Origin of the sequence: Paenibacillus sp. J5C2022, assembly GCF_025567625.1 — a bacterium.
In the GTDB taxonomy this organism is placed as follows: Bacteria; Bacillota; Bacilli; order Paenibacillales; family Paenibacillaceae; genus Pristimantibacillus.
Genome location: NZ_JAOQJC010000013.1, coordinates 1 through 57671, shown reverse-complemented (window position 1 = coordinate 57671; position 57671 = coordinate 1). Strand labels below are relative to the sequence as shown.

The following is a 57671-nucleotide window of genomic DNA, read 5'->3' as shown; positions in this document are numbered from 1 at the left end:
AACGCCTTTCCAATAAAACAACACATTTATAAAAATATTGAAAAATATTCGATAAAACAAAAAAATCAAAACGATGCCTTTCCGCTATGATGAAGGTAATCAACAAGAGAGGAGGGGAGCGGGTGGCACCGACTGCTGACAGGAAAGTAACATCAATAATCAAGCCGGGATTAGCGGCAAGGCTCATTCGAAACGTGCGTCGCTATAAGGTTTTGTATGTATTGCTGATGCCAGGGTTGCTATACTTTACTATTTTCAAGTATGTCCCCATGTTCGGATTGATTCTGGCATTCAAAAAGTATAATGTCGCACTTGGTTTTTGGGATAGCCCGTGGACCGGCTTCAATAACTTCAAACATTTTGTCCAAGGCGTTTACTTCTGGGATATAATGGAAAATACAGTTCTGATTTCATTATACAAGCTGTTGTTTGGATTTTCTGCTCCCATTGTGTTGGCGCTGATGCTGAACGAAGTTGCGACGCAGTGGTTCAAGCGCACCATTCAGACGATTACGTATTTGCCTCACTTTTTATCCTGGGTAATCGTGTACGGCTTGATGACGGCTTTGCTGTCGCCGGGAGAAGGTCTAGTCAATGTCATGATCAAGCAATTGGGATTCGATAGCATTTCATTTCTATCATCGCCCGAATGGGCGAGATTCCTGGTCGTGGCATCGGACATATGGAAGGGAGTCGGCTGGGGGGCTATCTTATATTTGGCGGCATTGTCGGGGATTGACCCCAGCTTGTACGAAGCGGCCAGAATGGACGGCGCCTCGAAGTGGAGGCAAATATGGCATGTGACCCTGCCGGGAATTCGCATTGTTATCATCGTCTTGCTGATCATTAATCTGAGTCACATTCTGGATGCGGGGTTCGACCAAATTTTCATGATGGCCAATGTGTTTAACGCGGAGAAAATCGACATAATCGATACATGGGTATATCGCGAAGGCTTGCAGCGTTTGCAGATGGGAATCGCGACGGCAGTCGGTTTTTTCAAATCGGTTATCGGACTTGTCCTTGTACTGGGTGCCAATCGATTGGCTAAGAGATTCGACAGTCAAATCTGGTAAGTACACAAAGCCGCATCAAGCATCCATAGACTTGGACGATGGATCAGGAGGTAGGGATGGAACATCTTACAGCAGGAGAAAGGGTGGCCAAGCACGTCAACATTTTTTGTCTGATTGTCATTGCTTTATTGTGCTTGTTTCCATTTTATTATGTGGTTGTCATTTCGATATCTCCCGAATCGGAGGTTATTCGCAAAGGCATTATCTGGTTCCCCGAGAAGGTGGCATGGTCGGCTTACGCGGAAATGATCAACGGCAAGCACGGGTTATTGCAGGCCTATCAGATTACGATTTTTCGAACCGTCATCGGCACGCTGCTTAATTTGCTGCTGACCTTTATGACGGCGTACCCGCTGTCCAAAAAAACGTTGCCCGGCCGTTCGGGCTTCATTCTCTTTATCGTATTTACGATGCTCTTTAACGGAGGTTTGATTCCGACTTATCTCGTCGTGCAAAGCATGGGGCTGCTCGACACGGTTTGGGCGTTAATTATCCCTGGCTTAATCGGGACATTCTATGTCATTATTATGAAAAGCTTCTTCGAACAGCTTCCGACTGAGATAGGAGAATCCGCGATGATCGACGGCGCGGGAGAATGGCAGACGATGCTCCGCATTGTTTTCCCGTTAACGATGCCGGTTATGGCGACTGTCGGCCTGTTCTATGCCGTGTATCACTGGAACAGCTATTTCGATGCTGTCATGTACTTGAATGACGTCAGCCTTCATCCGCTTCAGGTAGTGTTGCGAAATATTTTGCTCAACGTACAAATGCAGAACACGGAAATATCGCAATTCAGCGATGGTAACAAAGTGAGCATGCACTCCGTGAAGATGGCAGCCGTCGTGTTGACGACCGTACCTATTCTGGTCGTGTATCCGTTTATCCAAAAGTATTTCACGAAGGGCGTCATGCTGGGATCGGTCAAAGGTTAAAGATGACATGGAAAAAGGAGCGGTCAAATATGAAAAAAACGAAGCTGAATATACCTATGCTCATGGTGCTTATAAGTGTACTATTATTGCTTAGCGCATGCAGCGGCAACAACGTCAACCAATCGGACAGCAACAAAGAGACGCAATCGCCGGGAGCATCGGCTAACACAGGCTCCGACAAGCCGTCTGCGAGCGCAGACACAGACCCGTTCGCGGAGAAAATGACGCTTAACGTGTACCATGCCGGCAGTTGGGCGCCGGGAACGGCATTTCCTCCCAAGGAGGACGATGTCCAAAGGCAATTGCTTGAGAAGGCTGTCAACATCGATTTGCAGATGACGGTGCCGCAGCAAGGTGAAGACATGACGAAGCTGAATTCGCTGCTTGCGGCGGGCAATATACCCGATCTCATCTTCTTCAACGATCGTACGCAAGCTGTGAAGTATTATCAGGACGGCGTCATTGCAGAGCTGGATGGCTATATAGAGAAATTCGGGGCGTTGAAAAGCAGGTTCACCGAGGACCAATGGAATGCGCTAACCTTCCAAGGCAAGCTTATCGGCACTCCGGGCTATGAAGCGGTGAGCGGCATTGTAGGCTGGTGGATACGGAAGGATTGGCTGGAAACGCTGGGCCTCGACATTCCGACAACGACAGAAGAACTATTCGACGTCATGAAAGCCTTTACATTCGACGATCCGGACCGCAACGGCAAGAATGATACTTACGGCATGGTTGTCGGTGTCCCCAAGGACGGCAACATATCGAGCCCGGCCGGCGCCGGTCTCGGCCTTAATGCACTGATGTGGCTGTTCGGCGTAAATCCGCATAAAGTAGATATTTCGGACGGCCATATTGTGAACCACAACACCGATCCAAGAATGAAGGAAGCCATCACTTATATTAATCGAATGGTAACGGAGAAGGTAATTGATCCGGACTGGGTTACGATTTCCGAAGGAGCCAAAATCGTCGAAAAAATTCAAAAGGGCAAGCAGGGTATCGCTTTTGCCGATTGGAGAATGATGGACAACCCGACGCAGCTATATGAGCTGAGCGGAGAAGAGGTGGAGTGGGTATCCATACCGCCGGTGAAGGGACCGGACGGCAAGCAAATTTTGGGCGAGAGCGCCTTCCAGGGCAATTTATGGGCGATTTCGGCCCGTGCCGCTGCCGACCCGGAGAAGGTAAAGCGGATTCTGGCATTGCTTGAATACTGGTATGCCGATGAAGAGGCGTATCCATACTTCAGTTACGGTGACAAGGATGTGTTCTGGAAGCTGGAGGGAGATACAGTCGTTCGGCTTATGCCTGAGCAGGCAACTGCCGATGCCTACCGTTACAATAACCATTACAAAATGCCAAGACGCGCAGACGATACGAAGTATTATAATTTTAAAAGTCCGGAGGTGACGGGCGCGGCGCATCAAACGAACATTTCCCACAGTATTTCGCCGAAGCCGAGCGTATATCTGGTTCCGGATGAATCCGATTCACTTTATCAGGATCGCATCAAATATGTGAACGAAATGCTGTTGCGATTCATCTACGGGCGCGAGCCGATCGAGAATTGGGATGTTTATATTCAAACATTGGAAGACACCTATAAGCTTGAAAGCTATGAAGAAAATATCGTGCAACAATTCAAAGAACAAGGTTTGATGCAATAAAGCAGGCCGGCGGCAAGAATCCCTTCTTGCCGTCTTTTTCGCCGTTTGTTACGATTGCGTTAAAGTTGTCCATACCGTTGAACAGGGGAGTCGTCCTATGAAGAGACGCGCCGGCAGCATGACGTTCAAGTTGTTCGTAACCTGCCTGGTTTTCGTACTTGTATGCGTTGCCATTATCAGCCACTTGTCATCTCAATTCGTGCGGAACCATGTCGAGGAGCGGGATCAGGAATTCATCAATCAGATTTTGTTGAAGGTGAATGAATATTTGGCCTTGAATTTTGTATCGATGCAATCGTTAATCTTTTCAGTAGATTCCTATTTGGATACAACGGATTTCGACGAAGTAAAGCTGGGACAGTACCTCGATCAGCTCTATGGCGTGAATATTCAATACATTTCAAATATTTATGTCATCAAGGAGGATTACAGCATCATTGGCGGCCGCACGATTACCCGGGTAGTGAACGAGCCGCTTGCAGAGCTGGAGCCAGTCTATCGGATAGCCAGGCAGAGCGCCTTCAGGAGCACAATCAGCATGCCGTACGATAATCGCTTCACGGGGCGAACCGTGACCTTGGCGCGGAAATCCAAATATAATGACTCGCTAGTTGTCGCGGTAGACATTAATATTCGCGAATTGGAGACAAAGCTGCTGCAAATTCATGAAGAGGAGCAAATCCAACTCTATATTGCCGATTACGGCGGCAATATCGTGGCGAGTTCCAAGGATGACAGCGTTGCTGCCGGCATGGATCGAATTGGCGGCATGTCTATCGCGCAGCTCATAGAAGCCGACAATACGGTCATGCGGTCCGATAGCGGCAGTCGTACCGAGAGCCTGTTCGTAAAGCTTCATTCGCCTGTGTACAATTGGCTGCTCGTTGCCGTAAGCGACGGTTCCAGACTGTCTCGTATTCTGGACGACATCAATGGACATTTCATCAGGCTCATTCTGTTCGGGCTGTTATTGAGCTTGATAACGGCTATGACGATTACCCGTTATATCCGCAAGCCGGTATACGATCTGGTTCATAAGATGAAGCAGGTGGAGCGGGGGAAGCTAGAAGTTAGTTCAGGAAAAGCAAGAAACGACGAATTCGGTTATTTGTCCCGGACATTCGATCGAATGCTGCGTCAAATCAATGATCTGTTTCAGAATGCGAAAGAACAAAAGGAGCTTCAGGCAAAGCTGGAAATGCAGGTGCTGCAAGCCCAGATCAATCCCCATTTTCTCTATAACACGTTAGGCGCGATCAGTCATGTGGTGCGATTAGGCAAATTGGACAAAGTGGATCCCGTCATTGCCTCCTTAATTTCCATACTGGAATACGGCATTAAAGATCCCTCCTACAAGATTTCATTGCAGGAAGAATTGAACAATGTAAGAGACTATATCACGATTCAGAATATCCGATATGATCGCGACTTTAAGTTGATCGAAGCCATCGATCCCGAGCTTCAGGAGTTCAAGGTGTTTCGGATGTTTCTGCAGCCTATCGTAGAAAACAGTATTTTTCATGGCTACAGGGGCGGACGGGAAGAGGGGGCCATTCACATTGAGGTTTATAGAGGGGACAATAGGGTCGTTGTCGATGTGATCGATCACGGCATCGGCATTGACGAGGAGAAAATAGATCATTTGTTGAAGCCTGGGCTGGAGGAGCGGGAGCGTGATTCGGAAGGAAGAGAGAGGATCGGTCTTGCGAATATACATGGCCGAATTAAGCTTCATTACGGCATGAATTACGGACTTCGCATATTGCGTGCGCCAGGGAAGGGGACCTGCGTCAGGGCAGAGTTTCCCATTCCCGATGAGGAGGGCGATAAAGGTGACGAAAATCAGATGTCTGATTGTGGATGATGAAGCGGTCATGATACAGCGTTTGACCTTTTTTTTTGATAGCATAAGCGGTAACGAATGCCGCTTCGAGCTGGTAGGCAGCGCTTATTCGGGCGATGAAGGGCTCCAGGCGGCAGCGAGACTGCGACCGGATATCGTCATAACGGATATCAAAATGCCGGGCATGGACGGCATCACAATGATTGAGCGCATGAAGGAAAGCATGCCCGATACCGAATTTATTATTTTAACAGCCTATCAGGATTTCAATTATGCCAAGCGGGCGATTCATATTCACGTTGCTGATTTTATTGTGAAGGTTCCATTAAATGAGGAAGTATTGCTGCAGGCGATGAATCATGCGGCCGAGCGAATAATGGCGTCCAAACGCGAGAAAGAGCGCTTGTTCAAGCTGAATATGTCAGTTATGAACAACCGGCATCGCGTGTTTAAACAGTTTTTTCTTGAACTGCTTCGTGGAGAAATTAAGGCAGAACAAGCGGCGGAAATCTCTCTCAGCTATGATTTGCAATTATTTCAGAACCATTATTGCTGTATGGTCATCGAACTGAACGGGTATTTCAGCTTTGTGAATCAATATCCGATATCGGATCAAAAAATATTGAAATACGGCATTTTGAATGTTATTGAAGAAACACTCCTGTCTTATGGCCCCGGCTTCGCTTGCGAAATGGAGCAAAACCGGTTTATCGCATTTGCCAGTTGGCCGCATTCACCAAGCAAGAAGGATAGCGAAGAGAAAAGCATGGAGCTTGCCCGGGCAGTCATTCATCATATTCGAACGTATATGAAGCAGTCGGCATCCCTCGGCATTAGCGGTCCGTTCAAGGGCTGGGAAGGGATTATGACTGCTTACAAGCAAGCTCTGGATGCTTGTGCCGAACATTATTACAACGGAATGGAGACGATCGTTACGCCAATGAGAAGATTGCCGGCAGCGGGAGGCGATCCGCATGCTGTCCGTCAGCACCTGCAGGAAAGCTTGCAGATGCTGTATCGAAATATGGAGAGCGCGGACGAAATCAAAGCATCCTTGCTGCAGTTGAAGAAGATCGCCGAAAGGGAAATGCTGCAGCGGGAGGCGATGACGAGTCTGCTGAAGGAGTTCATGCTGGCTGCAAGACACCGGATCTCCCAATGGAAGATTCAGCAGACGGAGGAGGTCGCGGAGGGGGAGCTGCTTGGCTACATGACATTAGCCGAACAGCTTGATTACGTCATCTGTTATATCGAGCAGCATCTCATATTGAGAGACAGCCCGGGAAGTCCGGCCATTTCGAAGGCATTGGAATATATCGATCGCAACTTAACGGAACGATTGACGCTTCAGATGATTGCCGCGCAGGCGAATCTGGCTCCGGCTTATTTCAGCAGCCTGTTCAAAAAAGAGATGAAAGAAAGTCTTGTGGATTATATTAACCGCAAAAAAATGGAGAAAGCGGTCGAGCTGCTGAAATGCGAAAACTATTCGAATTATGAGCTCTGCGAAGCGGTAGGCATTATGAACGAGTCCTATTTCTGCACGCTGTTCAAGCAAAAAACAGGCAGCACTCCCGGGAAATTTCGCAAACAAACGACATAACCTATGCGACAATGTTGCAATATTAGAAACAATACGAAAAATATTGAAAGAAATGACGAAATTTCCTCTTTATAATTAGCCGTGAAAGCGAATTCATGGGAGGGGATTTCATGGACAAGAAAATGAGGACAAGCATCTCGATCGTACTCGCAATTCTGCTAATCGCGCAGACGGCCTTCTCGCTGAAAGCCCATGCGGAGCAAGGCGTTGCGAAAGCGGGGACGATTATTATCGATTACGTAGACACGGAATATTCCGAAACAGGCAATTGGGCAGATTCGGGATTGCCTGGCTATGACGGGGTAGCGATCATTATCGATAACGGCGATCCCGGGTACACGGAATTCGGCACATGGTCCGACAGCTCTCTGCTCGGCTATAACAACTCCGGCACGAGATATTCCGGAAGCCCGGACGCCTACGCGCAGTGGACACCGACACTTGCGAATGCCGGAACGTACCAGGTAAGCATCTTCAAGCCGGTTCACGCGAATAGCGACCCTGCGGCGAAAGTTGATGTGGTGGACGCATTCGGTACGACGACGTTCAACCTTGACTATACAAGCGAGCCTTCAGGTTGGGTTTCCCTTGGCGAACATTTTTTTGCCAGCGGCAGCTCGGGATATGTGCGCAATACATTGGCAAGTGCGGGAACGGCGGTGCGAGCGGACGCAGTCAAGTTCGAGCGGGTGGAAGCAGCGCCAACCGCGATGCTTGATGATTCGGTCGATCCGAATGAAGCGGCTGTGAATGGTCCCCTTACAGTGAGCTTCTCTACTTATATGGACACAAGTACGTTAACCGCTCAGCATTTCGAGCTGAAGCGAGTTGACGACGAGAGCGCGGTCGAGCTTGCAGCCGAAGTGAAAGACTCGGGAAGGAAGGTTATGCTGCACCCTTACACTACCTTGTCTTATGATACAGCCTACACGCTGACCATCGGTCCGGGAGTGAAGGATCTGGCAGGGACAGGCTTGACAGGCGTTACGGAATGGATGCTTCATACCGAGCAGCAGGATATAACGCCGCCGTCAGTCTCGATCTCTGTTCCGTTAATGAATGTACTGGAGACAGTCAGCTCGCCGTTGATTGTGTCGTTCAACGAACCGATGAATGTGGAGACATTGACTAGCGGCAACATGATGCTGCAGGAGACATCTACCGGCAATGCCGTTCCTTATGAAGGATCGGTCGGCAGCGACCATATGTCGTATCGGCTTCAACCTTCAGCTCATCTGAATTATAATTCCGCATACAAGCTGACCATGAAGGCAGGCTTGACGGATAGAGCCGGCAATCCGCTGCCGGAGGTCATCTTCCATTTCACCACTGCTCCGGCAAGCAATACCGTGAATGAGCTGCACGTCTCGCCGAGCGGTGATGATGCGAATCCGGGCACATTAGCGGCTCCATTCGCCACGATCGACCGCGCCCGGCAAGAAGTGCGGAATTTGAACGGGAATATGCAGGGCGATGTGACCGTGTATATAGCGGACGGGACTTATCCCATCAGTGAGACATTGCACTTTGGAACGCCCGACTCGGGATCGAATGGATTCGATGTGACGTATAGGGCGGAAGCAGGAGCGGCACCTGTCATTTCCGGCGGCGTGCAATTGACAGGATGGCAGCAGGCGGGCGCCGGACCGCTATGGAAGGCGGATGCGGGCGACATGTCATTCCGGCAGCTCTATGTGAACGGCGAACGGGCCCAGCGCGCCGCATCTGCGGAGGCCTATGACGCGATTCGCATGAATGACGAGGGGAACGGATTCATAATAGACGATTCTGTTATCGGGCAGTGGGGGAACGCGGATTCCATTGAGTTTGTCTGGAACAAATCCTGGCGGCATCATCGCTTGATCGTGGATACGATTTCCGCTGGATCACAGCAAGGCGAATGGAATGTGATTTTCAAACAGCCTTACTTTGATTGGGCCAGAACTTCCGGTTTTCTTACATTCAGTCCTGACGAATCGAATTTCTACATCGAGAATGCATACGAGCTTCTGGATACGCCGGGCGAATGGTATCTGGATGAGTCCAGCGGAGAAGTGTATTATTATCCTCTGCCGGATGAAGATATGTCAGCCGCGGAGGCGATAGCGCCGCAGCTCGAAACGTTGCTGGAATTTCGCGGGACGCTTGATCAGCCTGTTCATCACCTTGCCTTCTACGGATTGACATTCCGGCATGGCAGTTGGATGCGACCGAGCGAACAAGGACTTTCAACGATCCAGGCAGATATTATTGCCAGTGGAGTCAATCAGACCGGCGGCAGCCACCAGGGAGAAAAAGTGATCGGCAATGTTGTTGTTCACGCTGGGGAGAACATTACATTTGAACGCAATCGGTGGGAGCATATGGGGGCCGCAGGGCTTGTGCTCGAGAATGGCGCTAGCGACATTCAGATTATCGGCAACATTTTCACGGATATCTCTGCTTCAGGAATCATTATAGGCGATATGAAAGATGCATATCCAGAAGATCCAAGACAAGTGAATAGTGGGAATAAAGTAGAAAATAACGTCATTTACGATATTGGTACGGAATATTGGAATAGTGTCGGCGTCTTCGCCCTTTACGTTGATCATACCGGAATTCTCCACAATGAGATGTACGACTTTCCTTACAGCGGAATCTCTCTTGGTTGGGGTTGGGGGGCTCATCAGGAGTCTGGAATATTAAAAAACAACAGAGTTGAAGGGAACCATATCCATCATGGCATGTACGGGTTGAACGACGGAGGTGCGGTGTATCTACTCGGCAAACAGCCTGGAACGACCATCGCCCGCAATCTCGTTCACGATAATCACAACCTCTACGGCGGAATCTATTTGGATACCGGATCCGAACAATTGACGGTAACCGAAAATACGACCTACAGCGTGCCGCTTGGCATCATTAGCCCGTATCTGCTTCATCAAGGCAGCGATCCCAATTTGGATCCTAACAATGCCTTTTCGAACAATTATTTTGGCGTGAGACCCGATGAAGCCGAGTATCCTGCGGAGATTGCTTCCGAGGCGGGGCTTGAGCCGGCATATCAGGACTTGCTGGTTGGATTGCCAGAACCTGAAGTGCCGTCTGTCACGGTTCCAGACGATAATGAAATGTCGGTTATTGTGGCGATTGGCCAGTCCGGCTACACGGAGGAAGGCGAATGGGCAACGAGCGGTCTTCTAGGCTATGACGAGCAAAGCTTGACGCGTTACTCGGTTTCATTGGACGCGAGTGTTACGTTCCGCCCGGAATTGCAGTCGGGAGTTTACCGTGTCTACTTGTATAAGCTGGTGCATCCAAGCAGCGATCCCAATGCGAAGATTGAAGTTGTGAGCGCTGGCGGTACAACCGAATCGGCAGTCGATCAGACGACCGGAGAGGCAGGCTGGGTAGATCTCGGAGAGTATACCTTCAACGCAGGCACAGCGGGATATGTCAAGTTATCCCGGATGACTTCGCCTGAGGATAACAGCTTCGGATATTTGAGAGCGAGTGCGGTGAAGTTTGAGAAAATATCGGATATCACCACTCCGACGGAGCCAGAGCAGCCGACGGAGCCAGAGCAGCCGACAAATCCGGAACAGCCAACGGAGCCGGAACAACCGGAGACATCGGAGACGTCTGAAGAGGACACCGATAACGAATTAGGGTCCGACACCGATACCGAATCCGAGAGTTCTCGCGATAATCATGCCATATGCGCCAGCCAATCGGATGCTTGCGGCGGCTGGGCGGACCAGCATATTGTCAAGCTGATTAAAGCCGGCTGGATGAAGGGGTTTCCCGACGGGACCGTCAAACCGGAGAAGCGGATGACGAGAGCTGAAATGGCAACCTTACTCGTAAGAGCGCTCAACCTAACGCCGGTGAAGGAGAGCCGATTTGCCGATGTGAATCATCATTGGGCGAAGGAGAGTATTGAAACTGCAGCCGCGCATGACATCATTCATGGCGTTGCCGAGGACCAATTTCATCCGGATGAGATGCTGACCCGCGAGCAACTGGCTGTACTAGTCGTGCGCGCGTTCAAGTTGGAGAAGTACGCCGATGTCTCCGACATGGCGCCGGTCAGCTTCAAGGATAGCGACAGCGTGTCCCCATGGGCTGACGATGCCATTGCTTTGCTGTACAGGCTCGACATTGTGTCCGGTTATCCCGACGGCACCTTCAAGCCGAAGCAAGGAGCGTCGCGCGCAGAGGTTGCCTATCTATTGTCGAAGATCATGGAGCTGATACCTGACGAGGAGAAGAGGACGTAAGGATGGAGGACTTTCGATTTGGCGTTCATACAAGAGATCGACTGAAAGCATTCGCGCAAGATGGTTATGCGGTCGTTGTTCCATTGGCGGCTACCGAACAACACGGCCCGCATCTTCCCGTTCGAACGGATACGTTGATTTGCGAACGTATATGTGCAGAAGCAATCCGAATCGTCGGCAACCGCGCAAAGCTGTTGCTGGCGCCGGTCATCGGCATCGGATGCTCGGAGCATCATTTGGAGTTCGGAGGCACCATTTCCTTCTCGGCGGCAGTCTATTTGCAGATGCTCCTGGATATTGGACGAAGCTTGCACGAGAGCGGATTTCAACGGATTATATTCCTTAACGGCCATGGCGGCAATGAATGGCAGATGCAGCAAGCGACAGCCGATATCGCGTTGCAATATCCGGTGTGGACGGCCGCCGCCTCCTACTGGAACATCGCTCGGCAGGCTCTCCTACGAGCTGGTGCGGAGGAGTGCGGTCCTGTGCCCGGCCATGCCGGCGTCTTCGAGACGTCGATGATTATGGCAATAGCGCCGGATGAAGTGAAAGAAGAGAAACGGATTGCGGGCCACAAAACGTTAACATCCCCATCGCAAGGCATGGCTAACGTCTCTATTGGACGAAGAGGGCTGCTGACAGGTTATGACGGCGTTACGGATGCATCCATAATGGCTGCGAGAGAGAGCGGTGAGCAGTATGTCCGCGTGATCTCCGAAGCTGTTGCGCAGTGGTTGATTGCGATGGCAACACATATGGATTCGAAGGAGGAATCGTTCAATGACGAATAAAACAAGTCTGCCATTCTCCTTGTCCTCCCGGCTCGGCTCCGCCGTATACGTTTCCGGGCAAGTCGGATTGGATCCGGTGTCGGGAGCTGTCGTCGGACCCACGCTTGAAGAACAGACTGTCCAGACGATGCGCAATATCCAATCGATTTTAAAGGGAGAGGGTCTGGATTTCAGTGATGTGAAGAAAGTGAGTGTATATTTGACAAAACGGGAGTTTTTCGAAACGTTCAATGAAATATATATCCGCTTTTTCAAGGAGCCGTATCCGGCACGAACAACGATATACTGCGATCTCAACTATGATTTGCTCGTGGAGATTGATGTTGTGGCGGAATTGAGAGAGAATGCGTAGTACAGGCGTCGAATGTAGCGGTTGCCACAGAGCTTAATCGGCTCATAATGGTCGGATTTGCAGGCTAACGGTCGCGATGGAGCTTATGGAGCCTGGAAAGTGCGATATCGGGTGTCATTGCGTGAAATAGGCTACGTAGCGACCGTAACAGCAGTAAACGGGGGATTTGAGCCGCAATAAGCTCCAGGGCACCCCTAAGAGCGATAGAAGATCGAACGATGCAGCCTATCACTAGTCAGAGTGATAGGCTGCATCGCCTTTTACATCACTTTTACCGTGCATTGATGATGATCGTACGTGGAGCAAATGAACAGCGCAGTGGAAAAATAGCTGCAACGTACAGAATGGACATTCCCTCTTCCTTCCAAATGCAGGTTATGGTATTCTTTATAAAGAACAGTTTGACTTTATTTGCCGATTTTTAGTTTTGGCCGTGATCTGTCCAACTCTTCCTGTATAGAGGAGTGATCCCTTGACCCCGCTAATTGTTGCCTTCGCAGCTTCCATCTTGTTCACCCCGTTAGCTATTCCTCTTGCAATGAAGCTCCAGATGGTCGACCGTCCCAATCGCGGTTTGAAAACGCATCGCAAGCCGATTCCTTATTTAGGCGGCGTTGCCGTATTTATTTCGTTATGTCTGCCCTTACTGATTCTGCATGGCGAATTGCTTATGGTACGAGAGCATGCATCGCTTATGCTTGGCGCTGCTATTGTGTTGCTTGGCGGCGTTATAGACGACCGATACGAGCTGAGACCGCTTGGCAAGCTGTTGTTCCAATGCGCAGCGGTTGTTCCCATATGGACAAGCGGCATGCGGGCGGGACTATTGGATTCAGCTCTATGGGACGGTTTGTTGTCATGTCTGTGGATGATTGCGATCATTAACGCCTTTAATCTGATTGACATTATGGATGGCCTCTCCGCCACTGTGGCTGCAATCGCTGCGCTATTTCTAAGCATCCTGTTCGATGTGCAGGGGGATGCATGGTTCGGCGCCATCATGCTTTCGTTATTGGGAGCGTGCGGGGGCTTTCTCCTCTATAACTTTCATCCGGCGCGGATCTTCCTTGGCGATGCCGGCAGCCAACTGATTGGATATTTGCTTGCTGCCGCTGCACTGAACTGGGCAAGCCATGAGCCGATAAGCCTTGGCGGACATCACATATTCGTTCCGGCACTTATATTTGCCATACCTCTAGGAGAGACACTATTCATTTCTATTCTCCGATTGAAGGCGAAGCGTTCACCGTTCCAAGGAAGCAAGGATCACTTCGCGCAGCGAATGGTCAAGCAAGGCTTCTCCATTCCTATGACGGTTGCCCTTACTGCACTATTTGCGGCGACGTTGGATGTTCTTGCTATGATCGCATTATATTACACTGCTGCCGCTCCTTATTGCATCGGGTTGGCATTACTCCTATTGATGACCACGGCGTATAAGCTGGGACGGATTGATATGAAGACGGAATGAAGGTGTAAAGGAGTGACGGGAGTTGGCCAAAGTTATGCTGCTTGTCCCATATGCCAGCTATTTCAAAAATTTTCAAGGCGATTTGCTGCATAGGTTAACGGAACTGGGCCATGAGGTGATAGCGGTTGCGCCGGACGACAAGTGCGGTGAGCGCATATACGGTGTCAACTATATGATGACGCCAATCGCCAATACAGGCACGAACCCATTCTACGACATCCATTGTATGTACAAGCTTGCGAGATTGCTGAAAAGAGAGAAGCCGGACATTTTATGCTGTTATTCCTTAAAGCCGAATTTATACGGTTCGATAGCTGCCAAGCTGACAGGCGTGTCCGAAACTTACTTGTTTATAACGGGGCTTGGCTATTTATACTCTGTGCGCACGATAAAGCAAAGGCTGCTTTATCCCATCATCAGCAAGTTGTACGGCGTCGCCGTGAAGCAGTGCACCGGCATTTTTTTCGAAAACAGGGATGATGCCGCTCTGTTCGCAAAACGATACGTTCCGTCCAAGCAAAAATCGCGTCTAGTGAATGGGGTAGGCGTCAATGTGACGCAATTCCAGCCGCCGGCTGCGAGAAGGCAGGAACAGATGAAATTCCTCCTCGTTGCCCGGATGCTGAAGGAGAAAGGCGTTCAGGAATATGCGGATGCGGCCAGGCTGCTTAAACGGAAGTACCCATGGGCGGCTTTTCAATTGCTGGGCCCCTTCGACCGGAATCCTTCCGCCATCAGGGAGGGGCAAATTCAGAGTTGGACGAAAGAAGGGGTCATCGATTACTTGGGCGTCGCGTCCGATGTTCGGCCGTATCTCCATCAAGCTACTGTGTTCGTGCTGCCATCCTATTATCGGGAGGGGATTCCCAAGTCGATCCTGGAGGCGATGGCTTGCGGACTGCCCATTGTTACAACGAATATGCCAGGCTGCAGAGAGACTGTGCGGGAGGGGAAGAACGGGATACTCGTTCCTCCAAGAGATGCTGAAGCGCTGGCTCACGCCATGGAGCTGTTCTTGCTGGACAGTAAGCTGGCCGGCATGATGGGTTCGGCGAGCCGTCAGCTCGCTGTGAAGGAATTTCACGTCGACCGCGTCAATGCGGCAATCGTCAACGGAATAGGGCTTGGAGGAGGTGGATAGGATGCGCACACATGTGATTGGGGCAGGAGTGACTGGCCTCGCATTTGCGAAGGCTCATGGAGATGCAATCGTCATGGAGGCGTCGTCCGTTATCGGCGGGAAAGCAGGTTCCTATGCCGTTAATTCGAGCAACGGATCGTTCATATTTGATACTGGGGGCCATTGGTTTCATCTTGAGAGCAGTCCGGAGATCATGCATCTGCTGCACGGCTTGCCGCTCATCAGACATGAACGACAAGCGCATGTCCTGCTGAACGGGCGGCTCTATGACTTTCCGATTCAAGCAAGCTTTGACGAATCGCCCGATCCGGCTTTTGTGAAGGCTGTGGCTCAGGAGCTTCAACAGTCCACCGCTGCGGGAAGCAAGCCGTCGAACTATGAGGAATTTCTGATGGCCTCCTACGGCAACACCTTATATCAGTCTTTCTTTCGCGATTATAATCGGAAGATGTATGGTGAGATGGATTTATCCCGAATTGAGATCGGGTACTTTGATACAGTGAGGAATGTGCGGCTGAATCGTTCATCGGGCTATAATCGGGAATTTTATTATCCGGCATTCGATGCGGGTGCCGCAGGTATTCCCAGGCATTTGTCCAAGGGGCTTCCCGTCGCGATGAATACTCCTGTAACCGCTATTGATGCCGGCGGCAAGACGTTAATCGCCAACGGGAAGTTCGTGCATTGGGACAAGCTAGTCTCCACGATGCCTTTGCCCCAGTTGGTGCAACGCATTGTCGATGTCGATCCAGGGATACTCGCGTTATCGCGCGAACTTCGCTCCAGCCAAGGTTTTATTTTGAATTTGGGCATAAAGGAAAACGGGATGACGCCATATCAAAATACGGATTGGGTATATGTCCCTGATATAACCAAGCGATTTTATCGCGTCGGCTTCTACAGTCACGTTCAGCGGCAATTGGCACCGGAGGGCTGCGCATCGATGTACGTGGAATGCTCTCCGCTTCATTTCACTTGCGAGAAGGAAGCGCTCGAGCTGATTCCGACCATTGTGGATGAATTGATCGAGCTGGGCTTCATTCGGTGCCGGTCCGATATTCTCGTAATGATGCCGATCTATTTGGAACACAATTATTGCCTGCCTAACGTAAATGCGACATCGAAGATATGCGATTATTTGCGGCAGCATGACATATACAGCATTGGCCGCTACGGAAGCTGGCATTGGTCCAGTCAGCATGAAGACATGCGACAGGCGCTTGATCTGGCGGGTCAGCTAAGCCCGAGCGTGACAACGGCTTGAGGCTGATATATCGATCAACTACCTACCATCCCTCAGAGGCTTCTGGCATTCTGAGGGATGTTTTTTGTACCTTTATTCGGCTTGTCTCATCGATTGCTTGCGATATTCGCTTGGCGTGCAGCCTGTGAATTTCTTGAACATGCGGTGAAAGCTGTTCATATTGTGATAGCCCGCCTCCTTCGCGATGTCCTGAATCTTCATAACACTGCCTGAGAGCACCTCCTTCGCCTTGTCGATGCGAACCTCGTGGACATAGTCGATGAAGTTCTTGCCCGTCTTGTCCTTGAAGTAAGTAGACAGATAACCGCCCGATATGTGCAGCTTCTCCGCTACATGCTCCAGCGTAATATCCTCCGCATAATGTTCTCTGACATATTCCAGCACAAAATCGGCGATATGATCCCGCTTGTCCTGTCCCTCCCGAATGATCGAAACAGCTTGGGAGAGCCAGTCCGCAAGGAAGGATTCCAGCTCCCTAACGCTATAGCATTGACGAATGTCCGCCATGGGATGGCCCAGCGTTGCAATGTCCAGCCGGAGTCCGTACAGCGTATGGACGACCCGGTTGACCAGCATTTCTGCGAACGTATATATCCTTCCCACGGAGTCCTTGCGTCTGTACATGCCGTGAAGAACGCGTGACACTTGCTGCTCCAGTTCCTTCAGGTTGCCCGCCTTCAAATGAACGTCGAATTCGCTCTCCTGCAGCGGCCATACGGGGTAAGGATCATCTTTGCCGATGGAACGGGGCAGGATAATCTGTGTCTCATCCAGCAGCAGCCTTCGCTGGTTCAATTGAAGCGCCTCTTCATATGCGGCATGCAGCTCCAGGGCGTCGTGATAGATCGAGCTGACGGAGATGGCAAGGAAGCCATGCTCCTTGTCGATATCGAATATGGGCCGCATCTCCTCCAGTACGGCTAGTGCATGCTCAAGTTCGGCAGGCTCAGCAGAGAGGATGGTCAGTACTTGATTATGCTCCATCTGCAGCGTCATGGAATCCTTGTAATGCTGCGACATGGCATGATGAATGAATTCCTTGACGGACAACGCCCAGCGCTGCTCCGCTTCCGGGTGGTCGTAGGCCGGCGTTTTCATCGTCAGCTCGAACAGAATGAAGCGGTACGATTTTTTGGCGAGCACCAGCTCCTTAATGTCCGGCAGCCGATTTTTTATTTTCTTCAATCGGGTCATATAGGCGTAATCCTGCAGCATCGCGTTCTTCTTGGCCAGATCCTCGCGGATCGTCGCATGCAGCTGCAGCATGCGCTTGATAGGATGATTCAGCCGGAGGCTGAGCAGGATCGAGACGGCCACGCTGATGATAACCGATACGATGAGTAGCGTGACAAGTGTCAGATTAAGCCGCTTGTTCGCAGCAATGCTCTCATCAGGTACGACGTTGACATAGGTGTATCCCGTTGCGGCCCCCTTCTTATGAAAGTAGTAGCTGCCGTTGTATGGCGTAACGGATTCTCCGGACTCCAGTACAGGGAGATCGGCTGGACTTCCGTCACCAGAGTAGAAGATGACTTCTCCATCAGGGTTCAATATGTAGAAGTGATCGTTAATGGAGTTGTGAAATTGATTGAAAAGCTCCTTTCCATCGATTAAGGCGATCATATAAAAGCTGTTCTGGAAATGAATTTTGATCAGCAGCGGCATATATTGGCCAACGAGCGACCGATTGCCGTATAAATCCTGCTCGGTGAATGCGTCCTCGGGCAGCAGCTTGTAGCTGAAGGGTTCTTGGAACTGGTCGCTCCAGAAGGTGACGGGGTAGCGCTTGCTTCCATAAAGCTTAGAAAAATATGAATCTGCTTTCATGCTTGTGTTTTTGTCCAGGACAAATCCGTCAAGCTGGAAATGCAGAATAAGATTGTCCACATAAAGAAGCGGGTTGGACAGAAGCGTGCCGATGTCGCGGTATGTCTTGTACACAGTGGTGTAATTTCGATCTGCTTGATTGTTGGCTAGCGTGCGCACATTGTCGCTGAAATAGAACCGGACCAGCAAGCTCTTGATCAGCTCGAAATGCTTCTCGTAGTTGTCGGTCGTATGGTTCAGATTCGTCATGTTATACTGCATCACATCTTCTTTGGCGCTCTGTCTGGAGAAGGCGATGGAGAAGAAGTTGAACGACACCAGCATGATAATGATGGCCAGGAAGCTGAACGTTAATCGAAGCAAAATGGAGTTCGTTTTACCGCGCGCAAGCTGCAACGCTTTCTTTAGCATGCCGATCCATCCTTCCCTCGTGATGTCTTACGCCCTATCGTGCATTAGCGGCTCATTTTAGATTAATGAAACGATCGTTCTTTGTAAAGTATGGAAGCTAGTGGGTGCTGTGTCACTTTTTCATATCTATCATCATATTACGGGAAATGCCGTTATAACGGGATAAAAATGAAATACCGACAATGGATTTCGGCGTTCGGTCCCTCTACAATGAGGGCATCGCCAGCCAATAACAAACGTAAGGAGCTTTGCTCATGTCAACATCCGAAGCAATTCCGCAATCGCGTGCAAGCGGCATGAAAGCAGGAAGGAGTGGCCGTACGCTCAGTTTTGCAAGGAGCAAGTATTTATTGATCATGTTTTTGCCGTGTCTACTTTATTACGTGATCTTTAAATACTTGCCCATGTTCGGGATCGTCATCTCCTTTAAGGATTACAGTCTGTTCAAGGGGATATGGGCTAGCGATTGGGCGGGTTTCAAGTATTACCTGCTATTTTTTAACAGCCCTGATTTTCTCGTCCTATTGCGCAACACGTTCCTGCTAGGGTTCTACAATCTTGTTTTTGGATTTCCGGCACCCATCCTATTGGCGCTGCTGCTTAATGAAGTGACCAGCGGCATATGGAAGCGGTTCGTGCAGACCGTCAGCTACTTGCCTCATTTTCTGTCCAACGTTGTTGCGGCGGGAATGGTCGTCATGTTTCTGTCCCCTTCGTCGGGAATTGTGAACAAAGCGATACAGTCGTTAGGTTTTGAACCGATCAATTTTTTGATGGACCCCGGCTATTTCCGCGGCATCTACGTCGTATCCGACATTTGGCAGCATGTGGGGTGGGAGACGATCATCTACTTGGCAGCGCTTACGGCGATTGATCCCCAGCTGTATGAAGCGGCTCGAATCGACGGAGCCAGCCGATGGAAGCAGACATTATACGTGACGCTGCCCGGCATCGCTCCGACCATCGTCATTTTGCTGATTTTGAACATCGGGCGAGTGCTGGAGATCGGATTTGAGAAGGTGTTCCTGCTATACAATCCCGCCACCTATGAGACAGCGGATGTCATTGGCACTTATGTATATCGAACGGGCATCATCAGCGGCAATTACAGCTATGCGACCGCAATCGACCTGTTCACGGGATTGATCAGCCTCGTTCTGATCTATGGCGCCAACTGGGGAAGCCGCAGAATCGGCGGCACGAGCTTATGGTAGGGGGGATCAACAATGAATAATCGCATAACCTGGTTCATGGCAGTCAATACGATCGTCCTGTTGCTGCTCGTCATCGTCACCTTGTATCCGTTCCTCTATATGCTGGCGGTATCGGTTAGCAAAGACATCTATGTGATGAAGGGCGAGGTATGGCTGTGGCCGAAGGGCTTCAATCTGGAGATGTACAGGATGGTGCTGAACGATCCGCGCATCTCTACCGCTTACGTCAATACGATCCTGTATACAGTCGTGGGCACTTGCGTCGCGCTGGCTGTCACCTCGCTCGGAGGCTATGCCATCTCCAAGCGGGAGATGTGGGGGAGCAAAGCCTTTATGATGCTGATCGTATTTACCATGTTTTTCAGCGGCGGAATGATTCCTACTTTTCTCGTTGTGAAGGGCGTCGGCCTGATGGACAGCTTTTGGGCGATGGTGCTTCCCGGAGCGGTCAGCACTTGGAATCTGATCATTATGCGCACGTTTTTTCAGGCTTTCCCTACAGAGCTGGAGGAATCCGGCCGTATCGACGGTCTGTCGGAATTCGGCATCTTCCTGCGGATTGTATTGCCGCTGTCGAAAGCCGTTCTGGCGACGATCGGACTGTTCTATGCGGTCGGCATCTGGAACAATTTCTATCAGGCGCTGCTGTACTTGAGAGATTCCGATCTGTACCCGCTGCAGGTGGTGCTGCGCAATATTGTGCTTGCCGGCCAGATCAATAACGGTGATGTAACCAGTGTGGGAGGTGATCAGCTCATTGTTGAAGAATCATTAAAGTTTACGACGATCCTTGTATCGACGCTGCCGATTTTGCTCGTGTATCCGTTTATTCAGAAGTATTTCGTCAAAGGGGTTATGATTGGTTCGGTGAAAGGCTAACTCATACAGACAAGGAGAATGATGATCCGTGAAAAAAACAGGCTATTTGCTCTTAACGCTTCTGTTGTCATTGTCGCTAGTAGCTGCTTGCTCTTCTTCTAACATGAACAATGAACCCTCTTCCGGCACAGCTGCGCCAGAAGGAAATAAACCGGCCCAAACGTCGGATCCGGCGCCGGCCAAGAGCCCGAAGAAGCGAACGTTCACCATGCTGGTGGAGTCGCATGCCAGCTGGCCGTACGATCCGGAGTGGCTCGTATGGGATCTGATTGAAGAGAAGACGAATGTGAAGCTGGATGTAGAAGTGCCAGCGGGCAAGATGAATGAGGCGCTCAGCTTGACGATCGCCAGCGGCAATCTGCCCGATCTGATGTTCATGCATTCGTACGAGACGGCCAACAAGCATGGCAGCGACGGCGCCTTCGCCAACATACTGGACTATATCGACGTCATGCCGAACTTGAAGAGGTGGATGGAGGAGCATCCCGAAGCGTCGCAAGCGGCGCTCAGCGCCGACGGCAAGATGTATATGTTCCCCAATGAAGGAATCAGCGAGACGAATCGGATGATTTGGATGTACCGGGAAGACATATTCAAGGAGCACGGCCTTCAGGTTCCGAACAGCTATGACGAGCTGTATGAGACGTTGAAGCATTTGAAAGGGCTGTATCCCGACAGCTATCCGTTCGTCTTCCGGGGCGGCTTCAGTCGGCTTATCAATATCGGGGCAGGCTTCAACACAAGTCACGGTGTCTACTATAACGACAAGGCCGGCGAGTGGAGCTACGGCCCGACAGAAGACCAATACAAGACGATGCTGACTTATCTGAACAAGTTCTATGAAGAAGGACTTATTCCTCCCGATTTCCTGACGCTGGATACGAAGGCGTGGCAGGATTTGATCTCGACCGACAAGTCGTTCATAACGGTGGACTACATTGGACGTCTCGACTTCTTCAATGTGCCGCTGCGCGAGCAGAATGCTTCCTTCAACATGAAGCATATGGCGCCGCCTGCCGGGCCTGGAGGCGGGCAGCTTAATCCCCACGCATCGGCTCTTCAAGCAGCATTGGCCGTCGCTTCGACGTCCGATCAGATCGAACATATTATGGCCTATATGGACTTCTTCTTCTCCGAGGAAGGACGGGACCTGGCCAGCTGGGGCAAGGAAGGCGTGACGTACACCGTCGAGAATGGACAGAAGAAGATTGTGGATCAATATAAGGATGTATCGGAATTCCGCAAGCAGACCGGCATCTCGACGAATGGCACATACGCTTGGTTCGACTACGATGCGCATCTGTCGCTGGCGTCAGACGAGCTTAGGGCGGCGTATGACGAGGCGAGACAGTATGATAGCCCGATCCAGCCATTGCCTGCTCTGACGGCCGATGAGATCGATGAAAGCTCAACCTTGAATGATACGGTCACCAAGCAGACGGAGCAGAATGTCGCCAACTTCATATTGGGCGAGCAAAGCTTCGATCGCTGGGACAGCTATGTGAAGAGCATGGAGGATCTCGGAGTGGGCAAGCTGGTTGATATGCATCAGACGGCACACGAACGGGCGATGAATAGTGTGAAATAGATGAAAAGCTGTCAGAACCTTGGTTCCGACAGCTTTTTCATGCATTGAGCTTATCCGCCGGGTTATCCGGATTGTACGCCAGATAGACTCGCCTCGAACAAATCAATAATTTCAAGGAACCTCTCAGCTTCACGGAATACATGATCCGCAAGCAGGGGCGGAATGAGACTTTTAATGCGACAAGCCTCTATTAAATCCTTCGCAGCCTTTTTAAAATCGCGGAGCGATGTAACGGATACACGGTTTTGATCCAAAAATTGATCCATAAGCGGCTTTGTCTGCGATTGGGGGCGCATAGAATCAAGATCCCTTGCCTGGAACAGCAACTGATCAAAATCGTGGCTGAAATCTCTGGCTTGCTCGACCAGCTGCCTTTCAGAGGGGTCTAACAGGTGACCGATGAATTTGGCATGATCGGCCATAATGCGCAAGAAGAAGACATTTTCATTAATAATGGCATCAGGAAGAGGGATCAGCTTGCCATTGTTCAGCTCTTCCAATCTGTTTCTGAAGTAGTTGGCTTCTCTGCTAGTATGATCAATCAATAGCGGGAAGTTGTTGGCACCCGGCATTTGGCATGTTAGGACGAGTCCTAGTATTTTGCGTTTGAAAGCCCAAATATGCGAAGTTGCCGTATGGACTTCTACATTAAATCGTCTGATCTGTTCAGGATCGGATTCGATATTGAATGCATGTGACTTACCCTCAATCTCCTCGAAGATGCCATAAAACTGATTGGCTTCTTGGATTAATTGAGTGTCTTCGCATCTGAACCCCAATTTAAGGAAAAGAGAGTGTTCTTTCATTATGCGAGACCAAAAGCGGACTTCATCCAGCGAGCGGGAAACAAATGCATTGGTCAATCATTATTCCTCCTGTCTCGTGAACAGTTTTTATAAACATATTCGTGATCTGCAGTGGTTATTCGGTTAGGAGCGCCATTGTGAGAACAGTGCCGACTGAACAATTTCTCGCGCCTGAAAAAATGTTCTTGCAAACGCTTGCTAGACAGTATATAATGATCACACGAACAGTATTTCAGCTATGAACATTTGTTCAAGCTGGGAGGGGGTATACAGGAATGGAAATCAGTCAGGAGAGAACGAGACTGTTGGTCAAAATTAGCACACTGTACTATATCGACGGCATGAACCAACAGGAAATCTCACAACGTCTCGGCATCTCCCGACCGCAAATCAGCCGCATGCTGGCAGCGGCCAAATCCGAAGGCATCGTGCAAATCGCGATTCGAAATCCGTTCTCGGAGGAGCAAACTTACGAACGGGCAATATCCGAGACGTTCGGCATCAAGGATGTCATCGTCGTCCATACGCCGGATGCGGATCAGTCCATCGCGGACCTGCAGCTTGCCCGCGCGGCTTCCGCTCTGCTGGAAAGCGCTATCCGGGATCGCGACGTCGTAGGCATTATGGCGGGACGAACGATCGCTTCCGTCGGGGCGGAGATGAATCCGGGCGTGAAGAAGAATGTCCAATTCGTGCCTATGGTCGGCGGCTGGGGATCGGAAGGAGCGGCATGGCATGCGAATTCCAACACGCGCATATTCGCCGAGAAGTTGAAAGCGCGCTATCTGCTGCTTAACGCGCCGGCTGTCGTCGCTTCACAGGAAGCAAGGAATCACTTCGTGCAGGAGCAAGAGATTGCCAATGTACTGGAGACGGCCAGAGGGGCTGACGTCGCATTGGTCGGGATCGGACAAGTGTCCGATAAAGCGGCTATCGTTCAGTCCGGCTATTACGGCCGCAAGGAGATCGATGAAGTCCAGTCGCTTGGCGCCGTATCCAACATATGCAGCTCGTTCCTGAACGAAGCCGGAGAACGCATCCCATATGAAGCGGAATCCCGCATGATCGGGCTGGATGTGGAGGATCTTCGCAGCATCCCGAACGTCGTAGCGATTGCCAGCGGCAAGGACAAGGTGGAAGCGATCGCGTGCGCGTTGCGAGGTCGCTGGATGAATGTCCTGATAACGGATAAAGCTACAGCTAAGAGCGTATTGGATTGGCACCGTACACACCCGTCCTCTTAATGCAAGCGGACGGGCAATCAGTACACAACAGGAAGAACACATTAAGGGGGAACAATTTCATGAAAAAATCTTTGTTGATCATGGTAGCGCTATTTTTGGTTATGGGACTGGCTGCTTGCGGCTCGGACGGCAATAAGGGAGCGGACGGCAGCAAGACAATCTCCATTCTGACGCCGTTCCTGTCATCCGTCACGACGAACGAGATGGTGGAGGGGCTGAAGAAGCAAGCTGCGGACAAGGGCTGGAAGACGAATGTTATCGATACGAAAGGCGATGTAGGCCAACTGGCCAGCCGCATGGAAGATGTGATCTCCTCGAAGACGGACGCCATCGTCATCGTCAGCACGGACCCCAATCAATTGAAGAGTCAGATCGCGAAAGCGAAGGAGAAGAATATTCCGGTATTCGGCTGCGACTCCGGCTATATTGAGGGCATGACAATGAACGCGACGAGCGACAACAAGGAAATGTCCAAAATGATCAGTGAATATTTGTTCAATGAGATCGGCAACGAAGGCAACATTGTGGTATTGTCACACCGCCCGCATCCCGGTGTACTGGCCAGAACGGTGCAGCTTGATGAAATGCTGGAAGCCAACACCGGCGTGAAAAAAGCGATCGAGCAGCAAGTGGAAGTGCCTGGTCCGATCGAGAATGCACGCAAGCAGATGGAAAGCATCTTGCTGTCCAACAAGGAAGAAGGCTCCATTACGGCGGTATGGGCCGGATGGGACGAGCCGGCAATAGGCGCAGCTCAAGCTATTGAGGCTGCCGGTCGCACGGATATTATCGTTACGGGCATTGACGGTTCCAGCCAAGCTGTGAAGATGATTCAAGAAGGATCACCTCTGGTTGCAACCGTGAAGCAAAACTTCGAAGGCATGGCAGAAATTGTGACGAAGCAGATGGACCTCGTATTCCAAGGTCAGCCTGTCGAAGGCACAGAGCTTTATGCTCCGGCCAGCTTGATTACGAAGTAAGACGTGCATCCGTTCGGAACTGAGAAGCGGCCCCGGCCGCTTCTCATGTCTGACAGAAGGGAGTGACGATCGTGTCTCTATTGAAGGTAGAAGGGTTGAACAAAATATTCGGCGGCCATTATGCGCTGTCTGACGTGCATATGGACATTCGCCCTGGCGAAGTGCATGCGCTGGTCGGTGAGAATGGCGCAGGGAAGTCCACATTCATCAAAATTGTAACCGGTGTCTATTCTCCAGACGGAGGTACGCTGCTGTGGAAAGGGAAAGCGGTTACGATCAACGATCCCGGCGACGCAAGAGAGATCGGGATCAATGTCGTGCATCAGGACCGTCATCTCATCCCGTCCTTCACGGGTTATGAGAATTTGTTCCTCGGATTGAAGTATCCAAGCAGCGGTGTCGGAGTCAAGTGGAAAGCGATGCAAAACCGCGCCAAATCGCTGATGGAGGAATACGGTGTCAAGCTGGACATGAACAAGACAGCGGAGCGCATGTCGCCTCCTGAGCGAACGATGCTGGAAATACTGCGTGCCATGATGCTGGAATGCAATCTGCTCATTCTGGATGAGCCGACGGCATCGCTTACCGATCAGGAATCGGAGCAGCTGTTCTCCTTGATTGGCAAGCTGATCGAACGCGGGACATCCATCCTCTATGTATCTCACAGGATGGATGAGATTTTCCGTCTGTCGCATCGCATAACCGTATTCCGCAACGGCCAGCATGTGGCTACCGTGAATCGGGCGGAGACAGATCGGGACGGCCTGATATCTCTTATGAACAACAAGGAATACAAGAAAGCCATACGTATAGAGAGAGAAGGCGCGGCTGGGAAGCCTGTGCTGGAGGTTAGGAATGTAACTACCGTTGACGGGAAAGTAAAGGGCGTCAGTCTCGACGTGCGCGAGAAGGAGATCGTCGGATTGTTCGGACTGGCGGGGGCCGGACGGACGGAGCTGCTGGAGACGATATACGGCTTGCGCCGCAAGTCAAGCGGCGACGTTGTCATCCGAGGCGAGTTGAAGTCGGGTCTTAGCCCGCGCGCATCGCTTGATGAAGGCGTCGTCCTCATACCGGAGGAGCGCAAGCGCGATGCACTGGTTATGGGGATGACGATTAGAGAAAATATTACGCTGCCTGTCCTGAAGAAATTCTCAAGCGGATGGAAGCTTCGCGGTGGAGAGGAACGGAAGGAAGCGGAGGGCTGGATGGAGGACTTGAAGGTAAAGGCGTCCGGCACGGAACAAGAGGTGGGCCAACTGAGCGGCGGCAACCAGCAGAAGGTTGTTTTCGCGAAGGCGCTTATGTCATCCCCGTTCTTGTATTTATGCGATGAGCCTACGCAGGCGGTCGATATTATGACACGCGAACAGATTCATCGTTTATTGCGGGAGCAAGCGGATGCGGGCGGAGCCGTTCTGTTCGTATCGTCTGACCTGCAAGAGGTGCTTGATATTGCCGATCGGCTGTATGTGCTGCATGAAGGGCGAGTAGTGGCCGATCTCCCGAACCGGGACGTAACACCCGAGAACGTACTGGCATATTGTTTCGGCCAAGGAAAGGATCGTGATCAATCATGACGGTTGAAGCGCGCAATAAAATCAACTATATTCGTTTAATTCGCACTTACGGGACGGTAATGGCGGGCATTCTTATCATTCTGGCATTCTCTATTCTTAGTCCGGATTCCTTCGCGACGCTGGACAATGCAATCAACATTAGCCGCCAGATCTCCTTCCTAGTCATTATCGCGCTCGGCGCTACGTTAGTCATGGCTGTTGGGGAGTTCGACTTGTCGGTCGGCGCGATGGCAAGTCTTGGGGGCGTATTTGCGGCCAAGCTGGCAGTCGCGGGAGTGCCTATCGTATTTTCAATTATTCTGCCTATGCTTGCAGCGCTGTTGATTGGATATATCAATGGCTGGATCGTGACCAAATTCCGTGTGCTTTCCTTTATCACCACGCTGGCCATGGGAACGATTATTGGCGGCATCAACTTCCGTCTGACGGAAGGGGCGACGGTGTTCGAGAATATTCCGCCATCTTTCCTCTTCCTGGGACAGACGGAGCTGGGAGACATTCCGCTGCTTTCGATCATTATGATTTTCATGACTGTACTGTTCTGGTACATTATGTCCCATACGGCATTCGGCAGAAAGCTGTACGCGATCGGCGGCAATGAGTCCGCATCCCGCGTGGCTGGTGTCTCCGTTGCTTTCAACAAAAATGCCGCGTTCGCACTGTGCAGCATGCTGGCTACACTGACTGGCATTCTGATGGCATCGCGTCTAGGTTCGGCGCATCCGACAGGCGGGGACGGACTCTTCTTGTCCGCGTATGCGGCTGCATTCCTCGGCATGACTTCCTTCAAGGAAGGAGTGCCGAACGTATGGGGCACATTCGTCGGCGCTGCGATCATCGGCATCCTGGCGAACGGCATGACCATTCTGGCTGTGCCGACATTTATGCAAGATGTCATTACAGGGCTGATTGTAATTGCAGCGGTGCTGATGCAGAAGCTGGGACGTGGTAACGCATGACAAGGGGATTGTTGAACGACAGGAACCGGGAAGCATGGCAGGCGGCAAAGGAGAAAGACGAGGCGCTTCTCGTCGGTTATCTGGTGGCGGGCGACCCCGCCAGAGAGGCTTCGTTGTCGATGGTAAGGGAAAGCGTCGAAGCCGGCATAGACGTCGTGGAGCTCGGCGTGCCTGGCCGACGTCCGGAGATGGACGGCCCTATCATTCAGCGGGCGCATAAGCGTGCGCTGGATGGCGGCATGTCGGATGAGGAGGAGCTGCTGGCTTATTGGCGCGCCATCCGGCAGCAAGTGGCCGTTCCATTCTGGGCAATGGGGTACAAGAGCGATGTAGTGGGCAGCGGCCTCTACAAGAAGTTAATCCGAGAGCAATTGGTGGATGCGCTCGTTCTCCCGGATTGCACGCTGGAAGAGCAGGTTGCGATTCAGCAGTATACAGCTGACTTCGGAGTGGATATCGTTCGCTTCATTAATAGTGCAATGGACGAGGAGACGATGAAGCGGGTGTGCGACGGAGCTACGATCATCTATGCGCAATCCTACGCCGGAACGACAGGCGATCCGCTGGCAAATGTCTCGGATCTGTCGCAGCTATGCAGCCGAATTCGCCATTATCTGCCTGAAGGCATGATTGTATCGGGCTTCGGACTGCGCACGCCCAAGCTGGTCGGCGAAGCGGTCAGGAGCGGATTCGACGGTGCTGTAGTCGGCTCGGCTCTCGTCGCACGCTGCGAGAATCAGGAGAACGACTATTTGTACCGGATGGTGGCCGAGATGAAGATGCAGACTGTCCGGTCGAACCGAGAGGAGGAGTCGTTATGACTTACATCGCAGCGTTCGACATCGGCACAACGAATGTGAAAGGCGTGCTCGTGGATAAGCATGCCTCGATTACAGCGGAACGCAATATTCCTCTGGAAGTCGACCATACGGGCGGCTATATCGAACAACACCCGGAGAGCTGGTATGAGGCGATCGCTGAGATCGCCCGTTCCTGGTTCTCATCCGGCATTGCAGAATCCGATATCGCGCTTATTACCTTCAGCGGCCAGATGCAGGACTGCATAGCCGTGAAGCGGGACGCTGCAGCTGTGCGTCCCGCCATTCTGTACTCTGACGGGAGAGCGGGGGAGCAATCGGATCACATACTAGCCGAGCTCGGCGAAGCTGCTATTACGGAAGCCACACAGAACGTGATGAACGGCACGTTGACGCTGCCGAAAGTGCTGTGGTTGAAGGAGCATGAACGAGAAAACTATGAGGCCGCCGACTACTTTCTGATTAGCGCCAAGGATTATGTGATCGGGAAGCTTACCGGCTCGTTCGTGACGGATCCGACATCGGCTGCCACTTCTGGATCGATGGATATTCGAACCCGGGAATGGAAGTCGGATTGGCTGGCGCGTCTCGGACTTGATGCCTCTAAGCTGCCGGCTATTATGGCGTCCGATGAGGAAGCGGGAGTCGTTCATGCGCAGGCTGCTGCATCAACGGGTTTCCTGGAAGGTACGCCTGTCATGTGCGGCATCGGCGATGCCGGGGCAGCGACGCTCGGGGCCGGTGTATACCGGGAAGGCGAAGTATATGCATATATCGGGACTAGCGGCTGGGTAGCTGCGGCTTCTTCGGGCTTCATGGATGTATCCAGCGGTGCTTTCAATCTGGCTTACGTCGAGTCGGGCAAGCAGATTACGATTGCGCCGATGATGAACGCCGGCAATGCCCACAAGTGGGCGCTCGACGTATTTGGCGAAGGCGGATTCGGTAGCAAGGATGACGCCTATGCGGCATTCGAAGTGGCAATCGGAGCTGCTTCCCGCCAATCGGGGGTACTGTTCTTGCCGTACTTGAACGGCGAGCGATGCCCGGTGCAGGACAATCGTGCAAGCGGCTCGTTCATCGGCTTGCGGACGACCACTACGAAGGCTCAGATGGCAGCCGCGGTGCTGGAAGGTGTGGCGATGGCGATGCGCCAGCTGATGGAGCTGATCGTGACAACTGATGGCGAGAAGCAGGTAACGTTAATCGGCGGCGGGGCCAAGAGCAAGGAATGGTGCCGCATTATGGCGAACGTATGGGACTGTACGCTTGTTGTACCGGAGGACTCACAGTTTTTGCCCTCCATCGGTGCCGCGTTGCTTGGTTTCCGAAGGCTGGAATGGGGCAACGATATCGGCGAATTGTGCAACCGAGTGAAAGAGAAATGGCAAGTGGAGCAATATGTGCCCGACCCGCAGCAAGCCGGCTTCTATCATGATCAATTTCGGAAGTACAAGCGCCTATATCCTCAACTAGCTGATCTATTCGCCATGTAGTACTTCGGCGAATGGTTCGGCGTGCTGAGGAGTAGATGCAAGTCGACGCTGGCATGAGAGCTTGTACGAGCTTGAGCTTGTTTGAACAAGATCCCAATTATTCAATAAGGAAGAACTGCAGGTATTCGTCGGTCAAGCCTATCGGATTGTCGAATACCTGTATTTGTGCGTAACTTTTTTTACCTAGAATTGTTCCATCCGACCTTTCTGCAGTACTCACTTCACACCCCGCGTACTTACGACTCCCCCACAATTCCTGTACATCAGGAGCATATCCTCGATGTAAATCGGACTGGCTCCGTATCCCATCTAATCAGGAACGGACAATTGAGTTGAAGGGAACTACCGATTCCCCACAGTTCCCGCACATCAGGAGCATATCCTCGAGCGTATCCGCCTGGCCCCACTATCCCATTTGATCAGGAGCGGTTAATTGAGTTTCTTTAACTTCAGTATAGTTCTGCTTTGCGCCATTAGTACGTTTACTAATTCGATATAGCCGCTGCTCCTGAATAGAGGGGAGAGTGCGGTATGGTATATAATAGATTTGTAGCATAGTCAAATTGCAAGCAGCAATTTTTGATGTCATATGCAAGTGAATCGGTCACGAATGGAAGGAATGGATTGAAAAGAAAATGAGAGTATCGGGAAACGTAGACTCATTGGAAAGAAATTGTCTTAGGAAGTATGCACAGCCAGCGGAAGTTCAATCGCGTAGACAGTGGATCAACAGGATCGGCCGAAAGAAGAAGCGATGCAATAAAAGCATAATCAGATGTACCGGGGGACAAGGGAGGAAGCTGCCGCTTAGCCGAGTGGTTCTCCTGCCGTTAATAGCCATTGTGCTGCTTACAGCCGGATGTGGTGCGACAAAGGAGAAGAAGGAATTGACGATATCGGCTGCCGCCAGCTTGACTAATGCGCTGCAGCACATCCAGCAGGCCTATGAACGGAGCAATCCCGATACGGCGCTCCGATTCAACTTCGGTGGATCAGGCGCACTCCGAGAACAAATTCGGCAAGGTGCCCCTGTCGACTTGTTCCTGTCGGCTTCAAGCGTACATATGGACAAGCTGCAAGAAGAAGGAATTATTCACGAAGAGGGTCGAATCAATCTGTTAACGAATGAACTGGTACTTGTTATTCCCAAGCAAGGAAGTGATGTCAAAATATCCGATGTAAATAGCTTGACATCTTTGACCGGGGAGCGCATACGGCGTATTGCCATCGGTATTCCGGATAGTGTCCCTGCAGGGAAATATGCAGAGGAGGCGCTGCTTCATGCGGGGTTATGGGACCTAGTCAAGGATAGGCTGGTGCAGGGCAAGGATGTGCGCAGCGTTCTGCATTATGTGGAGACCGGAAATGCCGATGCCGGCTTCGTATATCGTACGGACGCGCTTATATCTGACAATGTGCAAGTGGCCTTTACGGTAGAGCAATCTTCTTATACTCCGATTTTTTATCCCGCGGCCATATTGAAAAGCTCGAAGCATACGGAAGAAGCGCGGCGCTTTCTGAACTATTTGCAGAGCGAAGAGGCCTCAGCCGCTTTTCAACAATACGGTTTTCGTCTGGCGAAGGACGGCTCATGATGGGGGCTGAAGCTTTCTGGCCACCAATCCTTCTTTCTTTGAAAATAGCGGGAATGGCAAGCGTTCTCGTACTGCTGATTGGAGGAGGGGGCGCCTGGTGGGTGAGCAGAGCCAAGGTTGGCGGGAATATCAAATTAGTGCTTGAAACGTTGTTCCTGCTTCCGCTGGTTTTGCCGCCGACAGTTGTCGGTTTTGTCCTGCTTGTCGTGCTGGGACGCAACAGTCCTCTTGGGCAATTGCTGGAATCGTGGCTGGACAAGCCAATCGTATTCACGCCTGCGGCCGCCGTCATTGCGGCGGTAGTCGTAGCATTCCCGCTCGTCTATCAGACGATGAAGACGGGATATGAAGGTGTGGATAGTCAACTGGCGGAGGCAGCCCGCTCCTCGGGAGCCAATGAATGGCAAGTGCTGCGTCACATCACGCTGCCGCTATGCTACCGCTCCATCATGACCGCTTATATTCTGGGGTTTGCCCGCGCGTTGGGGGAATTCGGAGCGACGCTTATGATTGCCGGCAACATACCGGGCCGGACCCAGACGACACCCACTGCAATCTATGTGGCGGTAGAGAGCGGCAATTGGATGGCGGCATGGGCATGGACCATTGCCATTATTGCGATTTCCTTCCTTCTCCTGTTGCTGACGGGATGGAGAGCCAGAGGGGTGGAGCAACGACAACGTTGACGTACTGGTGAGGTCATCACGTCGCAGAAGCAGATTAAGAATAAGATAAGAATAAGAAGTAGAAGAGCCCTGTTTCCATAGAGGAACAAGGCTCTTCTTCTGTGCGCAGATATCCGTTATTTGAACTCTGACAACCAGTTCGTCAGATTGATGATATCTTCTTCGCTTAACTTGTCTTCGAACGCAGGCATTCCGCCTCCGCCACCGGATACTTTCTTGAAGATCTTCTCCTTGCTGGAGGTAGCGCCAACCTGATTCAACGCAGGACCCATACCGCCCTGGTATTCGCCGCCATGACAGCCCATACAATTGCTCTTATAGATGGATTCCGCCGCAGCCGCATCGACTGCAGTGTCCGGCACCGTGAATCCAGCATCATGGTTTTCCCCAGTTTCTTCTTTAGCCGGCATTTCGAATAACAACAAATACGCTGCCATTACACCTGCCGCACCAAGAAGGATCGCCATTATCCACTTATGCATACCAACCCTCCTTTTCTCTAAGTCCTATTATAATGATAAATTGCCCGGTTTGTACACTATATACTCGCAATGCGTCAATAGGAATATGCGAAACGTCACAGCCATGTCATAAAAATGACAAATTTAAAATTTTCCACTTTACAATATGAGATACCTAGTGTACTATTTATCTATCACACCACTACACTGTTACAGAGCTACACTGTGAATGAAAAAAGAGATAGAGGGAGAGAAACCATGAAACAAACGATAGGTTCTGATGCCAAGGTTGTATTGGAAATGAAAAATGTAACGAAGCGGATTGGCAACAAAACGCTCGTAAGCGGACTGAGCTTCGAAATGAAGAAAGGGGAAATCGTCGGCTTGCTCGGACCGAACGGCGCCGGCAAAACGACGACCATCCGTATGATGGTCGGACTGATCGGCATGACGGACGGCGATATTCTCATTGGCGGCAATAGCATCCGCACGAACTTTGAAGGTGCGATCAAGCAAGTCGGGGGCATTATCGAGAATCCGGAGTTCTACCCCTATATGAGTGGAATGGATAATCTGAAGCAATACCAGCGTATGTCACCGGGAGTAAGGGAAGCGAGAATTCGCGAAGTGACCGAGCTGGTCGGACTCCAGCATGCGCTGGACAAGAAAGTGAAGGCTTATTCTCTCGGAATGAGACAGCGTCTTGGCATTGCGCAAGCATTGCTGCACAAACCGTCAGTACTAATTCTTGACGAGCCGACCAACGGTCTTGATCCAGCAGGCATTCGCGAGATGCGCGATTATATGAAGAAGATTGCGGAAGAAGAGGGCATATCCGTGCTTGTGTCCAGCCACTTGCTGTCCGAGATGGAGCTGATGTGCAGCCGGGTTGTCGTCATTCAGAATGGCAAGCTGGTAACGGTTCGTTCCATCGGCTCCGGATCATTGCCGGAAGGGGAAGCAAGCAGTATCTCCTTGCAGGTGAATGAGCTGGATGCCGCTGTTGTGGCGCTGACCTCTGTGAAGTCGATCAAGCAGGTACAGAATTTTACGGCGGATAACCGTATCCTCATTTCCGTGATGCATGAAGAAATACCTGCAGTCGTCAAGGCGCTGACAGATGCAGGCGTTGGCATTTATCGCATTGAAGAGAGCAAATCGTCGCTTGAAGACGAGTTTATGAAATGGACTGGAGGTAATCACATTGCTTAAGTTTGGAGATTTGATGACGAATGAATGGCTGAAGATGTATAAGAAAAAGTCGTTTTTCATCCCATTCGCTATTATGGCCGTATTTATCGGAATATGCACCTACGTCGCAGCACGTTATATGGATGGCTTCGGGTCCGCAACAGAGTTTGCCGAATTTTTCGTATCGATGGGTACCGCTGGACAATTGCTGCCGATTATTGCTATTATTGCTATTGCCAATATTGTCCCGCAGGAGTATCGTTTCGGAACGATCAAGTTTCTGTTGATCCGTTCCCAGAGCCGCAACAAGATATTGGCTTCCAAGTACGCGACGGTCGTGCTGTATTGTATCACTCTTATTTTAACGACTCTGCTGCTTGCGCTTATCGCAGGGTTTGGTCTGTACGGATTCGGCGGAAGCGGCGAAGGATGGGCAGCCATTGGTGAGAACACGCTTTATCTGTTTGCATATACACTTGTTTTTGCGACGCTTGCCTTCATGATAGGCGTGCTGACCAAGTCTAACGGCGCAACGATCGGAATTACGATGCTAAGCATGATGATTGGCGGACTGGTAACCATGCTGCTGTCGAAGTATGCTTTCACGAAGTATATTCTATTCCCGAACGTTGACCTGTCCGTATACGCCGGAGAGGCGGCGCAGCCTCCGCTGAAAGGCATGTCGCTGACATTCTCGTCCGTCGTGCTGGCTGCATATATCATCGTATTCCTGCTGGCCAGCTTCGTCGTATTCAGAAAACGCGATGTTTCCTAGCTATATCCGCTTATGGAGGCATCGAAAAGGAGCATATCCTACCCGTGACGATAGAATTCGATAATAATATGCCGATCTATCTACAAATTATGAACTATATGAAGAAGCAGATTGTTATCGGCAAATTGGGGCCCGGCGATAAAATTGAATCCGTGCGCGATCTGGCAGCGGAGCTGCAGATCAATCCCAACACGATTCAGCGCACCTTCCAGGAGCTGGAGCGTGAAGGCATCGTGGAGACAAAACGCGGGCTTGGGCGATATGTCACGAATGAGGAGTCCATCATAATGCGGATAAAAAAAGAGATGGCTGGACAATTGCTGGAGCATTTCGTTATGGGAATGAAGGAGCTGGGGTTCGCAAAGCAGGATATCATCGCACTTGTAGAAAACGCAGTATCATCAAGTACAATCGGCAAGGAGGAGTCTTCATAGATGGACCCCGTATTGCAAATGTCTGCCGTATCAAAAGCTTACGGCTCCAAACGCGCGCTGCAGGATGTGACCCTCGAGATCGGGCCGGGCAGAATTATCGGCTTATTAGGAAGCAACGGCAGCGGCAAAACAACCCTAATGAAAATTGCTGCAGGATTGATCCTGCCTTCCTCCGGTTCGCTGCGCATATGCGGCGAGCCGGTTGGCGTTCGGACGAAGGCCATTACCTCATTCATGCCCGACAAGCCGATGACGGAGCCCTGGATGCGCGTGTCCGATGCGATTCGCTTCTTCCAGGACTTCTATGCCGACTTCGATGCGGCCAAAGCGAGAGATATGCTGGCATTCATGAAATTGAACGAGCGCGAGAAAATCAGTATGCTGTCCAAAGGGATGAACGAGCGTCTGCAGCTGCTTCTGTCGCTCTCCCGCAATGCCAGACTATACTTGCTGGATGAACCGATTGGCGGAGTGGACCCCCTTACCCGGGAGAAGATACTGGATGCCATCGTGCAATATTATAATGAAGAAAGCTCATTGATCATTACAACGCATCTCGTAAGCGATATTGAGCGTATCTTCGATGAGGTAGCGTTCATTAAGGACGGTGCTCTCGTGCTGCATGAGGAAGTCGAGGAAATAAGGATGAAGCATGGCAAGAGCATTGTGGATCTGTTTAAAGAGGTGTACGCGGAATGATCAAGCTGCTCAAGTATGACTGGAAAAGAAATGCCAACAGCCTGCTTGTCGCTTCCGCCATATGGCTCATTGCACAGCTGCTGCTTGTTCTGCTCTCCATTGGCAATGGTTGGGATTATACAAAAGTATATCCTATCGTTGTCATGCTGTACGGATTAGCGGCGTTTATGGCTTTTTTGATGGCTTGTCAAACGTTCAACAGCAATATAACCGCATATAGCAGAAGGTTGCTTCCCGTCTCTTCCTATTCCAGCGTTTTCTCTCCCCTTTTGTTGCTTGCCCTGCTGCATGCCGCGCTTGGCTTGTTGTTTGTTGCGCATGATCTGTTCATTGCGAAGCGTTTGGGATTGGATGGAGCACTGTTTCGATTGTTCGTGGATCAACTTGGCTTTTTCGAACAATTGATCGTCATTGCCGCATACTTCTGGGGAATGCTGTACTCAGCGCTTATCATCTTTTTCTGCATCGCCTTCGCCAAGACGTTTCAAGGGAAAGCGGGGACATGGATAGGCATTTTAGTCTGCTTATGCCTCTTTATCGGTTTGTCTATTCTGGATACGCTGTTGTTTCCCGTAACAGGGTACAGCAACAATATTTTTGGCGTTTCCGTCGTCAGTCAGGAATCTGGCCCGGTACTATATAAGGTAGTGCCTTTCGAGGCGGCGGATTGGCTCAGGTTGTTGTTCGAAATTGTTGTTGGCGCATTGCTTGCGGCAGGCACCGTTCGTATGATGAATAAGAAGGTAAAGCTATAACGGAATATATTATGCGATCGTCAGAGGATATCCTCTGACGATTTTTGTCAATGTCACAAAAAATAACATGCAGTCTGCTGTCAATGCATGCTACAATATGAGTTAAATTATACATATTTCTTAGGGGATGGAGATGGTGGAGTTGAGGGGGAGAAAATGGTATAGAAGTCTTGTCGTTATTTCGATTGTCTGCTTGTTGGCTGCGTGTGCGGCCAGTCCGGATGCCAGCGACAGAGAACGGGGGGATGAACTGATCGTGGCCATCGGCTCTGAGCCGGATGCCGGGTTCGATCCTACGCAAGGGTGGGGGCGTTACGGTTCACCGCTATTTCAAAGCACACTGTTGAAGCGGGACGAGCAGCTCCGCATTGTCAATGATCTTGCTACGAAATACAGGGTTAGCGAGGATGGGCTTCAGTGGGAGGTGGAGCTGCGAGACGATGTGAAATTCTCCGATGGGCAGCCGTTGACGGCGATGGATGTTGTCTATACGTTCCAGACAGCGGCCGCAAGCGGCTCCAGCATCGATCTGACAAATATGGAGAATGTCCAGGAGCGGGATGGCGCGGTGGTGTTCACGCTCAAGAAGCCGCAATCGACGTTCCTATATCAGCTTGTGGCGACAGGAATCGTGCCGAAGCATGCGCATTCCGATAAGTATGCCAGCGAACCGATCGGCTCGGGCCCCTTCCTTCTTCGCCAATGGGATCGCGGACAGCAGCTGATCGTGGAAGCGAATCCGCTCTATTATGGGGAGCGGCCCATATTCAACAAGCTGACGTTCCTGTTCCTGAACGAGGATGCGGCATTCGCGGCGGCGAAAGCCGGTGAAGTGGACATGGCTTACATCCCGTCCGCATTCAGCAGGCAGTCGGTGGAAGGCATGCATCTGATAGCGCTGCAAACCGTGGATAATCGTGGCATCGCATTCCCGTATGTGAAGTCGGGTGAGGTGACGGAAGAAGGCTTCCCGATCGGCAACGATGTGACGGCGGATTCATCGATTCGCAAAGCAGTGAATGTTACCATCAATCGCCAAGCGCTCGTTGACGGCATATTGGAGGGGCATGGAACGCCTGCTTATTCAGCCGTAGACGGCCTGCCTTGGTGGAATCCCGAGACCGTCATTCAGGACGGCGATGCGGAAGAAGCCAAGCGCATACTGGCTGCAGGGGGATGGAGCGACAGCGACGGAGACGGCATCGTGGAGAAGGATGGCCTGAAGGCGGAATTCTCGCTGCTCTATCCCGCTGGAGATGCAACAAGACAATCGCTGGCGCTTGCAACTGCGGACATGGCGCTTCAAGCGGGCATCGAAATCCATGTCGACGGCAAAAGCTGGGACGAGCTGGAGTCGGCCATGCACGCGAATGCAGTGCTGTTCGGCTGGGGCAGTCACGATCCGTTGGAGCTGTACGCGCTTCATGCGAGCGAGAACGGCGGCGTGGAGTATTACAACACCGGTTATTACGGCAATCCCGCCGTTGACGACTGGATGGCGAAAGCGCTGGAGGCAACCACGGAAGAGGAAGCGATGAGCTACTGGAAGAAGGCGCAATGGGACGGCGAGACCGGATTCAGCGCGCTTGGCGACGCGCCATGGGCGTGGCTTGTGAACATCGAGCACCTCTATCTGGTTCGGGACGATCTGGATACCGGCAGTCCGCACATTCAGCCTCACGGCCACGGCTGGCCCGTCACCGACAACATTGCCCAGTGGAAGTGGACGGAGTAACGTGATGGGAAGCATGCTATGGCCTTACCTTCGCTTTATCGGCACCGGCGCACTGCGTCTGGTTCTGCTGCTGTTCGCGGTCAGCATGATCAGCTTCGCGCTCGTGAGCATGTCCCCGATCGACCCCGTTCAGGCTTATATCGGCGCTGATGTACTGTCGGTGGGTCCGGAGCAGCGAGCGCAGATTGAAGCGTATTGGGGGCTTGACCAGCCGTTCGTGCAGCGTTATCTGAACTGGGCGACGTCTCTTATGAACGGCGAGCTCGGTGTGTCTATGATCTATCGGGAGCCGGTAGCCGATGTCATAAGCGGGCGGTTCATGAACTCGTTCTGGCTAATGGCCGTCTCGTGGCTGCTGTCTGGAGTCATTGGCTTCCTTGCGGGCGCAGCTGCAGCGCTGCGAAGAGATTCCTGGCTGGACAAGTTCATTCGCAATTACTGTTATACGCTTGCCTCGACGCCATCCTTCTGGCTCGCTTTGCTGCTAATGATTGTCTTCGCGGTATGGCTTCGCTGGCTCCCCGTCGGTCTCGGCGTACCTGCTGGCCAGCTTGCGGAGGAGGTCACGCTGCTCGATCATATTCGCCACCTGCTGCTTCCCGCACTGACGCTTAGCATGACGGGGATCGCGCCAATTGCCCTCCATACGCGGGAGAAACTTATCGGTGTGCTGGATAGCGACTACGTACTTTTCGCCAGAGCTCGCGGTGTGAGGGGGCTGGAGCTGATGCGCAGGCACGGCTTGCGCAACATCGCATTGCCCGCTCTGACGCTGCAGTTCGCTTCTTTCGGGGAGCTGTTCGGCGGAGCGGTGCTGGCGGAAGCGGTATTCTCTTACCCCGGCCTGGGGCAAGCGACAGTAGAGGCAGGCTTAAGAGGAGATGTGCCGCTGTTGATGGGCATTGTACTGTTCACGACTATTTTTGTATTCACAGGCAATGCCATAGCGGATCTGCTCTATCGGCTGGTCGATCCCAGACTGCGGATGAGCAAGAGGGAGGCGCTATGAGACATACGGCAATGGGATTGGAGAGAAATCGGAATGAGCGGACGCGCGCCGTATTCATCGCGGCAACTGCGGCTGCGATGCTGCTCGCAACCTTGCTTGTTGCCGGCTTGACCGGCAAATCGGGACTCGGAGTACAATTGGAGCTTCGCAATCTTCCACCATCCCTGCACCATCCCTTCGGCACGGATTGGCTGGGAAGAGATATGCTCGTCCGTACGTTCAAGGGGTTGGCGCTAAGCATCGGTATCGGAATGGCGGGAGCGCTGTTCAGCGCGATCATTGCCACAGCGGCAGGGCTTGCTGCGGCGACGCTGGGAAAAGTTGCGGACCGAATCATTACTTGGTTAATGGATGTATTCATGAGCGTACCGCATCTGGTGCTGCTCATTCTGATCGCATTTCTGTGCGGCGGCGGCATGAAGGGCATTGCCATTGGCATTATGGCGACACATTGGCCTGCCCTGGCACGAGTCATCCGCGCAGAGGCGATGTCGCATAACCATTCGCATTACGTGGCGGTTTCACGCAAGCTGGGAAGATCGCGGTACTGGATCATGTCCCGGCATCTGCTGCCCGGCGTGCTGCCCCAAGTGATGACGGGGCTGCTGTTATTGTTCCCGCATGCGGTGCTGCATGAGGCGGCCATAACGTTTCTGGGACTCGGCTTGCCGCCCAGCCAGCCGGCAATTGGCATCATTTTATCAGAATCGATGCGCTACCTGACATCCGGCATGTGGTGGCTGGCTTTATTCCCTGGCTTGTGCCTGCTGGCGACCGTCCGCACATTCGACGCGCTGGGCCAATCGATGCGGCGCCTGATTGCTCCGGGCAGCGCGCAGTTGTGAGAATAGATCAAGGGAGGGAGCGGCTGGACATGGTTGTGCTGGACATTGAGAATTTATCCATATCGTTCCGCCGCTATGCGGGCGGATTGCGGCAGGAATGGACGAGAACGGTCGAAGATATCTCCTTGCAGGTCAAGCGAGGCGAAGCGGTCGCGATTATCGGAGCAAGCGGCTCCGGCAAGAGCCTGTTGGCTCATGCCGTCATGGGACTGCTGCCGCGCAATGCCGCCATGTCGGGGACGATCCGATACAACGGCAATCCGCTGAACGAGGCGGCTCTGAGACAGCTGCGGGGACGCGACATTCTGTTCGTGCCGCAGTCTGTCACATTTCTGGACCCGCTGCTTACCGTCGGCTCCCAGCTGTCCACCCGCAGCTCCGGTCAGGAGGCGCATGCGAAGCGGAGAGGCTTGCTGAGACGGCTGGGTCTCGGGGAGACGGCAGAGCGATTGTATCCATTCCAACTGTCGGGCGGCATGGCGCGCAAGGTGCTGCTGGCGACGGCTTCCTCATCCGAAGCGAAGCTTATCATTGCCGACGAGCCGACCCCCGGCATGGGCGCTGACGATGCCCGCGAGTCGCTGCGGCACTTGAGGGAGTTAGCTGATGCAGGGGCTGCCGTCCTGTTCATCACGCATGATATTGAAGCGGCGCTCCGCGCAGCGGATCGCGTCGTCATGCTGTATGACGGGATGGCTGTGGAGACGGCTCAGTCGAGCGATTTTCGAGGCGACGGGGAGTCGCTGCGCCATCCCTACAGCCGTGCACTGTGGCGCGCGCTGCCGCAGAACGGCTTCCAGCCGTTGCCTGAGAGCCGTGCCACGGCTTCCGAGAACGGGTGCTTCTTCGCATCATGGTGTCAAGCTGCAAGTGCGCAGTGCGGCAGCGGCATGCCGCCTCCCCGCGCTGTGCGCGGAGGGATTGCGAGGTGTCATCATGCCACTTGAAGGCAAGGGGCTCGGCTGGCGATACGGAAGAGGGGATTGGCTGTTCCAATCGCTTAACATCACCATTATGCCCGGGGAAGTGGTAGGGCTGTTCGGTCCGAGCGGCAGCGGCAAATCGACGCTCGGCCGTCTCCTCGCGGGATATATGCCGCCGATGCAAGGCGAAGTGGTTGTGGGCGGGAAGCGAAGGAGCGGACATGGGCATGATGCCGTCCAGCTTATTCATCAGCATCCGCAACTGGCCGTGAATCCCGGCTGGCGGATGAAGCGAATGCTGTGCGAAGGCTGGCGGCCGGATAGCGGCACGCTTGCGGCGATGGGCGTCTCACCCGGCTGGTCCGACCGGTTCCCCGGCGAGCTGTCGGGGGGAGAATTGCAGCGCTGCTGCATCGTCCGTGCGCTTGGCCCGGATACGCGCCACTTGATCGCCGATGAGATGACCGCCATGCTGGACGCCGTCTCTGCCGTCCAGATCTGGCACGCATTGCTTCGCATCGCGGAAGAGCGTCGCATTGGCTTGCTTGTCATCAGTCACGATCATGCTCTGCTGGAGCGTATATGTGATAGAATAGTAGCAATATTTCATTGACGGGATGGTAGACATGGCGAAGCGGAGCAAAGTTACGATTCAACAAATCGCGGATGCGGCCGGGGTGTCGAAGTTCGCCGCATCCAGGGCGCTGTCGGGCAAATCGGGCGTCAGCGACGAGACGAGGGAGATGATCGTCAAAACGGCGCTCCAGCTCGGTTATTACAACAACGCCCTTCGGCGGAAAACGCCCTTTGCCATTGAAGGGCAAGAGGCTCCGCAGGAAGGCACAGTCGTCGTCCTCTTCCCCGATGTCCGTTATCAGAATGCGGAATCCACTTATTGGGGGCCAATCTTCGAAGGCATAGCCGCCGGCATTGCCGAGCGAGGCCTCCACATGATAACGGTAACGGAGCCGACAGGCGAGGGGCTGTTCCATGTACTGAATCCGGAAGCTGTCATAGGCGTCATTACGATCGGGAAGGTGTCCGGCGGCGCATTGATGGAGATGAATCGCTTGGGCATGCCTGTCGTGATGGTCGATCATGTCGACCTCGTTCACAGGACGGATCTGATCTGCGCAGATAATTACGGAAGCATGCACGATCTGATGGCTCAATTGATTGGCAAAGGGTACAAGACGTTTCAATTTGTCGGTCATACGGCTTATGCGCACAGCTTCAGAGAGCGGTGGACAGCTTACGAGCAGGCGCTGCTTGGATTCGGGCTGCTGGCACAGCAGGATAACCGTCTTATCGGGGAGGAAGCGGAGCGACTGGAACAGTGGCTGCCCGCAGCGTTGCGGGAGATGCAGCTGCCGGACGTATTCGTCTGCGCCAACGATTACTTGGCCGTACAACTGTTGGAGGCTTTCCGAACGCTGGGCATTCGCGTGCCGGAGCAATGCGCCGTAACGGGGTTCGACGACGCATTCCCCCAAGCTCACCCTGCGCTTACAACCGTGCGCGTACATACGGAGTGGATGGGGCGCCGCGCGACGGACAAGCTGATGTGGCGGATTGCCAACCGGTCGGCGCTGCCGGAGAAGGTTATGATCTACGGTGAGCCTCTGCTGCGGGATTCGACCCGGTAATCTCCGCTGCTTCATCTCTCTGAGCCTGTTGCATTCTGCAACAGGCTCATTCTGCGTTCTCCTCGCATACAATGGAATGAGCTTACCTCCATTAAGCGCAAAGGAGAGCATGCTTATGAACAGACGCACGACCATGCTGATTTCGCTGGTGCTTTATGCCATCTGTGTCATTGTACTGGCAATAAGCTCGTATATCCACAGCGGACATTAACGCATGACAAGTCATATCGTCTCTTCCCTCTTCGGGGAAATTAGCCTATGATAATAGGGTGTGATGCCAGAAGAGGGAGCTCCTTTAACGGAGCGGACGATAGGAGTGTGTTAATCATGTTAAGAGGTCTTACCGGCGCAGGCATGGGCGCCCTTTCGGGAACAGAGGAGCTGATTCGGCTTGCGGGGAAATACGGTTTTCAGTCTGTCGATGTGGATGCGCTTCCGTTAATCGAGAAGCTGGGAGAGAAGGAAGCAGCTTGGCTGCTGGAAGAGCATGGCGTATCCATCGGCTCAATCGGTTTATCCGTGCAGTGGAGAGCCGGGGAAGCGGAATTTCTGAAGGGGCTGCAGCGGCTTCCCGATCAAGCCGCCGCGGCCAGATCGCTCGGCTGCACGCGCTGCTGCACTTACATATTGCCGTCGGTCGATAGCGCGCCTGCGCATTTCATGGCCATCGCGACGAGACGCCTCCGCCAGTGCGCGGCTGTGCTTGGCGCTTACGGCATATCGCTCGGTCTGGAATTCGTGGGGCCGCATCATCTGCGCACGCATTGGCGCCATCCGTTCATATGGACGATGGAAGAGACGCTGGACTGGGTCGCTGCGATCGGCGAGAGCAATGTCGGGCTGCTGCTTGACGCGTATCATTGGTATACGACCGGTCTTGGGACTGACGCCATCCGGTCGCTCCGGGCGGAGCAGATTGTGCATGTCCATATTAACGACGCGCCGGATGTGCCGGTGGAGCAAGCGCTGGACAACGGAAGACTTTATCCGGGAGAGGGAATCATCGATCTGTCAGGTTTTCTGAATGCGTTACATGATATCGGCTACCGTGGACCCGTCGCGCAGGAAATTCTGACGGCCGAGCAGCCGGCAGAATCGCCAGAGCAGCTGGCGCAGCGTTCCAAGGCGGGCTTCGACAGTGTTTTTGCGCTTGCCGGACTGCCCTACTAGACTCGAATGACGGAGATGTATGCGGTTGACTCTGAATACGGTCCAATGACGGGGCGCGGATAAGAAAGGCGACAATGACAAATAATGAACGGGAAGGAAGGTCGATCATTTGCATGAAGGAGGAAGTCAACTTTGGCATCCAATGGATCAACCCCGAACCGTTACAAAAAAATGACGATGTCGCCGAAGGAGTATCAATCCTTTGCCAAAACAAAGGAGCCGCCGCGCTCTATATTGGGCAACTGCCTGAAGGCTTTCCTGATCGGCGGCAGCATCTGCTGTGTGGGACAAGCCATTAATGAACTGTTCGTTCATCTGATGGATATGACGCCCGAACAGGCGAGCAACCCGACAGTCGCCGTCCTTATCCTGCTGTCCGTTATTCTGACCAGCCTTGGGGTGTACGACAAGCTTGCCCAGTTCGCAGGCGCAGGCTCGGCCGTTCCGGTTACCGGCTTTGCCAATTCCATGTGCTCGGCGGCGCTGGAGCATCGCAGCGAAGGTCTGGTGCTCGGCGTAGGCGGCAATATGTTCAAGCTGGCGGGAGCCGTAATCGTCTTCGGTACGGTGGCCGCTTTCTTCGTAGGCATCGTCCATCTCATATTGGGCACCGGAGGACAATAATATGCTGCGCGGCAAACAAACGTGGTGGTTTCACAATCGTCCCGTCATCATCGGGGCGGCAACCGTTGTCGGTCCCGAGGAAGGCGACGGGCCGCTCGCAGACGATTTCGATCTTGTCCATCCGGAGCTGGACATGCAGCAGAAGAGCTGGGAGAAAGCGGAGCGGCTGCTGTTGGAGCAAGCTTCGGAATTTGCTATTCAGAAGGCGGGTCTCGTACGCACCCAAGTGCAATTTTTTGTCGGCGGCGATCTGATGAATCAGATTATTAGCAACAGCTTCACTGCAAGAGCGCTCGGCATCCCGTATATCGGCGTGTTCGGCGCCTGCTCCACTTCCATGGAGACGCTGGCGCTCGCCTCCTTGCTGGTGGAGAGCGGAGCTGCGGAATACGCGCTGGCAGGCACATGCAGCCATAACTGCACGGCGGAGAAGCAATTCCGCTATCCGACGGAGTACGGCTCACAGAAGCCGCCGACGGCGCAATATACCGTTACCGGGGCAGGTGCGGCAGTCATTGCCAAGTCAGGCGCCGGACCGGTCGTGGAATGCGCGACGGTGGGCAAGATTGTCGATCTGGGCGTGAAGGACCCCTTCAATATGGGAGCGGCCATGGCGCCGGCTGCCGTAGATACGATTCAGACGCATCTGGAGGATACAGGCCGCACACCTGGCGATTACGACCTGATCGTCACGGGCGATCTGGCGGGTGTCGGCCATCCCATCGCACGTGATCTCCTGCTGAAGGACGGTGTGCAGATCGATCGTGCCACATTCCAGGACTGCGGTCTGATGGTATACGACGTCCAGAAGCAGAAGGTGCAGGCGGGAGGCAGCGGCTGTGCGTGTTCAGCAGTCGTCACGTACGGCCATCTGCTCAAGAAGCTGCAGGAGGGCAAGCTGAAGCGGATTCTAGTCGTCGCGACGGGCGCGCTGCTGTCCCCGCTTTCCTTTCAACAGGGAGAGAGCATCCCTTGCATTGCCCATGCGGTGGCGATATCGTCGGAAGGGAGCGTGCAGCGATGATCTTCTTATGGGCGTTCCTCATAGGAGGGGCGATATGCGTGCTGGGCCAGCTGATGTTCGATGTGCTTAAGCTGACGCCGGCGCATACGATGGCTACACTGGTTGTACTCGGAGCGATTGCCGACGGGCTGAACTTGTACGAACCGCTGATCAAGTTCGCGGGCGCCGGAGCGACTGTTCCCATTACCAGCTTCGGCAATGCGCTCGTTCACGGCGCGTTGACGGAGCTTCACAAGTCAGGCTGGATCGGGGTAATCGCGGGCATATTCAAGGTGACGAGCGCCGGCATATCCGCAGCGATTATTTTCTCGTTTCTCGCTGCTCTCGTCATTCGGCCGAAGGGCTGATTGCAGGGGGAAGACAGCTGAATATGACGTTGATTGACAAGATGGGGAGTCCTGTGGGATTCTCCAATTTTTTTTGTAGCGACCAGCATTTGTGTACCTCTGCGAAAATACTGTAAAATGATAATATTCACCTAATTTTATGGAATATTATTATTTTTCATTTTTTCCGGGAGGTAGTAAAATGGCAAATATCCAATCATCTGACATGGTCTTATGCTCCAGAATTGTTGAAAATTTGGAAGCTTGTATCCTGGGAAAACGAATGGAAATCGAGAGATTGCTAGTAGCCGTCATGGCCGGCGGACACGTGCTTCTGGAAGACGTGCCCGGTACGGGCAAGACCCAGCTTGTACGAGCATTGGCCAAAGCGATCGGCGGACAGTTCAGACGTATTCAATGCAACCCCGACCTGCTGCCTACCGATATTACGGGCGTATCCATCTATCATCCGAAGCAGGAGAGATTTCTGTTCCGACCAGGTCCTGTCATGACCAATATATTGCTGGCCGACGAGATTAACCGGGCGACGACGAAGACGCAGTCAGCATTGCTGGAAGCCATGGAGGAAGGTCATGTGACGGTAGACGGCGAATCCTACGAGCTGCCCAACCCCTTTATATTGCTCGCCACTCAGAACCCGATCGAATTCGAGGGCACCTACACGTTGCCAGAAGCGCAGCTTGATCGGTTCATGATGAAGCTGTCGCTGGGCTATCCCTCCGAAGAGCACGAGCATGAGATGGTAACGACGGGGATCAGACATCCTTCGGAGTCGGTGCAGCCCGTCATCGAAGTGGCCGACATGGTCGGCATTCAGCAGCAGGTACTGGCCGTCCATCTGGATGAAGCGGTCGGCGATTATCTGATCAAGCTGGTGAGATCCACGCGCGACCACGCCAACGTGCTGCTGGGAGCGAGTCCGCGTGCAGCCATAGCGCTTGCCCGTGCCGCCCGTGCAAGCGCATACCTGCAGCAGCGCGATTATGTGACGCCGGACGATGTGAAGGAGCTGGCGCCATACGTATTGTCGCACAGGCTGCTGCTGGCGACGGAAGCAAGAATGAACGGGCAGCGGGCCGAGGATATCGTAGCGGAAGTTATCCAGGCTGCGAAAGTGCCGGTCCGGCTAGAGCGATAATATGCGCGCGCACAAGGAGAAGCAGCGCCGCACGGTATTGATCGCATCGCTGTATATGTGCAGTCTGTTTTATTTTCTGTTCCAAGGCGGCAAGACTGCACTGATGCTGTTCGTCATATTGAATTTACTTCTTATCTATCTATTCCTTGGCCGCTGGAGCGGCATTACGCGGGTATCGGGCAGCAGAACGTTCCTGAACCGCGGCTCCCACGTCCATGAAGGCTCGATTACGGCGGGCAGTACACTGGAGATCGGACTGCAGGTGAAGGTGCCGGGCTTCTACCCGCTGCCGTATATTATCGTAAGGGACACGCTCTTCCGGCATGACGGAGAGAGCAGCGTATTCGAGACTTCCTTCATTCCAGGCTGGAAGCGCATCGGTTCCGTGCGCTATACGACGCCGCCCCTGCGAAGAGGTGAGTATCGCTTCCGCCGGACGGAATGTACGGCGTCGGATATATTCGGCCTGCTGCAGCATACGGGCAGCTTTCAATCTGAGTCCGTATTCAGCGTGCTGCCTCAGACGGTGCACCTGCGGAACTGGAGCGGCTTCCAACGCGGCATTCGCGGACCGTATTCCCATGCGGCGGCATCACGCGCGGCGAAGGAGACGACGCAGTTGGACGGCATTCGCGAATATTTGCATGGCGACAAGCTGTCGCGCATCCACTGGAATGCGACGGCGAAGACGGGACATTGGAAGTCCAAAGCGTTCGAGAGGGAATCGCTGCCTCGCACGATATTGATACTTGATCGTTGCCTGGCTTCATACGGGAAGAATGGTAGCGACGCATTCGAGCTGGCTGTCTCGGTTGCAGCCTCGCTGCTGGAGCATGGCTTGAAGCGCGATACGGCGATGGGCTTGCTGTCGATTGGCGAGCGCTTGACCGGCATGCCGCCCCGCTCCGGTCTCGAGCAGCGCAACGCCATGATGAAGCATCTGACCTTCGTTCACGCGGATGCGCAGCAGACTTTGCCGCTTTCCTTGCCGCTCGCAGAGTCTTCCCTGCAACCGGGCTGCTTCGCGCTTGTCGTGTCGGGAGAGACGGGCAGCGGCATGCTGCAGACGATGGAATGGATCGCGCGCAGAGGCATAACGCCTTGTCTGCTGCATATTGGAACTGCCGGAGGCAATGGCGAGCAAGACACGGCCTGGAAAGCGATGATCAGGAGCCGCGGCTGGCTGCTGTACGATATTCGTCACTTGCGCGAGCTTCCGGAAGTGTTGGAAGGGAGTGGAATCGCATGAGCGGGGGCACGAAGAAGCGCAAGTTGAAGTTCAATCATTGGTACGAAAGACTGACGGGATTGTTCGTCGCAGCGATCATGGCGAGCACGGTAGCGGTCTTCGAAGGCTACTGGTGGCCGGAGTCCTTCGATATAGCTTATTACAGCCTCATATGCGGAGCAATCATTCATCTGTTCATTCCCGTCGGGCGCTCGACGATCAAGCTGGTGCTGGCCTTTATGTCCGCATTGCTGATTACGCTTAGATTCGCCAGGTTCGACAGTCCTCTCCTATTCTCAGGCAATAATCCGACTGAGGAAGGGGTGCTGCGACTGCTGGACTTCGCCGTGCAGCTCCATCCCTTCATATGGATTGGCATGGCTCTCCTGTTCGGCCAGCTAGTATTCAGCGCCTGGGCGGTTACTCGCCCGAGAGTGTTCGGGCTTATCGGGGCGGCCTTGATTATCTTGACGGTCACGGACTCCTTCACGCCGATCTGGCTCTGGGACAACGTCGCCCTCGTCGTCTGCTTCGCTCTGCTCTGGCTTGTGGCGGATCACTTGTCACAGCTGCAGCGGAAGCATCCCGACAGCTGGAGTTATCTGATGGAGTATCCGCTTCGATTGATCGCTCCCACCGTCATCGTGCTTTCCGCACTGATGATCGCAGGATTGAATATGCCTTCGCTTGCGCCGATGCTGCAGGACCCGTACACCTTGTGGAAGAATGCCCGCGGCGAAAGCGTGGAAGTGTTCTTGGGCGAGAAGGCGGTGTTTAACAATACGGAGCCGTTAACCAGCGGCAATGCAAGCTCGGGATACAGCCGCGACGACAGTGTGCTGGGCGGCGGCTTCGACTTCGATCATTCGACGATGATGACGGTGACGACGACGCACAGAAGCTATTGGCGAGGCGAGACCAAAGGCCTGTATACCGGTCAGGGCTGGGACTATTACGAGGAGAAGTACGTTAACAGCATTTCTGCCGAGGAAGTGGCGTACGGGGGAGAGCTTGAAGTGAGTGTCGACCGCTCCCTTGCCGAGACGATTATGGTGGATCAGATGGTGACGATGGTTCGCGAGGATCGCTATCCCGTATTGTTCAGCGCAACGCCTGTCTCTATCGTTCATCAGATCGGAACGGATGAGCAGCAATTTCCGGCGAGATTGCTGCAATGGCTGCCCGACACATGGGAAGTCAGGATGCTGCTGGGCGACGACCGGGCGTACCCCCAGTCTTATTCCGTCACATCGGAGGTAACTGTTCTGGATGAGGAAGGGTTGCGCCAGACTAACGCGAAGGTTGCTGAGGGCTCGCTTCACGAGCAATATCTGCAGCTGCCGGAGTCGCTGCCGCAGCGGGTGCGCGATCTTGCCGCCGAGATTACGGCGGAGGCCGCTACCGATTATGACAAGGCGAAGCTGCTGGAATCCCACTTGCGGCTGAACTATTCCTACAATAATAAGCCTGACTTGTCCAAGCTGCCTGAGGACAGTGGGGATTTCGTCGACGGCTTCCTGTTCGAGCTGCAAGAGGGGTATTGCGATTACTTCTCTACCGCTATGGCTGTCATGGCGCGAAGTGTAGGATTGCCCGCGCGCTGGGTGAAGGGGTTCACGCCTGGCGTGCTGCCGATAGACGCTTATTTGCCTGAGCTGAGACAAGGGCTTCCGGAAGATGAAGTAATGGACCCGGACGGTGCAGGCACGTATACGGTTCGCAACTCCGATGCGCATTCCTGGGTGGAGATATATTTCGAAGGCTACGGCTGGATACCGTTCGAGGCGACAGCGGGCTTCTCCTTCCCTTATTCCACTCCGGAAGGAGCGGCTCCGCTGGAGCCGTCCGTGCCGGAGCATACGGAGCAGAACGAACAGACGACAGCTGAAGAAGAGACGCAGACGTCGTCTGCAGGCTCCCGGACTTGGACGATTGCCGGATTCGCTGCCCTTGTGCTGGCGCTGGCTGCATGGATATACATGAAGCGGGAGAAGCTGCGAATATATTTGAAGCGGCTGGAGCGTCGTACGCATACGGCGAATGAACGCGTCGTGATGGATATGAACCGGCTGCTGCGCAAGGGGGTCAAGCATGGCATGCGTCGCGAGGAGCATGAGACGCTGCGTGAAGCGGTCTTCCGCTGGTCCGGCAGCTACAAATGGCTGAAGGACGATCTTCTTGCGGTGCTGCAGGGCTTCGAACGCGCGAAGTATAGCGGCTCTCAGCTGACGCATGACGAGGCCGACCAATTCTCGACCCGTATCAGACAGATTATTCTTCAATTAAAGTAAGCTTGGAGTACCGTTCGCCACCTGTCGGCGTACGGTATTTTTTTGCAACAAATTCGCTTTATATGGTATAGTTTCGTAAGATAGCAGAGAGGTATAAGGAAGAGGGATTGCATGTATGCTTGAGAAATTACTGCCGAATATGCGCGTCAATTCGGTATACGATATTGATCTGGAGGAGCTGGGGGCACGCGGCGTAAAGGGCATTATTACCGATCTGGACAATACGCTGGTCGGGGCCAAGGAGCCGCTCGCTACGCCGGAACTGGTGAAGTGGCTGGACAAGGTGAAGGCAGCCGGCTTCCGAGTCGTTATTCTCTCCAACAATAACAGCTTGCGGGTGAGCAGCTTCGCTGCACCGCTGCAGGTACCGTTCCTGCATAAGGCGAGGAAGCCAATCGCGAAGTCGTTCCGCAGAGCGCTGAACATGCTCGGACTGAAAGCAGAGGAGACGGTAATGATCGGTGACCAGATGCTGACAGATGTGCTGGGCGGCAACCGAATGGGACTCTATACGATACTTGTGACCCCCATCGCTCCGCTGGATGAAGGATTTACGACTTTAATTAATCGAAGAATTGAACGAATAGCGCTATCGAGGCTTCGCAAGCGCGGTTTATGGTATGAGGAGGAGACACACAGATGAATGAAGAACATTCCAATTCCTTCCTATCCTGCGGAGGCTGCGGCGTGCGCTTGCAGACTGAAAGCCCGGAATTGCCGGGGTATGTGCCACAATCGGCGCTGGAGCGGGAACCGATTATTTGCCAGCGCTGCTTCCGGATCAAGCATTATAATGAAGCGGCTTCCGTTGCCGTCGATCAGGACGATTTCCTTCGATTGCTGGGAGCGATCGGCGGAACGAACAGCCTGGTCGTCCATATCGTCGATCTGTACGACTTCGAGGGCAGCTTAATCTCGGGTTTGAGCCGCTTCGTCGGCAACAATCCCGTCCTGCTCGTCGTGAACAAGATCGATCTGCTTCCGAAGTCGCTGAATACGAACAGGGTTCGCAATTGGGTGCAGCAGCAAGCGAAGGCGCTGGGACTGCGGACGGTCGATGTCGTCTTGTGCAGCGCGAAGCGCAATCTGGGCTTCGAACGGGTCATCGAGGCGCTGGAATATCATCGCAAGGGACGTGACGTATACGTCGTAGGAGCGACCAATGTGGGCAAATCGACGTTGATTAACCGTCTTATCTCTGACTACAGCGATATGGAGCAGGAGCTCACGACTTCCCGCTATCCCGGGACGACGCTGGATGCGATCCGCATCCCGCTTGACGACGGAAAGGCGATTATCGATACGCCGGGCATTGTATACACGAGCAGGCTGACCGAGGTCGTTCCGCGCAGCTTTCTTGGCGCCTTGCTGCCGGACAAGCCGATCAAGCCGCTTGTCTATCAGCTGAACGACGGCCAGACGCTGTTCATCGGCAGCATTGTTCGCTTCGACTTCGTGAAGGGAGAGCGCCAGTCGTTCACGCTCTATCTCTCCAATGCGCTCAATATCCATCGGACGAAGCTGGAGCGCGCCGACGAGCTTTACGAGGAGCATAAGGGGGAGCTGCTCGGAGCGCCGAGCGAGGAAGAACTTGCGTCCGTTCCGGAATGGACGAGACACAGTCTGCAGGTAGCCAAGGGGAGCAAGCAGGATGTATTCGTGTCCGGACTCGGCTGGATAAGCGTCAATAGCACGCAAGGGGCGCAACTGGATGTATATGCGCCGAAAGGCGTCAAGGTCATGCTGCGACCTTCATTGGTATAACGCTGCAGCGTCTATAACGGCTTGACGACGGGGCAAGCTGGACACAATGGGAGTAAGGGGGAGGGGATGCTGTGACATTAGGAGCATCTGGATTGTCGATCGACAGCCATACGATATTATACGGGGTTATCGGAGACCCCGTACGTCATTCCCGATCGCCGCTTATGCTGAATCGGGCGTTTCAGGAGAAGGGCATTAACGGCATCTATGCCGCATTCCATGTATCGGCGGAAGGTCTGGGCGATTTCGTCAGGGGCGTCAGAGCGATGGGCATAGGCGGCGTCAATGTCACGATTCCGCACAAGCTGGGCGTCATGGAATGGCTGGACGAGATCGATCCGGCAGCACGAGCAATTGGTGCAGTGAACACGATTGTGAACAGGGACGGCAGGCTTGTCGGTTATAATACGGACGGCATCGGCTATGTCCGGTCGCTGAAGGAGGAAGCGGAGCCGGAGCTGTCGGGCAAGCGAATCGTCGTCATCGGAGCTGGCGGAGCCGCAAGAGGGATTGTATATGCGCTGATCGGCGAACGTCCGGCAAGCATCGCGATCGTCAATCGGACCGCTGATCGCGCGCGCAGTCTCGCGGATGACTTCCGGGAGAAGTTCCCTGCACTGCAAGCCGACAGCTACGATGCGCTGCCCCGGTTGTGCGGCGAAGCGGATATTGTCATCAATACGACTTCCGTGGGCATGTATCCGCATACGGGGCAGTCGCCTGTCGATGCCGCATGGCTGAAGTCGGGAGCCGTAGCCAGCGATCTGATCTACAACCCGATGAAGACGTTGTTCCTGACAGAAGCGGAAGCACGCGGCTGCCGTATCCATGGCGGACTGGGCATGTTTATTTATCAAGGGGCATACGCGTTCGAATATTGGACGGGCGAGGACGCTCCCGTTGCTGCAATGCGGGAGACGGTGCTGGCGTCGTTGCTGTCTTAAGTTGTAATAAAGAAGGAGCTTATACAATGCTAACAGGTAAACAAAAACGATATCTGCGCTCAGAGGCGCATCATCTTCAGCCTATATTCCAAGTGGGCAAAGGAGGCACGAACGATCACCTCGTTCGTCATATTGAAGAAGCGCTGGAGGTACGGGAACTGATTAAAGTATCGGTCTTGAACAACTGCCTGGACGATCCCAAGGAGATCGGCGCAGAGGTGGCCGAGGCCGCCGGGGCCGAGCTGGTGCAGGTCATCGGCAAGACGATCGTTCTGTACAAGGAGTCCAAGGATAACAAGACGATTGAGCTGCCATAGCAAGGGGGCGACGGGAATTGCGGCATATCGGCATTATGGGAGGAGCATTCGATCCTATTCATACCGGACATCTGCTGGCGGCGGAAGCGGCAAGGGATGGCGCCGGATTGGACGAGGTGTGGTTCATCCCTTCCGCTGTGTCCCCGTTAAAGGCGAATGAGCCGGGCATGAGCGGAGAGCAGCGCTACGAGATGGTCTGTGAGGCGATCAAAGGAAATGAAGCGTTCCGGGCGCTTGATCTGGAGCTGCATCGGGGAGGCGTCAGCTATTCGATCGATACGGTAACCGAGCTGCAGTCGCGCTATCCCGATTGCAGCTTCGCTTACATCATCGGCTCGGACCGGATACACGATCTTCATCGGTGGCACAGAATCGGAGAGCTTGCGGAGCGGATTGCGTTCATCGGCCTGGAACGGCCTTCCGATGCGCTTCGCACCGAAGCGCTTCCGAATTGGCTGAAGGAGCGGCTAACGATGGTGGACATGCCTGCAATCGGCATCTCTTCCACGGCGATTCGCCAGCGGCTTGCCGAGGGGCGTTCCGTTCGCTATGCGGTGCCGGAGCCGGTGTATCAGTATATAAGGAGACACAAATTATATGAAGCGAGACGAAATGATTGAGCGCGTGAAAGCGGAGATGCCGGAGCGCCGGTGGCTTCATACCGAAGGCGTAATGGCTGCGTCGAAAGTACTGGCTGAACGGTTCGGCGAAGATGCGGGGCGGGCGGAATTGGCCGCCATCCTGCACGATGTCGCCAAGTATTGGCCGGTAGACCGAATGGAGCTCATCATTCGGGAGCAGCATCTTCCAGGCGATCTTCTGGCCTATGACAAGGAGCTGTGGCACGCGCCCGTCGGGGCGTGGGTTGCGCGGCATGAATTCGGCGTAACGGATAGCGGAATACTTGATGCGATACGCTATCATACATCGGGACGACGAGGGATGTCGAAGCTGGAGAAGATCGTATGGCTTGCGGACTATATAGAGCCCGGAAGGGAATTCTCTGGCGTGGATAGGATTCGGGAACTAAGCGAGAAAGATTTGGAAGAGAGTATGCTTGCAGCATTCGACAATACCATCGCCTTTCTCATTGCGAAGGGCAAGCGGATCTACCCGCTCACGATTGACGCGCGCAATGATTTGATCGAACACATTAAGGGAGGATAAGGAATGGCCATACACTCGGATGAGCTGTTGAAACTGGCGGTTGACGCTGCGGAGGACAAGAAAGCAGTGGATATCGTCGCCTTAAATTTGAAGGAAGTGTCTCTCGTTGCCGATTACTTCTTAATCTGCAGCGGGAACTCCGATACGCAGGTGCAAGCGATCACGACCGAGATCAAAAAGCAGGCGGACAAGCGCGGAGCCAGAGTTCGCGGCATCGAAGGAGCGGATTCCGCACGATGGGTGCTGATCGATCTGGGCGACGTTATCGTGCACGTATTCCATCGCGAGGAGCGGGAGTACTACAATATTGAGCGCTTGTGGTCCGATGCGAAGGTTGTGGAGTTCGCATGAGCCTGAACGCAGGCACGACTAGCGTGTTCAAAGTAGCCAGGGAAGTGTCGCCATACGGCTTCTTCTTGGCGAACGATGAAGGTGAAGTGCTGCTGCCCTACACTGAGCTGACGGGGTCCAAGCCCAAGGTCGGCCAGCAGATTGAAGCGTTCCTCTTCTATGATTCCGAGGACCGTATCGCTGCGACGATGAAGCGTCCGCTTCTGCAGCTGGACGAGCTTGCTCGGCTGAAGGTCGCAGACGTTCACCCGAGGCTCGGCTGCTTCCTGGAGATGGGGCTCGGCCGCCAGCTGCTGCTGCCGCTGTCCGAGCTTCCGGAGCATATCGCGTATCGTCCACTGCCGGACGATGAGGTGTTCGTGATTATGAAGCAGGACAAGATGGGCCGGCCGATCGCCAAGCTGGCTTTGGAAGAGGACTTGGCGCCGCTCGTATTCACCGCTCCGGAGAGCTGGAATAACACCTGGGTGGAGGGATGGGTGACCAAGTCACTGCAGATGGGCTCCTTCGTACTTATCGACGGAGGCGTCGTCGGGTTCGGCGCTTACGGGCTCATTCCGGCTGCCGAGAGAATCAAGCCGCTGAGGCTGGGGGAGCGCGTTCGCGTTCGCGTCACTTATGTGCGCGAGGATGGCCGCGTCAATCTGTCCATGGCTCAGCGCAAGGAAGTCGGCAGGCTGGAGGACGCGGATCGTCTGCTGGCTTTCCTGAAGGAACGGCCGGGCGGTGGCATGCCGTATTCCGATGAGACGGAAGCGGAGCTAATTAAGCAACGCTTCGGCATTAGCAAGGGGGCGTTCAAGCGGGCTCTCGGCAAGCTGATGCGCGACGGTCTGGTCGAGCAGAAGGGCAGCTGGACGTACTTGAAGGAGCGTAAGGACGGGGGAGGGACGGATCTGTAATGGCCCAATCCTACGGACGATTCGCGCTCGTATACGATCAGCTCATGGAAGACATGCCTTATGCGGAGTGGCTCGGCTTCGCCCGTGCGGCTTGGGAACGCTACGGCATGCCTTCCTCCGTGGCGGATCTGGGCTGCGGCACCGGCAGTCTTGCGATTCCGCTTGCTCGATCAGGCTTTCAAGTATTCGGCATCGATTACTCCTCGGATATGCTGACGGTAGCTCGCAGCAAGTGGGAGGAGACGCCTCAGCAGGCGCTCAGGACGCGTACAGGCTCCGTGAGATGGCTGCAGCAGGATATGCGCATCTGGCAGCTTCACGAGCCTGTGGACGCCGTTATATCGTTCTGTGACTGTCTCAATTACTTAACGGAGGAAGAGGATGTGGAGGCGGCATTCCGCTCTACTTGCCAAGGTCTTGCGAGCGGCGGCGTATTCTTGTTCGACGTTCATCCGCCGAAGCAGTTCCGGCGCTATGCCGAGGAGCAGCCGTTCGTGCTTGACGAGCGGGACATTGCTTACATATGGGTGTGCGATCTGGACGAGGAGCGCTGTCAGATTGAGCATCAGCTCACGATATTCAAGCAGGAAGCGGACAGTCGCTTCTCCCGCTTTCAGGAAACGCACATTCAGCGGGCATACGATCCCGACTGGCTGGAGGCGGCCTTGCTTCGAGCCGGCTTCAGCCGGGTCCACCGCTATGCCGATTTCGAGCTGAAGCCGCCTCATGCGGATTCGGAGCGTCTGTTCTTCGCCGCGATCAAATAGCGGCATATCGCATACACAGGCCTATGATCATCTAGCATAGGCCTGTTCGCTATGCGAATTTGGCTCATTGCGTCTGCACCGAAGCGAAATTAACTTCCATCGCTCATTCTGACCATATAGGAGGCGGGAATAAGCAGAAATGTGCGCGCTACCGCTCAAAATGGTTGCATATACAACCATAATTTCCTCGTTACCCCATCTATGCCGGATTTTGTACGAAAAAACATACAAAGTAGCCCACATGAGGCCATCGACGTCGGAGGTTGCACGAAAAAACGTACAATGTAGCCCAACTGAGACCACCAACGCCGGATTTTGTACGAAAAAACATACAAAGTAGCCCACATGAGGCCACCAACGCCGGATTTTGTACGAAAAAACATACAAAGTAGCCCACATGAGGCCACCAACGCCGGGGTTTGTACGAAAAAACATACAAAGTAGCCCACATGAGGCCACCAACGCCGGATTTTGTACGAAAAAACATACAAAGTAGCCCACATGAGGCCACCAACGGTTCAGCCCCTTAATTCTGGAGTCTGCACCATCAAATATGGGTCAATCATAGAATTTCATGAAATTTCGACGTTTTACAAGGTAACATGAAATTTCCAGCGATCAACAAGCTGCATAACCCAGTCGGAGAAAGGAACGGGTGCCATTCGTTTTA

At 53.2% G+C, this 57671-nt stretch carries 53 protein-coding genes (1 of these 53 running past the window's edge); 50 read left to right on the top strand and 3 right to left on the bottom strand.

What is annotated here, in order from left to right; all coding sequences use genetic code 11:
• From M6D81_RS12780 to M6D81_RS12725, 12 genes are all read left to right on the top strand, one after another.
• Nucleotides 1-16: the final stretch of a DUF8034 domain-containing protein gene (locus tag M6D81_RS12780; protein WP_262677289.1), read on the top strand. 1994 nt of this gene lie to the left of the window's left edge; 16 of the gene's 2010 nt are visible here — the last part of the coding sequence; its start codon lies beyond the left edge, outside the window; it ends in the stop codon at nt 14-16.
• 106 nt (nt 17-122) lie between these two features.
• Nucleotides 123-1076 carry an ABC transporter permease gene (locus tag M6D81_RS12775; protein WP_262677288.1) on the top strand — a complete coding sequence of 318 codons (954 nt, stop codon included), beginning with the start codon at nt 123-125 and terminating at the stop codon, nt 1074-1076.
• A 56-nt stretch (nt 1077-1132) separates the two neighbouring features.
• A complete protein-coding gene (locus M6D81_RS12770; protein ID WP_262677287.1) occupies nt 1133-2011 on the top strand; it encodes a carbohydrate ABC transporter permease in 879 nt (292 codons plus the stop codon).
• Nucleotides 2012-2040: 29 nt separating this feature from the next.
• The gene (locus M6D81_RS12765) at nt 2041-3681 is read left to right on the top strand and encodes an extracellular solute-binding protein (protein WP_262677286.1); all 1641 of its coding nucleotides are present in this window, start codon (nt 2041-2043) and stop codon (nt 3679-3681) included.
• Between the two features lie 97 nt (nt 3682-3778).
• Complete coding sequence (locus M6D81_RS12760) at nt 3779-5545, top strand: sensor histidine kinase (protein WP_262677285.1); 1767 nt, start codon at nt 3779-3781, stop codon at nt 5543-5545.
• Nucleotides 5514-7127: a response regulator gene (locus tag M6D81_RS12755; RefSeq protein WP_262677284.1), complete on the top strand. Its 1614-nt coding sequence runs from the start codon at nt 5514-5516 to the stop codon at nt 7125-7127. Before M6D81_RS12760 ends, M6D81_RS12755 begins: the two co-directional genes overlap by 32 nt.
• A gap of 110 nt (nt 7128-7237) precedes the next feature.
• The gene (locus M6D81_RS12750; protein ID WP_262677283.1) at nt 7238-11389 is read left to right on the top strand and encodes a golvesin C-terminal-like domain-containing protein; all 4152 of its coding nucleotides are present in this window, start codon (nt 7238-7240) and stop codon (nt 11387-11389) included.
• A 2-nt stretch (nt 11390-11391) separates the two neighbouring features.
• On the top strand, nt 11392-12183 hold the full coding sequence (locus M6D81_RS12745; protein WP_262677282.1) for a creatininase family protein: 792 nt from the start codon (nt 11392-11394) through the stop codon (nt 12181-12183).
• Entirely contained in the window at nt 12173-12535 is a 363-nt protein-coding gene (locus M6D81_RS12740) for a RidA family protein (RefSeq protein WP_262677281.1), read from the top strand. Before M6D81_RS12745 ends, M6D81_RS12740 begins: the two co-directional genes overlap by 11 nt.
• A 472-nt stretch (nt 12536-13007) precedes the next feature.
• Nucleotides 13008-14006, top strand: coding sequence for a glycosyltransferase family 4 protein (locus M6D81_RS12735; RefSeq protein ID WP_262677280.1), 999 nt, complete (start codon nt 13008-13010; stop codon nt 14004-14006).
• A 22-nt stretch (nt 14007-14028) separates the two neighbouring features.
• Nucleotides 14029-15147 (top strand): glycosyltransferase family 4 protein, encoded by a 1119-nt coding sequence (locus M6D81_RS12730; protein WP_262677279.1) that lies wholly within the window; start codon nt 14029-14031, stop codon nt 15145-15147.
• 1 nt (nt 15148) lies between these two features.
• Nucleotides 15149-16411, top strand: a complete 1263-nt coding sequence (locus tag M6D81_RS12725) for a protoporphyrinogen/coproporphyrinogen oxidase (protein WP_262677278.1) — start codon at nt 15149-15151, stop codon at nt 16409-16411.
• Nucleotides 16412-16483: 72 nt separating this feature from the next.
• Here the strand turns inward: M6D81_RS12725 and M6D81_RS12720 are convergent, their stop codons facing one another.
• On the bottom strand, nt 16484-18649 hold the full coding sequence (locus tag M6D81_RS12720) for a helix-turn-helix domain-containing protein (RefSeq protein ID WP_262677277.1): 2166 nt from the start codon (nt 18647-18649) through the stop codon (nt 16484-16486).
• A 296-nt stretch (nt 18650-18945) separates the two neighbouring features.
• Between M6D81_RS12720 and M6D81_RS12715 the strand changes: the two genes are divergently transcribed.
• Genes M6D81_RS12715 through M6D81_RS12705 form a run of 3 tightly spaced genes read left to right on the top strand, consistent with a single transcriptional unit; the run spans nt 18946 to nt 22330 of the window.
• On the top strand, nt 18946-19863 hold the full coding sequence (locus M6D81_RS12715; RefSeq protein WP_262677373.1) for an ABC transporter permease: 918 nt from the start codon (nt 18946-18948) through the stop codon (nt 19861-19863).
• Between the two features lie 12 nt (nt 19864-19875).
• Entirely contained in the window at nt 19876-20742 is an 867-nt protein-coding gene (locus tag M6D81_RS12710) for a carbohydrate ABC transporter permease (protein ID WP_262677276.1), read from the top strand.
• 28 nt (nt 20743-20770) lie between these two features.
• Complete coding sequence (locus M6D81_RS12705; RefSeq protein ID WP_262677275.1) at nt 20771-22330, top strand: extracellular solute-binding protein; 1560 nt, start codon at nt 20771-20773, stop codon at nt 22328-22330.
• Between the two features lie 62 nt (nt 22331-22392).
• Here M6D81_RS12705 and M6D81_RS12700 read toward each other — a convergent pair whose 3' ends face one another.
• Nucleotides 22393-23193, bottom strand: coding sequence for a DUF2935 domain-containing protein (locus M6D81_RS12700; RefSeq protein WP_262677274.1), 801 nt, complete (start codon nt 23191-23193; stop codon nt 22393-22395).
• A gap of 218 nt (nt 23194-23411) precedes the next feature.
• Between M6D81_RS12700 and M6D81_RS12695 the strand changes: the two genes are divergently transcribed.
• The 8 genes from M6D81_RS12695 (at nt 23412) to modB (ending at nt 32494) form a co-directional block, all read left to right on the top strand.
• Nucleotides 23412-24380 carry a sugar-binding transcriptional regulator gene (locus tag M6D81_RS12695; RefSeq protein ID WP_262677273.1) on the top strand — a complete coding sequence of 323 codons (969 nt, stop codon included), beginning with the start codon at nt 23412-23414 and terminating at the stop codon, nt 24378-24380.
• A 59-nt stretch (nt 24381-24439) separates the two neighbouring features.
• Nucleotides 24440-25360 (top strand): sugar ABC transporter substrate-binding protein, encoded by a 921-nt coding sequence (locus M6D81_RS12690; RefSeq protein WP_262677272.1) that lies wholly within the window; start codon nt 24440-24442, stop codon nt 25358-25360.
• A gap of 71 nt (nt 25361-25431) precedes the next feature.
• Nucleotides 25432-26940 (top strand): sugar ABC transporter ATP-binding protein, encoded by a 1509-nt coding sequence (locus M6D81_RS12685; protein ID WP_262677271.1) that lies wholly within the window; start codon nt 25432-25434, stop codon nt 26938-26940.
• Nucleotides 26937-27899 carry an ABC transporter permease gene (locus M6D81_RS12680; RefSeq protein ID WP_262677270.1) on the top strand — a complete coding sequence of 321 codons (963 nt, stop codon included), beginning with the start codon at nt 26937-26939 and terminating at the stop codon, nt 27897-27899. The genes M6D81_RS12685 and M6D81_RS12680 overlap by 4 nt, the downstream gene beginning before the upstream one ends.
• Nucleotides 27896-28720, top strand: coding sequence for a tryptophan synthase subunit alpha (gene trpA / locus M6D81_RS12675; protein WP_262677269.1), 825 nt, complete (start codon nt 27896-27898; stop codon nt 28718-28720). Before M6D81_RS12680 ends, trpA begins: the two co-directional genes overlap by 4 nt.
• Nucleotides 28717-30213, top strand: coding sequence for a xylulokinase (locus M6D81_RS12670; RefSeq protein WP_262677268.1), 1497 nt, complete (start codon nt 28717-28719; stop codon nt 30211-30213). The genes trpA and M6D81_RS12670 overlap by 4 nt, the downstream gene beginning before the upstream one ends.
• Before the next feature lie 770 nt (nt 30214-30983).
• Complete coding sequence (gene modA, locus M6D81_RS12665) at nt 30984-31808, top strand: molybdate ABC transporter substrate-binding protein (RefSeq protein ID WP_410795732.1); 825 nt, start codon at nt 30984-30986, stop codon at nt 31806-31808.
• Nucleotides 31805-32494, top strand: a complete 690-nt coding sequence (gene modB / locus M6D81_RS12660) for a molybdate ABC transporter permease subunit (protein ID WP_262677266.1) — start codon at nt 31805-31807, stop codon at nt 32492-32494. Before modA ends, modB begins: the two co-directional genes overlap by 4 nt.
• A 116-nt stretch (nt 32495-32610) precedes the next feature.
• On the opposite strand, the gene M6D81_RS12655 is transcribed toward modB, so the two are convergent.
• Nucleotides 32611-32976, bottom strand: a complete 366-nt coding sequence (locus M6D81_RS12655; protein ID WP_262677265.1) for a c-type cytochrome — start codon at nt 32974-32976, stop codon at nt 32611-32613.
• A 237-nt stretch (nt 32977-33213) separates the two neighbouring features.
• Here M6D81_RS12655 and M6D81_RS12650 point away from each other — a divergent pair, with 237 nt between their 5' ends.
• The 27 genes from M6D81_RS12650 (at nt 33214) to M6D81_RS12520 (ending at nt 57001) form a co-directional block, all read left to right on the top strand.
• Nucleotides 33214-34167: an ABC transporter ATP-binding protein gene (locus M6D81_RS12650; RefSeq protein WP_262677264.1), complete on the top strand. Its 954-nt coding sequence runs from the start codon at nt 33214-33216 to the stop codon at nt 34165-34167.
• Complete coding sequence (locus tag M6D81_RS12645; protein WP_262677263.1) at nt 34160-34921, top strand: ABC transporter permease; 762 nt, start codon at nt 34160-34162, stop codon at nt 34919-34921. The genes M6D81_RS12650 and M6D81_RS12645 overlap by 8 nt, the downstream gene beginning before the upstream one ends.
• Nucleotides 34922-34965: 44 nt before the next feature.
• Nucleotides 34966-35355 carry a GntR family transcriptional regulator gene (locus M6D81_RS12640; protein ID WP_262677262.1) on the top strand — a complete coding sequence of 130 codons (390 nt, stop codon included), beginning with the start codon at nt 34966-34968 and terminating at the stop codon, nt 35353-35355.
• Nucleotides 35356-36054, top strand: a complete 699-nt coding sequence (locus M6D81_RS12635; protein WP_262677261.1) for an ABC transporter ATP-binding protein — start codon at nt 35356-35358, stop codon at nt 36052-36054.
• Nucleotides 36051-36809: a hypothetical protein gene (locus M6D81_RS12630; RefSeq protein WP_262677260.1), complete on the top strand. Its 759-nt coding sequence runs from the start codon at nt 36051-36053 to the stop codon at nt 36807-36809. The genes M6D81_RS12635 and M6D81_RS12630 overlap by 4 nt, the downstream gene beginning before the upstream one ends.
• 142 nt (nt 36810-36951) lie before the next feature.
• Nucleotides 36952-38544: an ABC transporter substrate-binding protein gene (locus M6D81_RS12625; RefSeq protein ID WP_410795731.1), complete on the top strand. Its 1593-nt coding sequence runs from the start codon at nt 36952-36954 to the stop codon at nt 38542-38544.
• A gap of 13 nt (nt 38545-38557) precedes the next feature.
• Nucleotides 38558-39553 (top strand): ABC transporter permease, encoded by a 996-nt coding sequence (locus tag M6D81_RS12620; RefSeq protein ID WP_262677371.1) that lies wholly within the window; start codon nt 38558-38560, stop codon nt 39551-39553.
• Nucleotides 39550-40398, top strand: coding sequence for an ABC transporter permease (locus tag M6D81_RS12615; RefSeq protein WP_262677259.1), 849 nt, complete (start codon nt 39550-39552; stop codon nt 40396-40398). Before M6D81_RS12620 ends, M6D81_RS12615 begins: the two co-directional genes overlap by 4 nt.
• Entirely contained in the window at nt 40395-41345 is a 951-nt protein-coding gene (locus tag M6D81_RS12610) for an ATP-binding cassette domain-containing protein (RefSeq protein WP_317259118.1), read from the top strand. Before M6D81_RS12615 ends, M6D81_RS12610 begins: the two co-directional genes overlap by 4 nt.
• A complete protein-coding gene (locus M6D81_RS12605) occupies nt 41335-41934 on the top strand; it encodes an ABC transporter ATP-binding protein (protein WP_262677258.1) in 600 nt (199 codons plus the stop codon). The genes M6D81_RS12610 and M6D81_RS12605 overlap by 11 nt, the downstream gene beginning before the upstream one ends.
• Before the next feature lie 13 nt (nt 41935-41947).
• Nucleotides 41948-42967 (top strand): LacI family DNA-binding transcriptional regulator, encoded by a 1020-nt coding sequence (locus tag M6D81_RS12600; RefSeq protein ID WP_262677257.1) that lies wholly within the window; start codon nt 41948-41950, stop codon nt 42965-42967.
• 327 nt (nt 42968-43294) lie between these two features.
• Nucleotides 43295-44137 (top strand): sugar phosphate isomerase/epimerase family protein, encoded by an 843-nt coding sequence (locus tag M6D81_RS12595; RefSeq protein WP_262677256.1) that lies wholly within the window; start codon nt 43295-43297, stop codon nt 44135-44137.
• A gap of 171 nt (nt 44138-44308) precedes the next feature.
• Nucleotides 44309-44761, top strand: a complete 453-nt coding sequence (gene spoVAC, locus M6D81_RS12590) for a stage V sporulation protein AC (protein ID WP_262677369.1) — start codon at nt 44309-44311, stop codon at nt 44759-44761.
• 1 nt (nt 44762) lies between these two features.
• Nucleotides 44763-45785: a stage V sporulation protein AD gene (gene spoVAD, locus M6D81_RS12585; RefSeq protein WP_262677255.1), complete on the top strand. Its 1023-nt coding sequence runs from the start codon at nt 44763-44765 to the stop codon at nt 45783-45785.
• Nucleotides 45782-46132, top strand: coding sequence for a stage V sporulation protein AE (gene spoVAE / locus M6D81_RS12580; RefSeq protein ID WP_262677254.1), 351 nt, complete (start codon nt 45782-45784; stop codon nt 46130-46132). The genes spoVAD and spoVAE overlap by 4 nt, the downstream gene beginning before the upstream one ends.
• Before the next feature lie 181 nt (nt 46133-46313).
• Nucleotides 46314-47270, top strand: coding sequence for an AAA family ATPase (locus tag M6D81_RS12575; RefSeq protein WP_262677253.1), 957 nt, complete (start codon nt 46314-46316; stop codon nt 47268-47270).
• A gap of 1 nt (nt 47271) precedes the next feature.
• Nucleotides 47272-48519, top strand: coding sequence for a DUF58 domain-containing protein (locus M6D81_RS12570; protein WP_262677252.1), 1248 nt, complete (start codon nt 47272-47274; stop codon nt 48517-48519).
• The gene (locus M6D81_RS12565) at nt 48516-50789 is read left to right on the top strand and encodes a transglutaminase TgpA family protein (RefSeq protein WP_262677251.1); all 2274 of its coding nucleotides are present in this window, start codon (nt 48516-48518) and stop codon (nt 50787-50789) included. Before M6D81_RS12570 ends, M6D81_RS12565 begins: the two co-directional genes overlap by 4 nt.
• A 115-nt stretch (nt 50790-50904) precedes the next feature.
• A complete protein-coding gene (locus M6D81_RS12560) occupies nt 50905-51432 on the top strand; it encodes a YqeG family HAD IIIA-type phosphatase (RefSeq protein ID WP_262677250.1) in 528 nt (175 codons plus the stop codon).
• A complete protein-coding gene (yqeH, locus tag M6D81_RS12555; RefSeq protein ID WP_262677249.1) occupies nt 51429-52553 on the top strand; it encodes a ribosome biogenesis GTPase YqeH in 1125 nt (374 codons plus the stop codon). The genes M6D81_RS12560 and yqeH overlap by 4 nt, the downstream gene beginning before the upstream one ends.
• 71 nt (nt 52554-52624) lie before the next feature.
• Nucleotides 52625-53497, top strand: coding sequence for a shikimate dehydrogenase (locus M6D81_RS12550; protein ID WP_262677248.1), 873 nt, complete (start codon nt 52625-52627; stop codon nt 53495-53497).
• Nucleotides 53498-53523: 26 nt separating this feature from the next.
• Nucleotides 53524-53814 carry a ribosome assembly RNA-binding protein YhbY gene (yhbY, locus tag M6D81_RS12545; RefSeq protein ID WP_262677247.1) on the top strand — a complete coding sequence of 97 codons (291 nt, stop codon included), beginning with the start codon at nt 53524-53526 and terminating at the stop codon, nt 53812-53814.
• Nucleotides 53815-53831: 17 nt separating this feature from the next.
• Nucleotides 53832-54434 (top strand): nicotinate-nucleotide adenylyltransferase, encoded by a 603-nt coding sequence (nadD, locus tag M6D81_RS12540; protein WP_262677246.1) that lies wholly within the window; start codon nt 53832-53834, stop codon nt 54432-54434.
• Nucleotides 54412-54981, top strand: coding sequence for a bis(5'-nucleosyl)-tetraphosphatase (symmetrical) YqeK (gene yqeK, locus M6D81_RS12535; protein WP_262677245.1), 570 nt, complete (start codon nt 54412-54414; stop codon nt 54979-54981). The genes nadD and yqeK overlap by 23 nt, the downstream gene beginning before the upstream one ends.
• 3 nt (nt 54982-54984) lie before the next feature.
• Entirely contained in the window at nt 54985-55332 is a 348-nt protein-coding gene (gene rsfS, locus M6D81_RS12530) for a ribosome silencing factor (protein ID WP_262677244.1), read from the top strand.
• On the top strand, nt 55329-56234 hold the full coding sequence (locus M6D81_RS12525; protein ID WP_262677243.1) for a CvfB family protein: 906 nt from the start codon (nt 55329-55331) through the stop codon (nt 56232-56234). Before rsfS ends, M6D81_RS12525 begins: the two co-directional genes overlap by 4 nt.
• The gene (locus M6D81_RS12520) at nt 56234-57001 is read left to right on the top strand and encodes a class I SAM-dependent DNA methyltransferase (protein ID WP_262677242.1); all 768 of its coding nucleotides are present in this window, start codon (nt 56234-56236) and stop codon (nt 56999-57001) included. The genes M6D81_RS12525 and M6D81_RS12520 overlap by 1 nt, the downstream gene beginning before the upstream one ends.
• Nucleotides 57002-57671: the final 670 nt, after the last annotated feature.

What these genes read in the sequence shown, in the direction of transcription:
- M6D81_RS12650 (WP_262677264.1), top strand. Translation starts at nt 33,214, where the DNA reads ATGAAACAAACGATAGGTTCTGATGCCAAGGTTGTATTGGAAATGAAA.
- spoVAC (WP_262677369.1), top strand. Translation starts at nt 44,309, where the DNA reads ATGACGATGTCGCCGAAGGAGTATCAATCCTTTGCCAAAACAAAGGAG.
- M6D81_RS12615 (WP_262677259.1), top strand. Translation starts at nt 39,550, where the DNA reads ATGAGACATACGGCAATGGGATTGGAGAGAAATCGGAATGAGCGGACG.
- M6D81_RS12750 (WP_262677283.1), top strand. Translation starts at nt 7,238, where the DNA reads ATGGACAAGAAAATGAGGACAAGCATCTCGATCGTACTCGCAATTCTG.
- M6D81_RS12525 (WP_262677243.1), top strand. Translation starts at nt 55,329, where the DNA reads ATGAGCCTGAACGCAGGCACGACTAGCGTGTTCAAAGTAGCCAGGGAA.
- yhbY (WP_262677247.1), top strand. Translation starts at nt 53,524, where the DNA reads ATGCTAACAGGTAAACAAAAACGATATCTGCGCTCAGAGGCGCATCAT.
- M6D81_RS12765 (WP_262677286.1), top strand. Translation starts at nt 2,041, where the DNA reads ATGAAAAAAACGAAGCTGAATATACCTATGCTCATGGTGCTTATAAGT.
- M6D81_RS12570 (WP_262677252.1), top strand. Translation starts at nt 47,272, where the DNA reads ATGCGCGCGCACAAGGAGAAGCAGCGCCGCACGGTATTGATCGCATCG.
- M6D81_RS12770 (WP_262677287.1), top strand. Translation starts at nt 1,133, where the DNA reads ATGGAACATCTTACAGCAGGAGAAAGGGTGGCCAAGCACGTCAACATT.
- M6D81_RS12605 (WP_262677258.1), top strand. Translation starts at nt 41,335, where the DNA reads ATGCCACTTGAAGGCAAGGGGCTCGGCTGGCGATACGGAAGAGGGGAT.
- M6D81_RS12520 (WP_262677242.1), top strand. Translation starts at nt 56,234, where the DNA reads ATGGCCCAATCCTACGGACGATTCGCGCTCGTATACGATCAGCTCATG.
- M6D81_RS12620 (WP_262677371.1), top strand. Translation starts at nt 38,558, where the DNA reads ATGCTATGGCCTTACCTTCGCTTTATCGGCACCGGCGCACTGCGTCTG.
- rsfS (WP_262677244.1), top strand. Translation starts at nt 54,985, where the DNA reads ATGGCCATACACTCGGATGAGCTGTTGAAACTGGCGGTTGACGCTGCG.
- M6D81_RS12745 (WP_262677282.1), top strand. Translation starts at nt 11,392, where the DNA reads ATGGAGGACTTTCGATTTGGCGTTCATACAAGAGATCGACTGAAAGCA.
- M6D81_RS12710 (WP_262677276.1), top strand. Translation starts at nt 19,876, where the DNA reads ATGAATAATCGCATAACCTGGTTCATGGCAGTCAATACGATCGTCCTG.
- M6D81_RS12635 (WP_262677261.1), top strand. Translation starts at nt 35,356, where the DNA reads ATGGACCCCGTATTGCAAATGTCTGCCGTATCAAAAGCTTACGGCTCC.
- M6D81_RS12670 (WP_262677268.1), top strand. Translation starts at nt 28,717, where the DNA reads ATGACTTACATCGCAGCGTTCGACATCGGCACAACGAATGTGAAAGGC.
- M6D81_RS12690 (WP_262677272.1), top strand. Translation starts at nt 24,440, where the DNA reads ATGAAAAAATCTTTGTTGATCATGGTAGCGCTATTTTTGGTTATGGGA.
- M6D81_RS12695 (WP_262677273.1), top strand. Translation starts at nt 23,412, where the DNA reads ATGGAAATCAGTCAGGAGAGAACGAGACTGTTGGTCAAAATTAGCACA.
- M6D81_RS12595 (WP_262677256.1), top strand. Translation starts at nt 43,295, where the DNA reads ATGTTAAGAGGTCTTACCGGCGCAGGCATGGGCGCCCTTTCGGGAACA.
- M6D81_RS12560 (WP_262677250.1), top strand. Translation starts at nt 50,905, where the DNA reads ATGCTTGAGAAATTACTGCCGAATATGCGCGTCAATTCGGTATACGAT.
- M6D81_RS12760 (WP_262677285.1), top strand. Translation starts at nt 3,779, where the DNA reads ATGAAGAGACGCGCCGGCAGCATGACGTTCAAGTTGTTCGTAACCTGC.
- M6D81_RS12715 (WP_262677373.1), top strand. Translation starts at nt 18,946, where the DNA reads ATGAAAGCAGGAAGGAGTGGCCGTACGCTCAGTTTTGCAAGGAGCAAG.
- M6D81_RS12600 (WP_262677257.1), top strand. Translation starts at nt 41,948, where the DNA reads ATGGCGAAGCGGAGCAAAGTTACGATTCAACAAATCGCGGATGCGGCC.
- M6D81_RS12720 (WP_262677277.1), bottom strand. Translation starts at nt 18,649, where the DNA reads ATGCTAAAGAAAGCGTTGCAGCTTGCGCGCGGTAAAACGAACTCCATT.
- spoVAE (WP_262677254.1), top strand. Translation starts at nt 45,782, where the DNA reads ATGATCTTCTTATGGGCGTTCCTCATAGGAGGGGCGATATGCGTGCTG.
- M6D81_RS12630 (WP_262677260.1), top strand. Translation starts at nt 36,051, where the DNA reads ATGATCAAGCTGCTCAAGTATGACTGGAAAAGAAATGCCAACAGCCTG.
- M6D81_RS12655 (WP_262677265.1), bottom strand. Translation starts at nt 32,976, where the DNA reads ATGCATAAGTGGATAATGGCGATCCTTCTTGGTGCGGCAGGTGTAATG.
- M6D81_RS12680 (WP_262677270.1), top strand. Translation starts at nt 26,937, where the DNA reads ATGACGGTTGAAGCGCGCAATAAAATCAACTATATTCGTTTAATTCGC.
- spoVAD (WP_262677255.1), top strand. Translation starts at nt 44,763, where the DNA reads ATGCTGCGCGGCAAACAAACGTGGTGGTTTCACAATCGTCCCGTCATC.
- yqeH (WP_262677249.1), top strand. Translation starts at nt 51,429, where the DNA reads ATGAATGAAGAACATTCCAATTCCTTCCTATCCTGCGGAGGCTGCGGC.
- M6D81_RS12565 (WP_262677251.1), top strand. Translation starts at nt 48,516, where the DNA reads ATGAGCGGGGGCACGAAGAAGCGCAAGTTGAAGTTCAATCATTGGTAC.
- M6D81_RS12725 (WP_262677278.1), top strand. Translation starts at nt 15,149, where the DNA reads ATGCGCACACATGTGATTGGGGCAGGAGTGACTGGCCTCGCATTTGCG.
- yqeK (WP_262677245.1), top strand. Translation starts at nt 54,412, where the DNA reads ATGAAGCGAGACGAAATGATTGAGCGCGTGAAAGCGGAGATGCCGGAG.
- trpA (WP_262677269.1), top strand. Translation starts at nt 27,896, where the DNA reads ATGACAAGGGGATTGTTGAACGACAGGAACCGGGAAGCATGGCAGGCG.
- modB (WP_262677266.1), top strand. Translation starts at nt 31,805, where the DNA reads ATGATGGGGGCTGAAGCTTTCTGGCCACCAATCCTTCTTTCTTTGAAA.
- M6D81_RS12575 (WP_262677253.1), top strand. Translation starts at nt 46,314, where the DNA reads ATGGCAAATATCCAATCATCTGACATGGTCTTATGCTCCAGAATTGTT.
- M6D81_RS12740 (WP_262677281.1), top strand. Translation starts at nt 12,173, where the DNA reads ATGACGAATAAAACAAGTCTGCCATTCTCCTTGTCCTCCCGGCTCGGC.